The sequence below is a fragment of the Janibacter hoylei PVAS-1 genome, assembly GCF_000297495.1.
GTDB classification, from domain to species: domain Bacteria; phylum Actinomycetota; class Actinomycetes; order Actinomycetales; family Dermatophilaceae; genus Janibacter; species Janibacter hoylei.
This window is the reverse complement of sequence record NZ_ALWX01000036.1, coordinates 1-40,533: the sequence shown is the minus strand read 5'-3', so window position 1 is coordinate 40,533 and position 40,533 is coordinate 1. Positions and strand designations below refer to the sequence as shown.

Genomic DNA, 40,533 nt, shown 5'->3' with positions numbered 1-40,533 from the left:
GGAGGCGGGGGGCGGTGGCTGCGGCGGCGGGTCCGGCCGCGGCGGTCGTCGTCGGAGCGCAGGTCGTCAAGGGCGCGGCCGAATCCGGCCCGAAGGCAGGCAAGGCAGTCGCCGGACAGGCCGAGACCGCCGCCAGCGGCGCCGAAGGCCAAGCCGGTAGCGGCCAGACCGCGCCGTCCAAGACACCGCCCCCGCCGTCCGCACCCCAGCCGCGCACCCCGGCACCGTCCCAGCCAGCGCCGCCGCAAACCGGAAAGGAGTGACCGGCCATGCCCGCCACGACAGATCAGAAAGCGCCGGGCAGTGAGCTGACGCCGGTGAAGTTCTCCCGCCTCACGCGCCGGGGTGTGCTGCTGGGGCTCTCGATCTCACAGCTCATCACCCTCGGCATCGGCGGCCTGAGCGTGCTGGCGGCGTTCTACGGCGGGGCCGGGATGCTGCTGGCCTACACCGCCCCGATCTGGGTGCTCGCCGCGGTGCTGACCTGGGTGCCCGTCGCCGGGCGGCCGATGGTCGAATGGCTCCCCGTCGCCTGCTGGTGGCTGTGGCGCTCCACCGGCGGGCAACTGCTGTACCGGCGGCGGATCGTCACCCCGCGCCCGGCCGGGAACCTCGCCCTGCCCGGCGACATGGCCCGGCTGCGCGAGCATCTGGACCCCGAGACCGGGGCCTGCATGATCCACGACCCCCGCCAGTCCACCCTCACCGTGGTCTGCGAAGTCACCCATCCCGCGTTCGTGCTGCTCGACCCCGGCGAGCAGGAACGCCGGGTCACCTCCTGGGGACGGGTGCTCGCCACGATCTGCCGGTCCGGGCGGATCGCGACCCTGCAGGTCCTGGAGCGGACGCTGCCGGACTCCGGGACCGGACTGGCCGAATGGTGGGCCGAGCACGGCACCGCCGACGACTCCTGGGCCGCGACCACCTACGCCGAGCTGATCGAACGGGCCGGTCCCGCCGGGGAACGGCACGCCACCACGATCAGCCTCTCCCTGGACATGAAGACCGCGGCCCGGCAGATCAGGACCGCCGGCGGCGGCATCCGGGGCGCCGCCGCGGTCCTGCGCCAAGAGATGGCGACCCTAACCGCCGCGCTGCGGTCGGCGGACCTGACCCCGGTCGGGTGGCTCGGCCCCGGCCAGGTCGCGGTGATCCTGCGCTCGGCCTACGACCCGGCCGTCGCCGCCGCACTGGAACGGCACGGGAAGCTCGGGCAAGACCTCGCCACCGCCGGCCCGGTCGCGGTCACCGAGACCTGGGGCAGCCTGCGCACCGACTCGGCCTGGCACACCGTCCTCTGGGTCGCCGAATGGCCCCGGAGCATGGTCTACCCGGGCTTCCTCGCCCCTGTGCTGCTGTCCACCGGCATCCAACGCTCGGTCTCGCTGCTCTACACGCCGATGCGTTCGGATCAGGCCGCCCGCGACATCCGCAAGAAGAAGGTCGAACACCTCTCCGATGCGGCCCAGCGGGCACGGATGGGACAGATCGAGGACGCCGCCCAGACCGCCGAGTACCACGACGTGCTCCAACAGGAAGCCGACCTCACCGCCGGACACGGCGTGCTCCGCGTCTCCGGCCTCATCAGCATCACGGCACCCACCCTCGACGACCTGGAAGCCGCGATCGCCGCGATCGAGCAGTCCGCGATCCAAGCCTCCTGCGAGACCCGCCGGCTCGTCGGCCAGCAAGCCGCAGCCTTCACCGCGGCGGCGCTCCCGCTGTGCCGGATCGTGTGACCGCTGGCCTACCTGGCAGGCGTCGAGACCCTGCACAGATGGAGGCCAGTGATGCCCACGTTCGCCGATCCCGGCCGCGACGCCGCCGAGGCGTCCGAAGCGTTGCGCGGGCTCGCGCACGCCACCCGCAGCTTCGCCGACCCGGCCGACATGTACGCGGTGATCGGTGACCTGCTGGGCGGGGTGCGCTCGCTCCGGCAAGTCCTGGACCAGCTCGCCACCGCCCACCTGAACCAGCAGCATCAGCTGGCCGACGAAGCACGCGACCCGGCCGGCGGTGCGGTCGAGGCGGTGTCGGCGGCCGACGAGCTGCACCGGGCCGGCACGCTCATCGACCGGGCCCACGACCGGCTCAACGCCGCGATGAGTCATTCCGGCCGGATCGTCTGGAACCCACCGACGCAACTCGTTGAACAGTGGGTGGGGGTCGTGTTCCTGCAAGGCGAGGACGCCGACCGGGTTCTCGACCTCATCGACCGTGACGGCGTCGAGGCGGGGATCGAGCATCTGTCCGGCTGGGACTACGGCGACGAGACCACCGACGCCGCCTTGGAGAACGGCGATGTTCACGACCACGGCCCTGTCTGTGCCGGGGATCGGCCGGCCGAGACTGGCGACTATGCGATGACCTACAACCCGCAGGCCGGGCACGTTGCCCTCTACCGGCGGCACCTGATCCCCGCCGACCACGCGACAGACCCGCCCGACGACACCCCCGTCCCACCCTCGGACCGCGAGACCGGGCGCGATACGGCGAGACGGCGCAGCGGAGTCCGGGACGGAAGCTGGTTCGAGCATCCCGGCGTCGCCGCCGTCAAGCAGGCCCGGGGGCTCTCGTGGTGAGCCGGGACGAGAAGCTGCACACCGCCGTCCTCGTCGCACCGGCCTCCGAACGACGGCGGCTGCGAAAGCAGCGGCGACAAGCAGCCGCCCGGCTCGTCGACGAGCAGCGGCAGGCGGAGAAGGCCACGGCCCGCGCGAAGCTGGAGGCTGAGCGTGCCGAACGGCGAGCCACGGTCTACCTGTCCTCGGCCGGCGAGCCAGGGCCAGCCGCGCTCCGTACTCCGGGGAGGTTCCGGCTGCCTCGGCATCAGGACACCAGCGCCGTCTTCGCCGGCCACTACCCGTTCTTGGCCGAAGCTGGTCTCGGGCCGCAGGGGATGTTCATCGGGCAGGATCTCTACTCCGGGTCGTCGTTCGTCTACGACCCGTGGGTGCTGTACCGGCGGGGCATTATCACCGCCCCGAACCTGATCCTGGCCGGGATCGTCGGCTCCGGGAAGTCCTCGCTCGCCAAGAGCCTCTACACGCGCAGCCTGCCGTTCGGCTACCGCGTCTACGTTCCCGGCGACCCCAAAGGCGAGCACACCGGTGTCGCCGAAGCGGTCGGAGGGAAGGCGATCATCCTCGGGCACGGGATGGGCAACAGGCTCAACCCGCTCGATGAGGGCTACCGTCCCGGTGGCCTCTCGGACCGGGAGTGGGCGACCACGCTGGCTGCGCGGCGCCGGGACCTACTGGGCGCGCTCACCGAGACCGTCCTTGCTCGACCGCTCGCGCCGTTGGAACACACCGCGATCGATACCGCCCTGGCCGGCGCGGTGCGCGACACCGAGGTGCCGATTCTGCCGATGGTGGTCGACCGGCTGCTGCGCCCAGACCCGGCCGACGATCCAGACGGCCGACTTGCTGAGGATGGCCGTCAAGTCGGGCACGCGCTGCGGCGGCTCGTCGCTGGTGACCTGGCCGGGCTGTTCGACGGCCCGTCGACGGTGAGGTTCGACCCGACGCTGCCGATGGTCAGCCTGGACCTGTCCCGCGTCACCGAGAACTCCACCTTGATCTCGGTGCTGATGACGTGCTCGTCGGCGTGGATGGAAGCCGCCCTCCTCGATCCGAACGGCGGCCGACGCTGGGTCATCTACGACGAGGCGTGGCGGCTGATGTCGCATCCGGCGCTGCTGCGCCGGATGGACGCGCACTGGCGGCTCGCCCGCCACTACGGCCTGGCGAACCTGCTCGTGTTCCACAAGCTCACCGACCTGGAGAACGTCGGTGACCTCGGCTCAGCGAACCGTGCTCTGGCGAACTCGCTGCTGGCGAACGCGGAGACCCGGATCGTCTACCGGCAAGAGACCGACCAGCTCGGCCCCACCGCCACCGCGCTCGGGCTCACCGGCACCGAGCAACGTCTCCTGCCGGGACTGGGCACCGGGCAAGGGCTCTGGCGCATCAAGGACCGCAGCTTCGTCGTCCAGCACCAACTCCACCCCGCCGAACTGGCCGCGTTCGATACCACTGCCCGCATGAATGGCGATCCATCGCATGCTCTTGAGCCGTGAACGGGACGCCAGGCCTTGGCGGATCGAAGCTGTTCCGGGCATCACCGTCGCTCAGGTGCGAGTCTGGTCGTATGGAACCCTCCATCCGCCTGCACCAGCTCCTTCCCCTGGTCGAGCGGCAGCACGCCGTCATCGAGCAACTACGCGCACGGCATCCGAAGCTCACCACTGCGAACCAGCTCGCCGACCTGGTTGGGATCAGCGCGCGGACCATCGAGCGAGATATCGCCAGGCTCCGACAAGCCGGCATTCCGGTTGAAGTCGTCAGGGGTTCACGAGGCGGTTACCGAGTCGCCGCTCGGGAACAAGCGTGCCAGGTCTCCCTCACGCCCGGCGAGGTGTCCGCCCTGCTGGCGGCACTGGTCGCCATCGGCCCCTACAGTTCCTCAAGCGCACGAAGCGTTTTCGAGAAGCTCACCACCGCACTCTCGCCTGAGACGGTGGCGTAAAACCGTCACAGCCTTGTCGGCATTAGCTCGTATCGTCGAAGTATGAGCATCAGCCACGAACAGATCGACGACTACCTCACCCGCTACGCCGCCACCATGACCGACCTCGACGCCGAGTCCGCGGCCGACCTCTGGACGACGCCAGGCCTGATCGCAGACGACCGGTTCTCCGGGGTCCTCGAATCGCGAGAGGCGATGGTGCAGGGCTTGAAGCAGTCCTACCCGCTCTACCAGAAGCTCGGCCTCCACTCCGTGGGATACGAACTCTTGGATCAGAACCACCTCACCGGCCTACTCGTGCTGATACGAGTGCGGTGGGAGTTCTTCGACGCCGCCGGTGAGTTGCTCACAGACAGCACCGCCTACTACCTGCTTCGCAGCGAGGAAGCAGGCCTCCGCGCGACCGTCTGTGTGCAGACTGACGATGCCGAGAAACTCCAAGCTCTCGCTACATCACGCGGCATCGAGCTGACGCCGCCCAGCGAGTAAGCCGCGCGCGGGCCGAAACGTCAGCATCTCGCGGCTGCCGGTCTGGGCGGGACGAAGGTATCGCTGGTTCACCTCGCCGCTATGAGGAGAGTCGAGCCCGAACCGGTCCCGGTGTCTATTCCGTTCGTCGTGCTCGACGTGCGCGAGGACGGCACCGTGGCCGTCACCGTCGACGGGATACGGCTGGACCCCGAGCCGTTCGCGCCGCCGTGGCGGCGTTCCTCATTCGGGCAGATCATCGACCGTGCCACGGATGACCGGACGACACCGGCGCGGGTCGAGGTCCGCGAGGCAGACGGGACGACCTTCACCGACATCATCGCGGCTCAACGTCGCCGAGCACCCGACCCGACGCCTGACCCCGAGAAGCCAGCCTCGCGGCCGGTATTCCAAACCGTTGAAGGCGACGGGTTCGTTCCCGGCGAGGACATCGCGGTCGCCGTCGTCACCGGGCACACCGACGCGTCCGGTACCGGTACGGCCCGTGCCTGATCGACCCCGGCCGGCTCGGGTCGGATGCTGCGGGCGGGGTTGTGGAGGTGGTGCTGGTCGGCCGTATCTCCGGCGCCACGATCGTCCGGCGGCTGCCATGAACAGTCAGGGTCGGCAGACCGGCTCGTTCGGTGATGAGCTGACCAACGCGGCCATGATCGGACTGGTCGGCCTGTTCGGCATCGCCTTGGTGCTCCGCGGCGCCGGGTCCGTCGCGGCATTCGTCACCGGCACGAGCCAGCCCGCCGGTGGTCCTGCGTCCGGGATCGGTGTGCTGTTCGATCCGGGCGATCCCGCTGGCGCCCTGGACGCGCCCGGCATGAGCCCGGTCGTCTACTGGCTCGTCACGAGCCTCCTGCTCGCCGTGCTCATCACCGGCGGCGTGTGGGTCTGGTCGCGGCTGCGCCGTCACACGCACCGAGTCGAGCAAGACCCGCGCCGGATGGCGGGCATTGCCACGAGGCATGAGGTCGCTGCCGCCGCGTCCGAGAAGGCGCTGCTGCGTCGCGCCGGGAACCTCCGCCCCGGGCTGGATAATCCACGCCCGCAAGATGTCGGCTACCGGCTCGGCGCCTCTAAGGGCACCGGGGTGTGGGCGTCGGTGGAGGACTCGATCATGGTCATCGGCCCGCCCCGCTCCGGGAAGGGCCTGCACCTGGTGATCCCCGCGATCCTCGACGCCCCCGGTGCCGTCGTGGTGACCTCGACCCGGCCGGACAACCTGACCGCGACCCTGCGCGCCCGCAGCCGGGTCGGGCCGGTCGCGATCTTCGACCCGCAACACCTCGCCGAAGGCTTGCCCGCGGGGATGCGGTGGTCACCGATCCGGGGCTGTGAGTCCCCGCAGACCGCGATGATCCGCGCCACCGGGCTCGCCGCCGCCGGAACCGGCCTCTCATCCGGCGGCGTCGACGGCGGCGGGTTCTGGGAGGGCAAGACCCGCGCCGCACTGCAAGCGCTCCTGCACGCCGCCGCGATCGACCACCGCCCACCGGCCGAGCTGTTCCGCTGGACCCTCGACCCGACCGCAGCCGCCGACGCGGTGGCGATCCTGACCGGCTCGACCCGCGCGGCGACCGGATGGGCCGAGTCGCTGGAAGCGATGATCGACTCCGACCCCCGCACCCGCGACTCCATCTGGCAAGGCGTGTCCCTCGCCCTCGGATCGCTCGCCGACCCCCGAGTGCTCGACGCCGTCTCACCCGGCCCCGGTGAAGGATTCGACCCCGAGCACTTCATCCAGAACCGCGGCACCCTGTTTCTCCTGGCCACCGGGTCCGGTGCGGGAGCCAGCGCCGCACTGGTCGCGGCGCTGGTGGAAGACCTCATCGAGACTGCCCGCCGTCTCGCCGCGCGCTCACCCGGTGCGCGGCTCGATCCGCCGATGCTGCTGGCGCTGGATGAGATCGCCAACCTCTCGCCCCTGCCGTCGCTGCCGACGCTGATGGCCGAAGGCGGCGGGTCGGGCATCACGACGATGCCGGTGCTCCAGTCCCTCGCGCAGGCGCGGGACAAGTGGAACGAGCACCAGGCCGGCGCGATCTGGGACGCGTCGATCGTCAAGGTCATCCTCGGCGGCGCTTCCAACAGTCGCGATCTGCAAGACCTCAGCGCCCTGGTCGGGGAACGCGACGAGTACACCGACTCCGTGACGCTGGGTGACCACGGCACCCGCTCCAACCAGCGCTCCGTCCGGCGGGTGCCGATCTTCCCGCCCGACCGCATCCGCCGGCTACCGTTCGGCACCGGGATCGTGCTGCTGCGCTCCGCGCCCCCGATCGTCACCGACCTGCACCCGTGGCCAAAGCGCCCCGACACCACCCAGCTCACCGCCGATCGTGCGCAGATAGAGGCCCTGCTGCGCCGCTCTGACACCTGAGCACACGCCAGTCGCCTCCGCGCCCACCTGCCTGCCATAGAAAGCCCCGGCATGACCGGGGACCGCGAGAGCAGACAGGAGCACACCATGTCCGACGATCCCCGCGACGATGACGCCACCACGGGCGACCTGCCCGGCCCGGAGCTGGACGGCGACGAGGGCTTCGAGGACCCGCTGATCGCGGAGCCGCCGCACCCGATCAACTGGAACCTGCTGAACGCCGACGATGCCGAGGTCGAGTGGCTGGAGCTGAACCGGTGGGTGGACTGGCTGCGGCACACCTACGGTCTGCCCGCCGCGGTGATCCCGCCCGCCTGGTACGCCCACTCTGAGCTGCTGTGGGAGCTGTCCGCGCTGCACCTGCACTGGCTGTGCGCCTACGACCCCGAGCAGAACGGCTCCGCGCCACTGGGCTGGCACCGCGACTTCGCCGACGCCCGCCAGCGGCTGCGCGAATGGGTCGCTGCGTCCGGCACGAAGCTCGACCACGACCGGCCCACCAGGCAGACCGTCTGGCCCGGTGAGGAACCCGCCGACCCGATCCAGGACCTGCCGATCATCGACCGCGACGCCGAGTTCGTGGAGTTCGTCATGGCCGACGTCCAGGCTCGCCGCGACGCCGAGGAAGCGTTCTACCGCACCCTCGACCCCGACACCGGAGAACTGTCATGAGCGACGAAGGGACGCTCGTGGTGTCGCCGCTCATGCACAGCCGCGAGGTCGCGGCGTACTTGAAGGTCTCGGAGTCCACCCTGTCGCGGTGGCGGTCGGCGGGCACGGGGCCGCCGTTCCTGCGCCTGGGCGGGATCGCCCGGTATCGGCTCGACGCCGTGGATCGCTGGCTGGCGGAGCTGGAACACGACCATGCCCCGGAGAGCTGAGCCGCAGCCGACCGCTGAGCCCAAGCCGGTCCCGCCGATTGGTGTGAAGGTCTCCACGGACATGGAGCGCCGCTCCTACGGCATCCGCGCCCGCGCCCGGTGGACGGACCCGACCACCAAGCGCCGGGTGATCCGCTCGGAGATCGTGCGGGACGAAGCGGCCGCGCACGCGTTCTTCGACCAGCTCCGCAACTCCTCGACCAAGGGCATGGACGTGTCCATGACGCTGCTGGAGTTCGTCACCTCCATCGGCGACCGGTGGGCGCGGGGCCTGGACCCGACCTCCACCGGCGAGACCTACGGGTACGGGCTGAAGCTGCGGGTGCTGCCCGCGCTCGGGCATCTGCCGGTCACCCAAATCACCGCGGGGATCATCGACCGCACCATTGATGAGTGGGAACAGCGTCACGGCGCCTCAACTATCAAGAACACTATCGCCCCGCTCGTGCGGGTGCTCGATGAAGCCGTGCGGGACGGGCTGATCCAGATCAACCCCGCGAAGAACCGTGCCAAGCGGAGCCTGAATCGCAACGCCTTCCGCGGCCAGTCCGCCGAACACGCCTCCCCGCGGGCGCACGCGATCCCGGACATGAAGACCCTCAACCGCCTCGCGCGCGCATGCGGGAAGGTGCATCAGTCCTACAGCGACTTCGTGATGCTCGCCGCGCTGCTCGCGGCCCGGTCCTCGGAGGTGTCTGGGTTGCAGGTCGGGGATGTCGACTTCGACAAGAACCTCGTGGTGATCCGCCGGCAGGTGTTCCCCGGCAAGGGTGGCCTGGTCACGAAGCCGACCAAGAGCCGCAAAGAGCGACGCGTGCCGATCCTCGAACCGCTCCGGCCCGTGCTCGAACGCCTCACCGACGGCAAGGAGCCCGCGGACTCGTTGCTGGTCGGTCCGAAGGGCGGCTACCTCACCACTGCGACCGTCCGCGACGCCACGAACTGGGACGGCGTCGTGGCGAAGCTCGGGCTGCCTGACCTCACCCGGCACGGCCTGCGCCACACCGGGGCGACCTGGATGGCCGACGCCGGCATCCCTCTGCACGTCCTCCAAGACATCCTCGGGCACGCCTCGCTGGAGACCACCCGCGGCTACCTGCACCCCGACGACCGCCACCTCGCCTCCGCCGCTGAGCAGGCCAACGCCTTCCTCTCTGCCGCGGGGCAGCGTCGCCATGCGCGCCAGAGTCAGCCGCCCAAGCGCGGCATCTAGCTCCGCGATCGGGCTGGACTCGGGGCAAACCGATGCAGGCGGCAATGCTGGACGTGAACGACGGTGGCCTGTGTTATGCCGGGCTTGTGAGCTGGATGAGGTTTCCGCAGGTGTCGTCCAATACGGCGGTGACGACAGGCCCCATCGGTGTCGGTTCTTGCGTGAATCGGACGCCGCCAGCAACAAGCTGCGCATAGGTCGCGGCCACATCGTCAACGGCGAAGGAGGCTGCCGGGATGCCGTCGGCGACGAGTGCGGCTGTATAGGCGTTGGCCGCAGGGTGCTGATTGGGCTCCAGCAGCAGCTCGGGGCCGTCGGGTGCGTCAGGTCCGACCACGGTCAGCCAGCGGAACTCGCCCAGTGGCACGTCGTTCTTGGGGACGAAGCCGAGCTTGTCGGTGTAGAAGGCGAGTGCCTTGGCCTGGTCGTCAACGAAGACGCTCGTGACGTTGATTCGGATGCTCATGAGTCATTCCTTCGGTTCGGTGAGCCAGCGTTCGGTGATCTCCCGCAGCGGCTCGGTGTGCAGGGAGAGGAGTTTCGTCCGCCCAGAACGTTGCGAGCTGACAAGTCCCGCTTCTTCCAAGACGGTCAGATGCTGGGAGATCGCCTGCCTGGACGACGCAATGCCATGCCGCATCGCCAGCCGGCCGCACAACTCGAACAAGCTCTGCCCATCGCGCTCGGAGAGCTCATCGAGGATGAGGCGCCTGGTCGGATCGGCGAGTGCTTGGTAGATGTCTCCCACGCCTCCACAGTAGGCAAGTGGCTACTTGCATATCAAGCCTCGGTTCACGCGAGCCGCTCTCGCCCGCGTCCGAGAGAAGCGGGGACTACCGAGTCCTCACGTCCATCCGATAACAGCCGGGCAGGGGGGCGAATGAGGCCGGGAATCGTTCTGGTCCCCTTTTGGTCCCCTTATCCACAGGGAAGGGGTCTCGGAGGGCCCATCTATCCACAGGCAGCCCGAGCGTGCGCGGGTCCAGGGGGACCAGAGGGGGACCAACAAAAACCCTCCCAAGACATGACGAAGCCCCGGCGAGAAACATGCTCTCACCAGGGCTTTTACGTCGGGATGACAGTGTGCTGGCTCAGGACATCGGAATTGGGTGTCTCAGGACATTGGAATGAGGGGTGTCTCAGGACATTGGAATAGGGGTGTCTCACGACATTGGGATGGATGTGGTCCTGATGCTGGGGCATGTCGAAACGTCGTCTTGTGATCACCGCGGTCCTGGCCGGTCAGTCGCAGTCCGAGGTCGCCCGCACTTATGGCGTCTCTCAGGGCTGGATCAGCAAGTTGATGGCCCGCTACCGCGCCGTGGGCGAGCAGGCCTTCGAGCCGCGTTCCCGTCGACCCAACACCTTCACCACCGCCACCCCGCAGGCCACGGTCGACCTCGTGCTGCAGCTACGTGACCAGCTGAGCACGCGAGGCCTGGACGCCGGCGCCGAGACCATCGGCTGGCACCTGCGTCACCACCACGACGTCACGACCTCCCGGGCCACGATCAACCGCATCCTCACTCGAGCAGGACGCGTGGTGCCCGAGCCGAAGAAGCGCCCGAAATCCTCCTACATCCGCTTCGAGGCCGAGCAACCCAACGAGACCTGGCAGTCCGACTTCACGCACTACCGTCTGACCACCGGCCGCGACGTGGAGATCCTCACCTGGCTCGACGACCACTCCCGCTACGCGCTGCACATCAGCGCCCACACCCGGGTCACCGGCCCGATCGTGCTGGCCGCATTCCAAGCCACGACCGACGAGCACGGTTGCCCCGCAAGCACGCTGACCGACAACGGGATGGTCTTCACCACCCGACTGGCCGGCGGCCGCGGCGGCAAGAACGCCCTCGAGACCCACCTGGCCGCCCTGGGCGTGACCCAGAAGAACTCCCGACCCGCGCACCCCACGACGTGCGGCAAGGTCGAGCGCTTCCAGCAGACGATGAAGAAGTGGCTGCGTGCCCAACCCGAACAACCCGCCACGGTCCAGGCCCTGCACACCCTGATCGACGACTTCCGCGACGAGTACAACAACCGGCGACCCCACCGATCCCTGCCGCACCGCGCCACCCCCGCCACCGCGTACACCGCCCGCCCCAAAGCCGCCCCCCGGCGCCCCGACCGGTACCCACGAGCGCGTCCGGACCGACAAGATCGACAAATCTGGCGTCGTCACCCTGCGAAACCACGGGCGACTGCACCACATCGGAGTCGGCCGACCCTACGCCGGAACCTACGTCCTGCTCCTGGTCCAAGACCTCGAGATCCGCATCATCAACGCCGCCACCGGCGAACTCCTGCGCGAGCTGACCCTCGACCCCACCCGCGACTACCAACCCACCGGCCGAAAACCCGGCCCACAAAAGCAATAGCCGGACCTACAAAATCGTAGGTCCGGCTATGCCGATGTCCTGAGACATCACATACGTCGGGATGACAGGATTTGAACCTGCGACCCCCTGACCCCCAGTCAGGTGCGCTACCAAGCTGCGCCACATCCCGTTATTCAATTTTTGAGCCAACCAGGAGGGGTAAACCCCTTGACCCCCAGTCAAGTGCGCTACCAAACTGCGCCACAGCCCGTGGCCGCTCCCGCAGGAGCGAACGTCACTTTAACCCACTCCCACGGCCGTGGCCGAATCGGGTCCACCGGCGGGTCGCTCCCTTCGCTCCGGCCCACCACACCACGTCAACTGGCAGGATCAGGAGGCATGGACCCGAGCCTCCCGACGTCGTGGACGCCGTCCATGACGCACGACCTGTGGGTCGGTATCGGAGTCCTGACCGCCGGCGGAGTCCTCGCCCTGGAGAAATGGCGCCGGGGGGTGTCCGACGAGCGGATCTGGGCGCTCGTCGCCCTCGCGGTCGGCTTCGGCGCCGTCGGCGCCCGCCTCGGCACGTGGCTCCAGCACCTCCAGCCCAGCGCCAACGACCCGCTCGCGGTGCACTGGCTCTACGGCAACCGGAGCATCCTCGGCGGGCTCGCCTTCGCGTACGTCGCGGTGCTCGTCGGCAAGCGGCTGCTGCGGATGCAGTGGCGCACGGGCGCCCTCTTCGCGCCCGCCGTGGCTGCGGGCATGGCCGTGGGTCGCGTGGGGTGCCTGCTCACCGAGCCACCCGGGACCGCCACGGACGTGCCGTGGGCGGTCACGGTCACCTCCACCGCCGACGCCGCAGCCTGGGGTGTCCCTCTCGGCACCCGGCTCCACCCGTCCTTCGCCTACGAGATCGCCTTCCACCTGCTGGCTCTGCTCGCCATCTGGATCTGCCGGGACAGGCTCGCCGACGCGGCCGATCTCTTCACCCTCTACATCACGGGGTACGCACTCTTCCGCTTCGGTGTCGAGGCCGTCCGTGGCAACGAGGTGGCGTGGCTGGGCCTGACCCGGCCCCAGCTCTTCCTCGCGGCCACCCTCCCCCCTCCTCATCTGGCGCAGCGCCGTCGCGGTGCGCCGTCAACCCCAAGGAGTCGAGCATGGTCCAGCCCCCGCCATCGGGTAGCCCCTACCCCGCTCCCCCACGCACCGGGCTCGGCATGGGCGCGGGCGCCGGCATCGGCGCGCTCGTCGGCCTCCTCGGACCCGTCGTCATCGCGCTGCTCACCTGGGGTGTCAGCAGCGTCGTGCCCGGGCCCGCCGGGGACGGAGCCTGGCTGGTGGTCCTCGGTGTCATCGCCACCCCGGTGATCCTGCTCCTGGCTGGCTGCGTGCTGATGATCCCGGACCGCCTGCGCGGCTGGGGCGTGGCCTGCCTGGTGGCCGGCGGCCTGTGGCTCATCTCGAGCGCCGGCGTCTGCACCGCCCTGGTCTTCGGCTTCGCCCAGATGTACCAGAACGACTCGAGCGGGGTCCTGCTGTGACGCCTCGCCCCGCCGCGCAGCCCGATGCCGGACCGGGTCGTCCTCTGCGCGGCGACCGGATCCATCGCTACGTCAACGCCTTCTGCCCCACCTGCCACGAGGAGTCGCTCGACGCCGACCTGACCGAGGTACGCCGGCTCAGCGGTTGGCTCGCCGAGCGCGACGGGCGCATCTGGCTCGAGCGGGGCTGCCCCGACCACGGGCTCGTGCGCACCCTCTACGACGAGGACCCGCAGATCCTGTCCTACCTCGAGGAGTGGACCGCCCCCACCAAGTCGCACGTCCCCGACCTCTCCGGCAACTTCGACCCGGTACCGGCGGCCTACCTCGACGGCCTGCCCGAGATGCAGACCCAGCACACGTGCATCCTCCTCGAGGACGTCACCGAGCACTGCAACCTGCGTTGCCCGACGTGCTTCGCCGACTCCGCTCCTGCGCTCACCGGCGTCGCGAGCGTCGAGGAGGTGCTGGCCAATGTCGACGCCCGCCTCGCCCGGGAGGACGGCCGGCTCGACGTGCTCATGCTCTCCGGTGGTGAGCCCACGCTCTACCCCGACCTCGAGCGGCTCCTCGACGAGCTCGTCGCGCGGCCCGTGGTGCGGATCCTCATCAACACCAACGGTCTGACCGTCGCCCGCGACGACGCCCTCGTCGCGCTGCTGCGCCGGCACCGGCAGCGCGTCGAGATCTACCTCCAGTACGACGGATCGAGCGCCGAGGCCTCGCTGCACCACCGTGGCGGCGATCTGCGGGCCCACAAGGACCGTGCGATCTCCCGCCTGAGCGAGGCCGGGGTCTTCACCACCCTGACGATGACCGCCGAGCTCGGGGTCAACGACGACGAGATCGGGCACGTCATCACCCGCTCGCTGGAGACCCCCTTCGTCTGCGGGGTCTCGATCCAGCCGATCTTCGGCTCCGGCCGATCCGGTGCGATCGACGCCACCGACCGGCTGACGCACACCGGTGTCCTGGCCCGGATGGGGCCCCAGACGGAGGGACTCGTGACGTGGCGCGACCTCACGGCACTGCCGTGCAGTCACCCGCACTGCGCGTCGGTCGGCTATCTGCTGCGGGACGACTCCGACACCTGGCGATCGCTCACCGCCATCGTCGGGCACGACCAGCTCAAGCAGTGGCTCGACCTCGCGCCGGAGAGCTTCGCCAACCGGATCACCGACCAGGCCATCCCCGAGCAGATGCGCGCGGTCGTCAAGGACGCCGTGCTCGGCCTGCTGAGCGAGCAGACCTCTCTCTCCCACCCGCAGGTCGGCGACCTGTGGAAGGCCGTCTGCCAGACCTGCGACCTCGGCCTGTCGACCCTGACGACGCTCGTCACGTCACGACTGCCGGGTCAGCACGAGCGACTGCGTCGCCTCATGGGCGAGCGGGTCAAGCGGATCAGCGTCAAGCCCTTCATGGACATCAACACGATGATCGAGGAGCGGCTGACGCAGTGCTGTGTCCACGTCGGCACCCGGGGGACGAAGGGAGAGCAGTGCGCACCCTTCTGCGCCGTCCAGGCGTGGGCGCCGCTGGCCCGGCAGAAGGTCGGCGCGGGCGCCCGCCGTCAGCTGCCGGTCAGTGCGGTCTGACGACTCCGCCGAGGCGGCGTCGCGACCACCTCAGCGGCGCCGGCCGCGTCGCTCGCGCACCCGCACGCTGATCTCGATGGGCGTGCCCTCGAAGCCGAACTCCTCACGCAGCCGCCGCTCGAGGAAGCGCCGGTAGCCAGCCTCGATGAAGCCCGAAGCGAAGATGACGAAGCGCGGCGGACGGGTGGACGCCTGGGTGGCGAAGAGGATGCGGGGCTGCTTGCCGCCGCGCACCGGGTGCGGGTGCGACGAGGCGATCTCGCCGAGCACCGCGTTGAGCCGCGACGTGGGCACGCGGCGGTCCCACGACTCCAGCGCCGTGTCGAGCGCGGGGGTCAGCCGGTCGACGTGGCGGCCGGTCTGGGCCGAGAGGTTCACGCGCGGGGCCCACGTGACCTGCACGAGATCGCGCTCGATCTCGCGCTCGAGGTAGAAGCGTCGCTCCTCGTCGAGCAGGTCCCACTTGTTGTACCCGATGACGAGCGCCCGACCGGCCTCGACGACCTGGCTGATGATGCGCAGGTCCTGCTCCGTGATCGGCTCGTGCGTGTCGATGAGCACGACGGCGACCTCGGCCTTCTCGAGCGCGGCCTGCGTGCGGAGCGAGGCGTAGAAGTCGGCGCCTCGGGTCTGGTGGACCCGCCGACGGATACCGGCGGTGTCGACGAAGCGCCACTGCCGACCACCGACCTCGACGAGCTCGTCGACCGGGTCGCGGGTCGTCCCGGCGACGTTGTCCACCACGACCCGCTCCTCGCCCGCGAGCTTGTTGAGCAGGCTGGACTTGCCGACATTGGGGCGGCCGATGAGCGCGACCCGGCGGGGACCCCCTTCGGGCACCGCGCCACCACGAGCGGAGACCTCGGGCAGCACGTCGAGGACGGCGTCGAGCGCGTCCCCGCTCCCCCGGCCGTGCAGCGCGGAGACCGGATGGGGCTCGCCGAGCCCGAGGTTCCACAGCGCGGCCGCGTCCGGCTCGAAGCGCTGGTCGTCCACCTTGTTGGCGACGAGCACGACCGGCTTGCCGGACGCGCGCAGCAGCTTGACGACGGCCTCGTCGTCGTCCGTGGCACCGACGACCGCGTCGACGACGAAGACGACGACGTCGGCCATGTCGATGGCGACCTCGGCCTGCTCGGCGACACGCAGGTGGATGCCCTGGGCGCCGATCTCCCAGCCACCGGTGTCGAGCAGGGTGAATCGGCGGCCCGACCACTCCGCGTCGTAGGCGACCCGGTCGCGGGTCACGCCGGGCGTGTCCTCGACGACGGCCTCACGACGGCGCAGCACACGGTTGACGAAGGTCGACTTGCCGACATTGGGCCGTCCGACGATGGCGACGACCGGCAGCGGTCCGGCCGCGACCTCGTCGGCCTCCGGCTGGAAGCCGTCGATGATCGCCCGGTCCTCGGCCGTCAGCTCGAAGTCCTCGAGCCCGGCACGCAGCACCCGCTCGACGCCCTCGGCGTGCGCCGCGTCATCCGTCCCGGTGGGGTCGGTGGGTTCAGGGGTGGTGTTCAACGGTGCTCCTGGAGAGTTGGTGGTGTCGCCCATTGTCGCAGCCACCGGCCGGTGGCGGCTGGTGGTCGGGGCGGGTCAGCGACCGCGCGCGGCATCGACGAGCGACATCACCGCGTCGATCGATCCTGCGAAGTCGAGGTCCGAGGTGTCGACGACGGTCACGCCGTCGGCCGCCTCGGTGAACTGCGAGACGGTCGAGTCGTCACGGTCGCGACGGACGACCTGGTCGCGGGTCGCCGCGATGGAGGCCTCGTCGGTGGCGCCGTGAACCTCGAGCGAGCGACGGCGCAGGCGCGCCTCCTCACTGGCGGTGAGCAGGATCCGCACGGCGGCGTCCGGGGCGATGACCGTCGTGACGTCCCGCCCTTCGGCGACGCAGGCCCCGTGCCGGGCGGCGATGTCGTCGATGAGCGCACGCTGCCGACGCTGCATCTCCACGCGCACGTCCGGGACCGTGGCGACGGTCGAGACCAGCGAGGAGATCTCGCTCGTGCGGATGTCCGCTGCGACGTCCGTGCCGTCGACGGTGACGCTGGGTGCCTGCGGGTCGTCACCGATGTCGAGCGGCAGAGCGACGGCGGCTGCGGTGATGGCCGCGGCGTCACCGAGGTCGACCTCGGTGTGCCGGCACCACCACGTGAGGGCCCGGTACATGGCGCCCGTGTCGAGGTAGCCGGCACCGAGCCGCGTCGCGACCGCACGGGAGACGCTGGACTTGCCGGAGCCCGAGGGGCCGTCGATGGCGATGACGAAGGGGGCGGGCTGGCTGGTCACGAGGGCCCAGCCTAGTCGCCCGTCAGGAGTGCAGCTGCCACCCTCGCGTCGTGAGGGCCTCGGTGAGCGGACCGGCTGCGGCCGGGAGCACGGAGACCTCCGCCAGACCGAAGGGCAGGCCCAGCCCGTGGTCGAGGCGCAGGTCCTCCATGTTGACCCCCGCGTCACCGATGTCGGTGAGGAGTCGGGCGACCTCGCCGGGGCGGTCGTCGACGACCACGCTGACGACGGCGTAGGTGGCGGGCGGCGCACCGTGCTTGCCGGGGATGCGGGCGTGACCGGCATTGCCGTCGGCGATGGCGCGGGCCAGCACGGCCCGCGCCCCCGGGGCATCGGCCACGTCGTCCTCGTCGGCGCCGAGGGCCTCGAGCGCGGCGACGAGCTCACCGAGGTCGTCCCGCACGGAGCGCAGGACGTCGGCGACCGCGAGTGCATTGCCGGAGAGGATCTGGGTCCACAGCCCGGGGTCGCTGGCCGCGATGCGCGTGACGTCACGCACGCCCTGACCGGCGAGGCCGACGGCTTCGTCACTCAGGTGCTCGAGGCGGGCGGCGACGAGAGACGCCGCCACCTGGGGCACGTGGGAGACCGCGGCCACGGCAGCGTCGTGCTCGGCCGGGCTGAGCGTCGTGACCGCGGCACCCGTCGCGCGGGCCACCGCAGCGACGAGCTCGGTCGCGGCGGGGTCGCTGCCCGGGTGCGGGCAGAGCACCCAGGCGCGCCCGGTGAAGAGGTCACCGCGGGCGCTGATGGCCCCCGAGCGCTCGCGGCCGGCCATGGGGTGGCTGCCGACGTAGCGGTCGATGGGCACGCCGGCACGGGAGACGTCGGCGAGGACCACCTGCTTGACCGAGGCGACGTCGGTGACCACGGCGTCGGGCCAGCGCTCGAGGGCACGGAGCACCAGCCGCGGGGAGACGTCGGGTGGCGCGGCGACGACCACGACCCCCGGGGCCACCTCCCCGCTGATCCGGCCGGCGCCGAGGTCGCGGGCCAGGGCGGCCGAGGTCTCCGACTGGTCCTCGAGGCTGACGTCGACCCCGACCGCGGTCAGGGCGAGCCCGATGCTCGTCCCGATGAGCCCGGTGCCGATGACGTGCACCGGAGGGAGTGCTGTGGCTGCCCCCTTCGCCTCGTCGGCCGTGGTCACAGCCCGGCAGCCTTGTACAGGTCGCTGATCTCCTGCCGGCTGAGGTTGCGCCACCGGCCCGACTTCGTCGTGCCGAGCGTGATCGGGCCGACCTGGGTCCGCACGAGCGAGAGGACCGGGTGGCCCACGTGGTCGAGCATGCGGCGGACGATGTGCTTGCGCCCCTCGTGGAGGATGACCTCGACGATCGCCTTGCCCGGCCGGGAGTCGACGACCTTGAAGGAGTCGACCCGCACCGGACCGTCCTCGAGCTCGACCCCGTCGCGCAGCCGCTTGCCGAGGTCCTTGGGCACGGGGCCGGGGATCTCCGCGATGTAGGTCTTGAGCACGCCGTGGGCGGGGTGCTGGAGGCGGTGCGCGAGGTCGCCGTCGTTGGTGAGGATGAGCAGGCCCTCGGTGTCGGCGTCCAGCCGCCCGACGTGGAAGAGCCGCTCGGGTCGCCCGGCGACGTAGTCGCCGATGCTCACCCGGCCCAGCTCGTCGGACATCGTCGTGACCACACCGGTGGGCTTGTTGAAGGCGAGGTAGACGCGCGACTCGTCGAGGTGCACCCGCTCGCCGTCGACGTGGACGGTCTGCCGCAGCGGGTCGACGCGCACGCCGAGCTCACGCACGACCTGTCCGTCGACCTCGACGCGCCCCTCGCTGATGAGCAGCTCGCAGGCGCGGCGGGAGCCGATGCCCGCCGCGGCGAGCACCTTCTGCAGGCGGGTGCCCTGGGGGTCGTGGACGTCGATCGTGGGTGCCTGCGGGGGCTCGGGGGCCAGCTGCGGCTGTCCCTGCCGGCTGCGGCCGCTCGTGCCGCGGTCGGGCTGCGGGCGCCGGCCGGGTCGGGGCGGCTTCTTGGGTCCCTTGCCGCGGGGTGCACCCTGCGGTCCTCCGGGGCGACGGTTCTGGGGCGGGGTCATGGGCGGGCCTCATTCACGAGTTCGTCGAGCACTGCGGCATCGGGCAGGTAGGGGGCGATCGGCGGGAGGTCGTCGAGCGTGTTCAGACCCATCCGCTCGAGGAAGTACGGGGTCGTCCCGTAGAGCGTCGCATTGGACTCCTCGTCCTTGGTGACCTCGACGATGAGGCCGCGGGTGAGGAGGGTGCGCACGACACCGTCGACGTTGACCCCGCGGATCGCGCCGATGCGCGCCCGCGAGATCGGCTGCCGGTAGGCGATGACGGCGAGGGTCTCGAGGGAGGCGGTCGTCAGGCGGGACTGCTGACCGTCCAGGACGAAGCGCTCGACGACCGGGGCGTAGGCGTGGTGGCTGTAGAAGCGCCATCCTCCCCCCACGTTGCGCACGGTGAAGCCGTGCCGGCCGTCGGCGTAGGCCTCCTCGAGGGCGCCGAGGTGCTCTCGGATCTCCTCGACGGGCAGCTCGAGAGCCGACGACAGCGCGTGGTCGGTGACGGGCTCCTCGACGATCATCAGCACGGCCTCGATGGCGCCGCGGGCGCCGCCGGGCAGGTCTCCGACGTCGAAGGCGACCTGCACGTCGTCCCCCTCCGGCACGCCCGCCGGTGGGGCGGTCGCGGCGGAGGGTGAGGGTGTCGGCTCACTCATCGGGCATCTCCTCCTCGGACGAAGGGGGCGGTGCCTCCCCTTCGTCGAACTCGGCACCGACGTCCACGGTGCCCTCCTGGCTACCGGTCCAGCTGACCTCGAGGTCGCCGAGGGCCTCGGGCTGGTCGAGCGCGACCTGCTTGTCGCGGAAGAGCTCGAGCAGCGCGAGGAAGCGGGCCACGACGACGAGCGTCGAGTCCGCGTCCTGCACGAGCGTGCGGAAGGAGAGCGTGCCCTCCGACCGCAGCCGGTCGACGACGAGGGCCGCCTGCTCGCGGACGCTGACGGCGGGTGCGTGCAGGTGGGTCAGGCCGACGGTCTCGGGCTCCTTGGGGGTGAGCGCCCGGGCGGCGACCATGGCCAGCTGCTCGGGCGTCACGCTGATGACCAGCTCCGGGAGGAGCGAGGCGAGGTGGGGCTCGAGACCGGCTTGGCGTGGCGTCATCCGGCCGGTCGTCGCGAGCGTCTCGCCGAAGCGCGCGGCCACGTCCTTGAAGGCGCGGTACTGCAGCAGGCGGGCGAAGAGCAGGTCACGGGCCTCGATGAGCTCGAGGTCCTCCTCGTCACCATCACCCGTGTTGGGCAGCAGGCGCGATGCCTTGATGTCGAGCAGCGTGGCCGCGACGAGGAGGAACTCGCTCGTCTGACCCAGGTCCCATGACGGCTCGCTAGCCTGAAGCGCGCGCAGGTGCACCATGAACTCGTCGGTGACCTTGGCCAACGCGATCTCGGTGATGTCCAGCTGGTGCTTGCTGATCAGCCCCAGGAGCAGGTCGAAGGGCCCCTCGAAGTTGTCGAGATGGACGGTGAAGGCCTGCTCCGCACCCCGCTTGGTGATGACACCGCCGGGGACGGCGACGTCGGGGTCCGGCGCGTGGGACTCGGTGGCCTCGGGGGCCGTAGTGGCCGGTGGGGCCTCCACGGGTATCAGGGAGCGCCGCCGCGCGAGATCAGCTCGCGGGCCAGCTGCCGGTAGGCGTTGGCCCCCGAGTGACCGGTGGCGTAGGTGGTGATCGGCTCGGCCGCGAGCGTGGCGTCGGGGAACTTCACCGTGCGGGAGATGACGGTGTGGAAGACCTTGTCCCCGAAGTGGTCGACGACCGACCCGACGACCTCGCGGCTGTGCAGGGTACGGCCGTCGTACATCGTCGCGAGGATGCCGTCGACGGTCAGGCCGGGGTTGAGCCGATCGGTGATCTTGTCGATGGTCTCGACGAGCAGCGCGACACCTCGCATGGCGAAGTACTCGGTCTCGAGCGGGATGATCACGCCGTGGGCGGCCGTGAGGGCGTTGACGGTCAGCAGGCCGAGAGAGGGCTGGCAGTCGATGAGGACGACGTCGTAGTCGTCGAGGACGGGCCGGAGCACGCGGGCGAGGATCTGCTCTCGGGCGACCTCGCCGACGAGCTGGACCTCGGCCGCGGACAGGTCGATGTTGGCCGGGGCGACGTCGAGCCCCGGCACGGAGGTGTGCTGGATGATCTCGGTGATCTCGTGGCCGCGGGAGACGAGCAGGTCGTAGATCGTCGTGTCGAGGGTGTGCGTCGGCACGCCCCAGCCCCACGGAGAGGGCGCCCTGCGGGTCGAAGTCGACGAGCAGGACCCGTCGACCGGCCTCCGCGAGAGCGGCGCCGAGGTTGATGGTGGTCGTCGTCTTGCCGACGCCGCCCTTCTGGTTGCACATCGCGATGATGCGGGCGGGGCCGTGCGATGCCAGGGGCTCGGGCTCCGGGAAGGAGGGCATGGGTCGGCCGGTCGGACCGTACTGGGTCAGGTCGTGCTCGAGGTCGAGCGGCGGCGTCACCTCTGATGCCACAGTCGGATCACTCCATCGTCGTGGGTCGGTCAGCCTCTCGCTGATCAGCGATGACCCTATCAGCGGGCTCGGGGGTGGGCCTGCGCGTAGACCTCGCGCAGCTGCTGCACGGTGACCATCGTGTAGATCTGCGTCGTCGTCACCGAGGCGTGCCCGAGCAGCTCCTGCACGACGCGCACGTCGGCGCCGCCCTCCAGCAGGTGGGTGGCGAAGGAGTGCCTCAGGGTGTGTGGCGAGACGTGCCCGGAGAGCCCGGCCCGATCTGCCGCCGTCGTGATGACGGCCCACGCGCTCTGCCGGGACAGCCGGGCGCCCCGGCGGTTGAGGAAGACGGCGGGGCCGGCGCGGCCGGCGCTCGCCAGCTCGGGGCGGCCGCGCACCAGCCAGGCCTGGACGGCCTCGACGGCGTAGCTGCCGATGGGGACGATGCGCTCCTTGCCCCCCTTGCCGAGCAGGCGCGCAGCGCCCACCTCGAGGTCGAGGTCGTCGATGTCCAGGCCCACGACCTCGGAGATGCGAGCTCCGGTGCCGTAGAGCAGCTCGAGGAGCGCCCGGTCGCGCAGGGGCACCGGGCCGTCCCCGACTCCGGCCGCGTCGATGAGCCGGGTCACCTCGTCGAGTCGGATCGCCTTGGGCAGACGCGAAGGGGGTGACGGCGGCGCCACGTCCTCGGCCGGGTTGTGGTCGGTGAGGCCCTCGAGCGCGAGGAACTTGTGCAGGCCGCGGACGGCGACGAGGGTGCGGGCCGCGGAACTGGCCGCGAGCGGCGGGTGGTCGGCGTCGCCGGTGCGCAGTGCGGCGAGGAAGGCGGAGACGTGCTGCTCGGTCACCTCACCCGGGTCGGTGACACCAGCCGCTGCAAGGTGGTCGAGATAGCGACCGGCGTCTCGCGCGTAGGCGCTCAGCGTGTGGGCGGAGACCCCGCGCTCGACGTCGAGCTGGGTGAGCCAGGTGCGCACGGCCCGCTGGAGGGGGGTCGGGCGGCTCACCGTCGGTGTCGGCCTCTCTCGGGTCGGGGTCGTGCCGTGGGCACCCCATTGTGCCCACGGGTGGTCGCGACCACGGCGAGGAGTCTAATGGGGTCATGAAGCTGTATGCGGATCTCCCGGCCCGACGTCTTGGTCAGGTCGTCGCCGACCTCCTCATGATCGCCTGGGTCTTCCTCTGGGCACGCGTGGGCCGGGCGGTGCACAACTCGACCCTGGAGCTCGCCGAGCCGGGCCACCGACTCGAGTCCGCCGGGTCCGGGTTTCGGGACAAGCTGACGACGGCGGGCAACACCGTCGACGACCTGCCGGTGCTCGACGACAAGGTGGCCACCCCCTTCCGCGATGCCGCCGGGGCCGGGACGACGATCGAGGAGGCTGGCCGAGACCTCGTGAGCGCGGTGGAGAGCCTCGCCACGACCCTCGGCTGGGTGACGGCGCTGACGCCGATCCTCATCGTCGGCGCCTTCTGGCTCGCGGCGCGGTGGCGCTTCGTCCGCCGGGCGACGGCGGCGCAGTCCCTCGTCGACAGCGTCGACGACCTCGACCTCTTCGCCCTGCGGGCAATGTCCAACCAGCCGCTGCAACGACTCTCCCGGATCAGCCCCGACCCAGCCGGGGGCGTGGCGGCGTGGCGACCGGGAGGTGATCCGCGACCTCGCCCTCCTCGAGCTCTCGGACTGCGGCCTCCGGCCCCCCCAGAGGACGGGCGGCGCCCCCCTCGGCCACTGCACCCTGAGGTCAGCTCGACGGGGTCGACGTGGGGCTCTGTCCACACCCGGGATCACCACGGAGGCGCCCTCCTCAGGCCTCACGTCCGTCTGGTGCTGCCCTGACTCCCCCGCCAGCATCGACGCATGGACCAGTCACCGATCGCCTGCCCCATGTCGTGCCCGGTCGGCACCGCACCCGACGACTACGAGCCCTGCACCGCCTGCCCCTCGTGGCCGTGCGCGGAGCGCAGGTGGGTGGCCGCCGGACGCAGGGTCGGCCTGCTGTCACGCCGGTTTCGCCGACTCCATCGGCTGACCCAGCGGCAGCTGGCCACCCGCCTCGGGTGGAGCCCAGCCACGGTGGGCCGGATGGAGGTCGACGCCGCGTCGCTCCCCTTCGGCGCGGTCGTGAGCCTGCTGGCGGAGGTGGGCTACAGGGTGGCCTTCGTCGACGCGAGCGACGACGACCCCCTCCCCTCGGGGGCCGTCACGGGGCCCGCCGCACGCAACCGCCGCCAGGACCCGGTGCTCCCCGGGCCGGAGGGGATCTGGCGTCGTGCAGCGAGCTAGCTCACTCCCCCAGGGCGACCACTCGTGGCTGCAGGTCCTCGACGGGGCAGGTCCACGACTCGGCCGCGGCATCCACCTGCTCGCCGGAGCGGATGTCCTTGACCTGGTCGCCACCGGAGTCTCTCGCACCCGGGAACCACACATGCGGGATCCCGCGACGCTCGGCGAAGCGGATCTGCTTGCCGAACTTCGCCGCCGCCGGGGCGACCTCGCACGGGATGCCGCGCGCCCGCAGCGCCGTCGCGACGGCCACGGAGCGGGGGCGGCTCCCTTCGTCCGTGACGGCCACGAGGACCGCCGAGGGCGACTTCCGGGTGGCCCCGACCAGCCCCTTGCCGAGGAGGAGACCCAGCAGGCGCGACAAGCCGATCGAGATGCCCACCCCCGGATAGGTCGTCTTGCCGTCGGTGGCCAGCTCGTCGTACCGACCACCGGAGCAGAAGGACCCCCACGACTCGTAGCCCACGAGCTGCGTCTCGTAGACGGTGCCGGTGTAGTAGTCCAGGCCGCGGGCGATCCGCAGGTCGGCGACCATCGCACCGGGCGCCGCCGCGGCCCCGGTCTCGATGACCGCGGCCAGTGCGGCCAGACCCTCGTCGAGCACGGGGTTCTCCACACCCAGGGCACGCACCCGGTCGACGAAGGTGGTGTCTTCGGTCCGGATGGCCGCGAGGTCGAGGCAGGCCTGCGCCTGCTCCGTGGTGCGACCCGCCTCGACGAGCAGGGCGGCCACCTTGTCCGGCCCGATCTTGTCGAGCTTGTCGACGATGCGCAGCGTGCCCGCCACGTCGTCGATGCCCAGACCCCGGTAGAAGCCCTCGGGGATCTTGCGGTTGTTGACCTGGATGATCATCTGCGGGATGGGCAGCTTGGCGAAGATCTCCGCCATGACCAGCGGCATCTCGGCCTCGAAGTGCGGCGCCAGCTCACCCGCGTCGACGACGTCGATGTCGCACTGGGTGAACTCGCGGTAGCGCCCCTCCTGCGGCCGCTCACCGCGCCAGACCTTCTGGATCTGGTGACGGCGGAAGGGGAAGTTGAGCCGACCCGCGTTTTCCACGACGTACCGGGCGAAGGGGACGGTGAGGTCGAAGTGCAGTCCGAGCTGGCCTTCGCGACCGCCGGCGGCACCCCCTTCGTCATCGGCCAGGCGGTGGATCCCGTAGATCTCCTTGTCCGCGTCGCCGCCCTTGCCGAGAAGCCGCTCGACCGGCTCGACCGCGCGGGTCTCGATCGACGGGAAACCGTGCAGCTCGAAGGTCGAGCGGATGACGTCGATGAAGTGCTGCTCGACGATGCGCTGCTCGGGCAGGTACTCGGGAAAGCCGGAGAGCGGGGTGACCTTCGTGGGGCGGGCGGCGGGGTGGGTCATCACAGTCCTTGCAGGTACGGGTTGGTCGCCTTCTCACGGCCCAGCGTCGTCGCGGGTCCGTGGCCGGGCAGGACGAGGCTGGAGTCGGGGCGGGGATGGACCACCCGACGGAGGGAGTCCTGCATCGCCTCGTGCGACCCGCCCGGCAGGTCGGTCCGCCCGATCGACCCGGCGAAGAGCACGTCGCCCGTGATCAGCGTGCGGTCGACCTCCGCGTCGGCGGGCACGCCGTCCGGCACGCGCGGCATCGCAAACATCACCGAGCCCTCGGTGTGCCCGGGTGCGTGCAGCACCTCGAGGTCGATGCCTGCGACGCTCACCGTCTCGCTGTCGGTCACCTCGACGACTCGCTCGGGCTCGCGCCAGGTGGCCTTCTTGCCGAACTGCTGCTCGAGCATGCCGCTGAGCGCCGGCCCGAGGGAGGAGGAGCCGAGGGGGGTCGACGAGGCGGTAGCGGTCATCGGTGTGGATGTAGGCGGCGAGCTCGCCACCGCAGACGGGTGTCACGGAGAAGACGTGGTCGACGTGGCCGTGGGTGAGCAGGACCGCCGCCGGCTTGAGCCGGTGCGTCGTGAGGACCTCGCGCAAGGTCTCCTCGATGCCGATGCCCGGGTCGACGATGATGCACTCCTCGCCCGGGCCGTCGGCGATGACGTAGCAGTTGGTCCCGAAGGCCTGCGCCGGGAAGGGGATGGTCAGCACGGTCCAACCCTACGTGCGCGCCCCGCCCGGTCACGTGAATGGGTAACCTCGGGCCTGTGAGTGACGACACCAACGCCCCGCGCCCTTCGGCGCCCTCGCCTGCGGCACTGGCCCGCATGGCCCCCCGCCCGACCCCGACCCCCGCCGCCGAGGCCCCCGCGATGACGACGGACCACTCGGCCTCCGCTGACTTCGGCCGGGTCGACGAGGAGGGCAAGGTCTTCGTCAAGGACGGAGAGGGCGAACGCGAGGTCGGCTCCTACCCCGGCGCCACCCCCGAGGAGGCCCTGCAGTACTTCGCCCGCAAGTACGACGAGCTCTTCGCCTCCGCCACCCTGCTGCGCCAGCGTCTCGACGTCCCCGACGTCTCCGCCAAGGAGATCGGTGACGGCCTGAAGACCCTGCGGGAGCACGCGGAGCAGCCCAACGTGGTCGGCGACCTGCCGGCTCTGAGTGCGCTCGTCGCCGAGCTCGAAGAAGGCCTGACCGCCAAGCGTCAGACCGAGTCCGCTGTCCGCGCCGAGGCCAAGAAGGTCGCTGCGGCCGAGCGCGAGGCGATCGTCGCCGAGGCCGAGCAGATCGCCGCCCAGCCCGTCGACAACGTGCACTGGAAGCAGTCGACGACCCGGATGCGGGCCCTCCTCGACGAGTGGAAGGCGCACCAGCGGGGCAAGGCGCGCCTCGACAAGGACGTGGAGAGCGCACTGTGGCAGCGCTTCTCGAAGGCTCGCAACGGCTTCGACAAGACCCGGCGCGCCCACTTCGCCCACCTCGAGCAGAGTCGTGGGGAGGCCAAGTCGGTCAAGGAGGACCTCGTCGTCCAGGCCGAGCGGCTGTCCACCTCGACCGACTGGAACGCCACGGCCGGTGCCTTCAAGCGGCTGATGGACGAGTGGCGCCGGGCGGGTCGTGCGGGGCGCCAGGACGACGACAAGCTGTGGGAGCGCTTCCGCACCGCGCAGGACGCCTTCTTCAACGCCAAGGACGCCGAGGCGGCCAAGGAGGACGAGGCCCACCAGGGCAACCTCGCGGTCAAGGAGGGCCTGCTCGCCGAGGCCCAGGCGCTGTTGCCGGTCAAGGACCTCGACAAGACGAAGGCCGCTCTCCGCTCCATCCAGGACCGCTGGGAGGCCGCGGGCAAGGTGCCGCGCGCTGACGTCTCCCGGATGGAAAAGGGGATGCAGCGGGTCGAGCAGGCGGTGCGCGATGTCGAGGACAAGAAGTGGTCCTCGTCCAACCCCGAGCTGTCCGCCCGAGCCAGCTCCTTGGCCTCCCAGCTCGAGGCGAAGGTCGCCGAGCTGCAGGCCGATGCGGACGCTGCAGAGGCCAAGGGTGATGCCGCGAAGGCGACGAAGCTGCGTGAGCAACTGGCCGCCCAGCAGGCGTGGCTCGACCAGGCCCGCAAGGGCCTCGACGAGTTCGGCGGCTGACCCCCCACGGTCCCTGCCCTTCGAGACGCCGCTGGCACGCCTCCTCAGGAACCGGAGCAAGGCCGCCTGCGGCCGCAGCGTCTCGAAGGGTCCGTCACCCCTGCAGAGCGGACCGCAGCACAGCGGACGTGGAGGCGCGGTGGCGCAGCGTCAAGCCGAAGTCGAGGACGACGACGTGACCACACGACGACGAAGGACTTCGGCAGCTCGCCGCCGCACCTCCACGGGAGCGGGCATGGTCCCCGGCCCTTCGAGATGGTCGCTGCGCGACCTCCTCAGGGACCGGTCGGGGGTCGGGCCCCCTTATCCTCAGGGACCGGTCGGGGGTCGGGCCCCCTTCTCCTCAGGGACCGGTCTGGGGTCGGGCTCTCTTCTCCTCAGGAACCGGCGTCAGCCCTACTTGCTCGACCCGCCGGAGATGCGGAAGCAGTCGAAGACGGACTCGATGCGCTTGACCTGCTGCATGACGTGGCTGAGGTGCGCGACCTCCCCCATCTCGAAGGTGAACCGCAGGATCGCCACGCGGTCACGTGACGTCTGCACGGCTGCCGACAGGATGTTGACTCCGGACTCCGAGAGCACCCGGGTGACGTCGGAGAGCAGACCGGCCCGGTCGAGAGCCTCGACCTGGACCTGGACGAGGAAGACGCTCGAGCTGCTGGGCGCCCACTCGACCTCGATGAGCCGCTCGGACTCCTTCTTCAGCGAGGTCGCGTTGGGGCAGTTGACCCGGTGCACGGAGACGCCGTTGCCGCGCGTGATGAAGCCCATGATCTCGTCCCCGGGGACGGGCGTGCAGCACTTGGCGAGCTTGACCCAGAGGTCTTCCATGCCCTTGACGACGACACCCGGGTCGTTGTTCGAGTTCCGGCTGCGGCCGACGGGGCCCGGCAGCGTCGCCTCGGCGAGGTCCTCGGTCGCACCGTCCTCACCCCCGGCGGCGGCGATGAGGCGTGAGACGACGTGCTGGGCGGAGACGTGCCCCTCCCCGACCGCGGCGTAGAGCCCGTCGACGTCCTGCCGCCGAAGCTCGCTCGCGACGGCCGTGAGGCTCTCGACGGTGACGATGCGGTGGAGCGGCAGGTTTTGCTTGCGCACGACCTTGGCGATGGCCTCCTTGCCGGAGTCGACCATCTCCTCACGGCGCTCCTTGGTGAACCACTGCTTGATCTTGTTGCGCGCACGGGCGGAGCGGACGAAGTTCAACCAGTCACGCGACGGCCCCGCTCCTTCGGCCTTCGAGGTGAGGACCTCCACGGCGTCGCCGTTCTCCAGCGGAGAGTCGAGGGGCACGAGGCGACCGTTGACGCGGGCGCCGATGCAGCGGTGCCCGACCTCGGTGTGCACGGCGTAGGCGAAGTCGACCGCGGTCGACCCGGCCGGCAGCGCGATGACCTGTCCCTTCGGCGTGAAGGCGTAGACCTCGCGCGTGTTGATCTCGTAGCGCAGGGAGTCGAGGAACTCACTGGGGTCGGCCGTCTCGCGCTGCCAGTCGAGGAGCTGACGCAGCCAGGCCATCTCCCCCATCTGCCCGTCGTCGACCTTGCCGCCGTCCGGGTTGCCACGGTCCTTGTACTTCCAGTGGGCGGCGACGCCGTACTCGGCGCGTCGGTGCATCTGGTGGGTGCGGATCTGGATCTCGACCGGCTTGCCCTGAGGTCCGATGACCGTCGTGTGCAGCGACTGGTACATGTTGAACTTCGGCAAGGAGATGTAGTCCTTGAAGCGCCCAGGCAGCGGGTTCCAGCGGGCGTGGAGTGCACCGAGCGCCGCGTAGCAGTCACGGACGGTGTCGACCAGGACGCGCACGGCGACGAGGTCGTAGATCTCGCCGAACTCGCGGCCGCCGACGATCATCTTCTGGTACACGGAGTAGTAGTGCTTGGGCCGCCCGGTGACCGTGGCCTTGATCCGGGCCTCGCGCAGGTCGGTGACCACCTGGGCCTTGACGGTCGTCAGGTACTCCTCGCGGGCAGGTGCTCGCTCCGCGACGAGCCGGACGATCTCCTCGTACACCTTCGGGTACAAGGTGGCGAAGGCGAGGTCCTCCAGCTCCCACTTGATGGTGTTCATCCCGAGGCGATGGGCCAGCGGCGCATAGATCTCGAGGGTCTCCTGCGCCTTGCGCTGGGCCGACCCGGCGGACACGTACCGCCACGTGCGCGCATTGTGCAGCCGGTCGGCGAGCTTGATGACGAGGACCCGGATGTCGCGCGCCATGGCGACGATCATCTTGCGCACGGTCTCTGCCTGCGCGTTGTCGCCGTAGGTCACCTTGTCGAGCTTGGTGACGCCGTCGACGAGCTTGGCCACCTCCGAGCCGAACTCCTCCTCGAGGTCATCGAGCGAGTAGTCGGTGTCCTCGACCGTGTCGTGGAGCAGTGCTGCGGCCAGGGTCACGGGGGTCATGCCCAGCTCGGCCAGGATCGTGGCCACCGCCAGCGGGTGGGTGATGTAGGGGTCGCCGCTCTTGCGGACCTGATCACGGTGAGCGCGCTCAGCGACGTCGTAGGCGCGCTCGATGACTGACAGGTCGGCTTTGGGGTGGCTCTGGCGCACGATCTGCAGCAGCGGGTCCAGGACCCCCGGAGTGGCCGCGCGCCCGCTGCCGATGCGGGCCAGCGAGGCGCGCGCCAAGGACCGTGGGGAGAACCCGCCGCCGGTGTTGCGCTCGCTCATGGAGTGAGCCTAGACCGTGAGCAGGCTCCGCACGGCACGGCCTGCCAGTGCGCGACGTCCGTCGAGGGCCTCCAGCTCGACGAGGACCTCCACCCCCGGCACCTGTGCGCCGCAGGTCTCGAGGAGCGTGCACGCCGCGGCGGCCGTGCCACCCGTGGCGAGCACGTCGTCCACGACGAGCACGCTGGCACCCGGCGTGAGCGCGTCGGCGTGCACCTCGATGCGCGCCGTGCCGTACTCGAGCGCGTAGTCGAGCCCGACCGTCTCCCCCGGCAGCTTGCCGGCCTTGCGCACGGGCACGAAGCCGACCCCCAGGTGCAGCGCGATGGCCGCGCCGAAGATGAAGCCGCGGGCCTCGAGCCCCGCGACTCGGTCGACCTTCCCCCGCCACGGCTCGGCGTGGGCCTCCACGACCGCCGCGAAGAGCTCGGCGTCGGCCAGGAGCGGTGTGATGTCCTTGAAGGTCACGCCCGGCTCGGGGAAGTCCGGGACGTCCCGCAGACCCGCACGGATGCGGTCCTGCAGGGCGGCGTCCGTCACGACGTGCCCCGACGGTTGCGCGGGGTCTTCTTCGGCTGGTTGCGTGGCCCGCCCGACTGGGCGTACTTGTGCACCTTGCGCCCGGTCACCGTCTGCGGCCCGTCGGTGTCGACGGGCTCGGCGTCCTGTCTGTCGCCCGACGCAGGCGTCGTCGCCGACGTGCCGGAGGGCGACGAGGCCGACTCCGAGCTGTCCGCGGGCACCGACGTCGCCAGGACGGGCGAGCGCCGCTGCTCACGGGCCTGGTGCTTGTCGGCGTCCGCGGCCAGCTTGACGACCTCCGGGTCCTTGCGGCGCAGGTCCACGAGGAGCGGGGTCGCGATGAAGACCGAGGAGAAGGCGCCGACCGTGGTGCCGATGAAGAGCGCCAGCGACAGGTCGAGCAGCGTGCCGGGGCCGAGCACCGCGAAGCCGATGATGATGACCGCAAGCACCGGCAGGTTGGCGATGACCGTCGTGTTGATCGACCGGACGAGGGTCTGGTTGACCGCGAGGTTGGCCGCGTCGGCGAAGCTCATCCGTCGGTTGGCAAAGGCCGCACGGGTGTTTTCCTTGACGTGGTCGAAGACGACGACCGTGTCGTACAGGGAGTAGCCGAGGACCGTGAGGAAGCCGATCATCGTCGCCGGGGAGACCTCGAAGCCGGTCCACGTGTAGATGCCGACGGTGATGAGCATGTCGTGGGCGAGGGCGATCATCGACGCCACGGCCATCTTGAGGTTGCGGTAGTACAGCGCCATCATCGCGGTCGTCAGCACGAGGAAGACGACGAGGGCGCGCAGTGCCTGCTGGCTCACCGACTTGCCCCACGACGGACCGATGAAGTTGGAGCTGACCTTGTTGGTCTCGACGTCGAAGGCCGTGGCCAGGGCACGCGAGACCTGACGGGCCTCGTCGTTGCTCAGCTCCTCGGTCTGCACCCGCACGGTGCTGCCACCGAGTGTCGAGACATTGGCCGACGAGTCGCCACCGGCCACCTCGCGGACGGCGTCGGTCGCCCGCTGCTCGTAGTCACTGGGCGCCGACTGGGTCGCGACCCGGAACTCGGAGCCGCCGGTGAACTCGAGGCTGAGGTTGAGGCCTTGGACGACGAAGCCCAGGGCTGCGACGACCATGATCAGGGCCGACCACAGGTACCAGGTGCGCGAGCGACCGACGAAGTCGATCGAGCGCTTGCCCGTGTAGAGGTCATTGCCCCAGTCCGCCATGCGGCTCATCGCGCGCCTCCCTCGGCCGGCACGGTCGCCGGGTTGTCACGGTCGGTCCCCTCGATGTCGAAGTTGCCACGGCCCTTGTACCGGACCTTGGCCTCCCGCAGCGTGTTGACGTCGAAGCCGGACCACCGGTGCCCCGACGAGAAGAACTTGCCGCGCGCGAGGATGGTGAGCATCGGGTGCGTGAAGAGCCAGAAGATGGCGAGGTCGATGATCGTCGTCAGGCCGAGCGTGAAGGCGAAGCCCCGCACACCCGAGCTCGCGAGGACGTAGAGGATGACGGCGGCGAGGAAGTTGACGCCGTCGGCCACGAGGATGGTGCCCTTGGCACGCGCCCAGCCGGCCTCGACGGCGGCACGCAGGTTTCTCCCTTCGCGCAGCTCGTCCCTCACTCTCTCGAAGTAGACGATGAAGCTGTCCGCGGTGACGCCGATGGCGATGATCAGACCGGTCACGCCCGCCATGTCGAGGCGATAGTTGTAGCCCCATGACAGGAGGGCTATGGCCAGGTAGGTGATGCCGAAGGCGATGACCATCGAGCCCACGACCACGACCGAGAGCGCACGGTACTGGACCAGGGCGTAGCCGAAGACGATGAGCAGGCCGATGATGCCGGCGATGATCCCGTAGCGCAGCTGCTCCGAGCCGAGCGTCGGGCTGATCTCCTGACGGGTCTGCACGTCGAAGGAGAGCGGGAGGGCTCCGAACTTCAGCGACTTCGCCAGGCTCCTGGCCTCCTCGATGGTGAAGCCGGAGATGCTCGCCTGACCGTTGGGGATGGCCTCGTTGAAGCCGGGGTCGATGAGCACCTGCGAGTCGAGGACGGCTGCCAGTGCGTTGTACTTGCCGGGCGGGTTGGTCGGGTTGGCGGGCGACAGCCCGGGCAGCTGGACCATGTCCTTGGAGACGTCGCCGTACTCACCGCGACCCTTGCTCGTCAGGGTCAGGGAGATCTCGGGCTCGTTGGTCTGCTGGCCCTGCGGGCCGACGCGGTAGCCCGCCTCGGCATTGGCGATCTCCGTACCGGCGACGACGACCGGACCGAGCACGTACTTGAGCGAGCCGTCCTGCTTGCAGGCGACGATGGCCTCGTCGGTCTTCGTCGAGGGAGTCTCCTCCGGAGGCTTCGAGCAGTCGAGGTCCTGGAAGTCCTTCCACAGGTCGCTGCTGATGTTGTTGGGGTCGATCGGGCCGGTCGGCTCGGCCGTCGGCTTCCAGTCCTGGGCGGGAGCGGTCGACGACCCGGTGGCCGACGAGCTCTTCGACGAGGTCGCCGAGCCCGAGCTCTTGCCCGAGGTGGAGGAGCTCGGCTCCGGCTCGGCCGTGCGCTGCCGGTCACGGGAGGCGGAGGTCGAGCTGCTGCGGCTGGCGCTCGGCTGCGAGGTCTGCGACGAGCTCTTCGACGAGCCGGAGGTCGGGCTCGACGAGCCCGAGGTGGCGCTGCCGCTCGGGGTCGGCTCGAGCATCTCCTCGCTGCCGATGTCGGTCGCGAGCACGGGGCGGAACTGCATCTGCGAGGACGCCGCGATGGCGTCCTCCTGCTCCTTGGTCGGGGTCCCCGGCATGGCGACGACGATGTTGGAGTCGCCCTGCGTGGTCACCTCAGCACCGGTGGTGCCCTGGGAGTCGATGCGCTGGACGATGATATCGCGGGCCTCGGCGAGCTGCTGCTGCGAGACGGTGCCACCGCCCTCGACGCGCGGCTCGAGGACGATCTGGGTGCCACCGGCGAGGTCGAGCCCCAGCCGCGGCGCCCAGGACGCGTCCTTCTGCCAGACGCCGTACCCGAGGGCTCCGGTGAGGACGATGATCCCAGCGAAGAGCCAGACGAGGGTGCGCTTGGCGTGGTCCTTGCGGGCCACGTCCTTGGTGCGTCGGCGCTCCGCCATGTCAGTCCTGCCCGCCCTGCTCGGTGGTGTCGGTGGGTTCGACCTTCATGCCGATCGCTCGTCGGTCCAGGGTGAGGACGGTGCCGGGGGCGACCTCGAGGCGCACCCGCTCGTCGTCCAGCTCGGTGATGCGCCCCAAGATGCCCGAGGTCGTGAAGACCTCTTCCCCCACCTGGAGGGAGGCCGTGAACTCCGCCATGGTCTTGTGCCGACGTCGCGTGGTCCAGAGCATGAATCCGATGAGGATCAGCGGGAGGATCAGCAGGATCAGGCTGGCGCTCTGCGAGCCTTGGTTCATGGGTGCGGACTTCCTGGGTCGGGGCTGCGAGGTCGACGCCGACGTCACAGCGGCTCGGGGGGACCCGAGCCAGTGGTCGAGTCTAGGTCAGCGGTCGTGACGTCTCCAACGGACACGACGGTGGCGGGGTGCCCGATCAGCCGAGCCGGCCGCTGTCGGAGCGATGCGGGATGGGAAGGGGGATCTGCTCACCGTCGGGCGGGGCGAGCCCGAGGTGCTGCCAGGCCGCGGCCGTGGCCAGCCGACCGCGCGGACTGCGGACGATGAAGCCCTCCCGCACGAGATAGGGCTCGGCGACCGTCTCGACGGTGTCGGTCTCCTCCCCCACGGCGACGGCGAGCGTCGACAGTCCGACGGGTCCGCCTCCGAAGCGTCGGCACATCGCGTCGAGCACCGCGCGGTCGAGCCGGTCGAGGCCGGCCTCGTCGACGTCGAAGAGGGTGAGGGCTGCCCGGGCCGCCGTGAGGTCGACCTGGCCCGTGCCGTGGACCTGGGCCCAGTCCCGCACGCGGCGCAGCAGGCGGTTGGCGATGCGTGGCGTGCCCCGGGAGCGCAGGGCGATCTCGGCGAGAGCGTCCTCGTCCGCGGCGACCCCGAGGAGCCGGGCGCTGCGCGCGAGGATCTGCTCGAGGTCGCGCACGTCGTAGAAGTCCAGGTGACCCGTGAAGCCAAAGCGGTCGCGCAGCGGCGCCGGCAGCAGGCCCGCGCGGGTGGTCGCCCCCACGACGGTGAAGGGGGGGCAGCTCCAGCGGGATGGCCGTGGCCCCCGGCCCCTTGCCGACGACGACGTCGACCCGGAAGTCCTCCATGGCGAGGTAGAGCATCTCCTCGGCGGGTCGGGACATCCGGTGGATCTCGTCGAGGAAGAGCACCTCCCCCTCGACGAGGGAGGACAGCACCGACGCGAGGTCTCCTGCGTGCTGGATCGCCGGCCCCGACGTGACGCGGATGGGCTGCTCCAGCTCGGCGGCGACGATCATCGCCAGGGTCGTCTTGCCCAGGCCTGGAGGTCCGGAGAGCAGCACGTGGTCCGGGGGGTGCGCCACGTCGGCGGGCCGCCTCGAGGACGAGGCCGAGCTGGTCGCGGACCTTGGGCTGACCGGGGAACTCCGCGAGGCGGCGGGGCCGCAGCGCGGCCTCCACGGTCGAGTCGTCGTCGGTGCCGCCGGCGTCGACGATGCGGGCGGTGGCGTCGAAGGAGCCGTCGCCCTCGCGGGGGTCCTCGTCGGCCACCCGCATCTCGGAGCTGAAGCCGCTCATCGGGCGAGCACCTGCAGGGCTGCGCGCAGTGCGCGGGAGACGTCGCCGCCCTCGTGCTCGTCGGCCACGGCGGCGACCGCGTCTGCGGACTGCTTGGCCGAGTAGCCCAGACCCACGAGTGCCTCCGTGACCTGGTCCTGCCAGCCGGTGGTGGGGGCCGACACCCCGCTGGGCGCTCCCTCGCCCCCGGGCACGTGGGGCAGCTTGTCGCGCAGCTCGAGGGCGATGCGTTCGGCCCCCTTCTTGCCGATGCCGGGCACCTTGGTGAGGGTCGCGATGTCGTCGCCCGCCACCGCCGCCGCGAGCTGCTCCGGGCTGAGGACGGACAGGATGGCCATGGCGACCCGTGGCCCGACCCCGGTCACGGTCTGGGCCAGCTCGAAGGTGTCGCGCTCCCCCGGCGTCGCGAAGCCGTAGAGGGTCATCGAGTCCTCGCGGACCACCATGCTCGTCGCCAGCTCGACCGCGGCACCGGTGCGGCACCCGGCCGCCACGGCCGGCGGGGTGTGGACGAGCAGACCGACGCCGTGGACGTCGACGACGACCCGGTCGAGCCCGACGTGCTGGGCGGTGCCGGTGACGGAGGCGATCACGAGCCGGCCACCGCTCGCAGTCGGGCCCGTTCGCTGGCTGCCGCCAGCTCGCGTCGGGCGGTGCCCGCACCCCGCCACTGGTGGCAGATGGCGAGGGCGAGGGCATCGGCCGCGTCGGCCGGCTTCGGCGGCTCGGAGAGGGAGAGGATGCGGGTGACCATCGTCGTGATCTGCGCCTTGTCTGCCCGGCCGGAGCCGGAGACGGCTGCCTTGACCTCGGTGGGCGTGTGGAGGGTGACGGGGAGCCCGCGCCTGGCCCCGGCGAGCAGCACCAGACCACTGACCTGGGCGGTCGTCATGACCGTCGGGACGTGGTCGGCCGCGTAGACCCGCTCGAGGGCGATGGCATCGGGCTCGAAACGGTCGAGCCAGGCGTCGAGCTGGTCCTGCACGTAGACGAGCCGCTCGCCGGTGTCGCGCTCGCTGGAGGTGCGCACGACGCCGACGGCCACCATGCGCAGGGCGCGGGACTGCCCTTCGACGACGCCGAGGCCGCACCGGGTCAGGCCGGGGTCCACGCCGAGCACGCGCACGGGGACCTCCTCCGACCTCGACTAGAACACCTGTTCTACGAGGCTACGTGTCGGCGACGACGGGTGCGCCGCCGACACGCCGGATCACTCCTCGTCGGCCTCGAGCTGGGCGAGGACCTCGTCGGAGATGTCGCCGTTGGTGTAGACGTCCTGGACGTCGTCGCTGTCCTCGAGGGCCTCGACGACGCGGATCATCTTCTTGGCGCCCTCGGCGTCGAGCGGCACCTGCATGCTCGGCAGGAAGGAGGCCTCGGCGGAGTCGTAGTCGACGCCCGCCTCCTGCAGCGCGGTGCGGACGGCGACGAAGTCGGTCGCCTCGGAGACGATCTGCCAGGTCTCGCCGAAGTCGTTGATCTCCTCCGCCCCCCGCCTCGAGGACGATCTCGAGGAGCTCGTCCTCCCCCTTCTCCGCCTTGGGCACCATGACGACGCCCTTGCGGTTGAAGAGGTAGGCCACCGAGTTGGGGTCGGCGAGGCTGCCGCCGTTGCGGGACAGGGCGGTGCGGACCTCGGTCGCCGCGCGGTTCTTGTTGTCCGTGAGGCACTCGATGAGGATCGCGACGCCGCCGGGGGCGTAGCCCTCGTAGGTGATGTTTTCCCAGTCGGCGCCACCGGCCTCGGCGCCGGAGCCGCGCTTGACGGCGCGATCGATGTTGTCGTTGGGGACCGAGCTCTTCTTGGCCTTCTGGACCGCGTCGTAGAGCGTGGGGTTGCCGGCCAGGTCGCCGCCGCCGGTCCGCGCCGCCACCTCGATGTTCTTGATGAGCTTGGCGAAGAGCTTGCCGCGCTTGGCGTCGATCGCCGCCTTCTTGTGCTTCGTGGTTGCCCACTTGGAGTGGCCGGACACGTTGGTCTCCTCGATGTTGCTGGCAGGTGGTCCGAGGGTCGATCCTACGCGGCCGCGCGCACCATCTCGACGAAGAGACGGTGTACCCGGGCGTCACCGGTCACCTCGGGGTGGAAGCTCGTGGCGAGGAGTCGCCCTTGCCGCACGACGACGGGACGGTCCGCCCCCTTCGCCCCGACGGTCGCGAGCACCTCGACCTGCGGACCGGCCTGCTCGACCCACGGCGCTCGGATGAAGACCGCGCGGACCGGCCCTCCGTCGACACCCGTCACCTCGAGGTCGGTCTCGTACGAGTCGACCTGTCGTCCGAAGGCATTGCGCCGCACCGTGAGGTCAAGACCCCCGAGGGTCTGCTGGTCGGGGTGCCCGTCGACGATCCGGTCCGCAAGGAGGATCATCCCGGCGCAGCTGCCGTAAACGGGCAGCCCGTCGGCGATCCGAGCGCGAAGGGGGTCCCGCAGCCCGAAGGTGCGGGTGAGCTTGTCGATGGTCGTCGACTCACCACCCGGCAGGACGAGGCCGTCGAGCGTCGCGAGCTCGTCGGGCCGGCGCACGGCGACCGTGCGCGCCCCCGCCGCCTCGAGCGCGGCCCGGTGCTCCCGGACGTCGCCCTGGACGGCGAGGACGCCGATGGAGGGCGTCGTCACCAGCCGCGCTCGGCGAACTGGATGGAGCGGGCCGGCTCGTCGACGTTGATGCCGACCATGGCCTCGCCCAGCCCGCGGGAGACCTTGGCCAGGGTGTCGGGGTCGTCGTGGAAGGTCGTCGCCTTGACGATCGCTTCGGCCCGCTGTGCCGGGTTGCCCGACTTGAAGATGCCGGAGCCGACGAAGACGCCTTCGGCACCCAGCTGCATCATCATCGCGGCGTCGGCCGGCGTGGCGATGCCACCGGCGGTGAAGAGGACGACGGGCAGCTTGCCGGACTCCGCCACCTCCTTGACGAGCTCGAAGGGGGCCTGCAACTCCTTCGCCGCCACGTACAGCTCGTCCTCGGCCAGCCCCTGCAGCCGGCGGATCTCCTGCCGGATCTGCCGCATGTGGGTCGTCGCGTTGGACACGTCACCGGTGCCGGCCTCGCCCTTCGAACGGATCATCGCGGCGCCCTCGGTGATGCGGCGCAGCGCCTCGCCCAGGTTGGTCGCACCGCAGACGAAGGGGACGGTGAAGCCCCACTTGTCGATGTGGTTGGCGTAGTCGGCCGGGGTGAGCACCTCGGACTCGTCGATGTAGTCGACACCGAGCGACTGGAGGACCTGCGCCTCGACGAAGTGGCCGATGCGCGCCTTGGCCATGACCGGGATCGAGACGGCCTCGATGATCCCGTCGATCATGTCGGGGTCGCTCATGCGGGAGACGCCACCCTGGGCGCGGATGTCCGCAGGGACGCGCTCGAGGGCCATGACGGCGACAGCGCCGGCGTCCTCGGCGATCTTCGCCTGCTCCGGCGTGACGACGTCCATGATGACGCCACCCTTGAGCATCTCGGCCATGCCGCGCTTGACGCGTGCGGTCCCGGTCGTCGTCTGCGTGCTCATGCTGTGCTCCCTCGTCGTGACCACGGGTGTGGCGCTTTTGATCTAGGCCAGAACCTAGCACGGCACAGGACAATGATCGGGCGACCGTCCGGAGGGTGGTCCCTGCACCTAGACTCACGCTCGTGGGTACCGACGCAGCGCAGATCACCGGAGGCACCGCGGCGGAGATCGCCGAGAGCATCCGCGGCCTCGTCGAGCGGGGGCGGCTTGCTCCCGGAGCGGCCCTCCCCCCGGTGCGCGCGCTCGCCGAGCAGCTCGGGATCAACCGCAACACGGCCGTGGCGGCCTACCGTGACCTGGCCCGGTCCGGCGTCGTCGTCTCCCAGGGCCGTGCCGGCACCCGGGTCGCCCGTCGCACCCGGGTGCCGCAGGAGGGCTACGCCCCGTCAGGCGCGCTGCGCGACGTCGGCAACGGCAACCCCGACCCGCGCCTCATCCCCGACCTCGCACCGGCGCTCGCCACGGCGGCCGGTCGCCGGCCCGTCCTCTACGGAGAGCCGACGATCGACCGTGACCTGCGGGCGTGGGCCGAAGGGTGGATGGCACCTGATCTGCCGACCGGTCCGTCGGACCTCCACCTGACGCTCACCAGCGGTGCCGTGGACGCGGTCGAGCGACTCCTCGCCCAGGCCCTGCTGCGCGACGACGTCGTGGCCCTCGAGGACCCCTGCTTCCTCGCGAGCATCCACCTCGCCCAGCTCGGTGGGTACCGCGCCGTGCCGGTGCCCGTCGACGCCGAGGGCATGACGGTCGACGGTCTGCGCCGGGCCCTGGCCCAGGGGGCGCGGGCCGTCGTCAGCACCCCGCGGGCCCAGAACCCGACAGGGGCCTCGCTCACCGCAGGTCGGGCGGAGCAGCTGCGCGCGGTGCTCGCTGACCACCCCTACGTCCTGGTCATCCAGGACGACTACTACTCGTACCTCTCCCAGCAGCCCTTCCACTCGATCATCGGCCCGGACCACCAGCGGTGGGCCCTCGTGCGGTCGGTCTCGAAGTTCGCCGGACCCGACATGTGCCTCGCGGTGACGGCCTGCGACGAGCACACCGCCTCACGCCTCGAGATGCGCCTGAGTCCGGGCACGACGTGGGTGAGCCACCTGCTGCAGCGCATCACCCACGCGGTGATGACCGACGGCGACTCGCTCGAGCTCATCGAGCACGCCGGTCGCTACTACGCGCGGCGCAACACCGACTTCGCCGCCGTGCTCACCGAGCGGGGCCTGCCCACGGTAGCCGGCGACGGGATGAGCCTGTGGGTCGAGCTCCCCGTGCCGGCCGCACCGGTCGCCGAGCGGTTGACCCGGCGCGGCTGGCTCGTGCGCACGGGCGGCGAGTTCAGCCTCGAGGACGACGCCGCGCCTTCACGGCACCTGCGACTCACGGTCCACGACCTCGACGAGGAGGAGACTGACCGACTGGCGACAGACATCGTCGAGGCAGCGAGCGCCTCGGCCTGAGTCTGGTCGCGGTCCTTGAGGAGTCGGGACTTTTCCATGAGTCGGGCCGACCCCCAGCCTGCGACCGCTGATCCAGCACGGTCGGTGCAGCTAGGGCTGGGTGGGGCCCTCCGGGGTCGAGGTCCCGCTCGGGGGCGGGGTGCGGGGTAG

At 70.6% G+C, this 40,533-nt stretch carries 36 protein-coding genes, 2 tRNA genes and 6 pseudogenes; 19 read left to right on the top strand and 25 right to left on the bottom strand.

Annotation, left to right across the window (positions count from 1 at the left end; all coding sequences use genetic code 11):
- The 11 genes and pseudogenes from B277_RS19030 to B277_RS08035 form a co-directional block, all read left to right on the top strand.
- Positions 1-263: pseudogene (locus B277_RS19030) on the top strand (conjugal transfer protein TrbL); the annotation flags it as partial.
- Between the two features lie 6 nt (positions 264-269).
- A complete protein-coding gene (locus B277_RS08080; protein WP_040881164.1) occupies positions 270-1,739 on the top strand; it encodes an SCO6880 family protein in 1,470 nt (489 codons plus the stop codon).
- Positions 1,740-1,790: 51 nt separating this feature from the next.
- Entirely contained in the window at positions 1,791-2,582 is a 792-nt protein-coding gene (locus B277_RS08075; protein ID WP_007927131.1) for a hypothetical protein, read from the top strand.
- Entirely contained in the window at positions 2,576-4,081 is a 1,506-nt protein-coding gene (locus B277_RS08070) for a hypothetical protein (RefSeq protein ID WP_007927129.1), read from the top strand. The genes B277_RS08075 and B277_RS08070 overlap by 7 nt, the downstream gene beginning before the upstream one ends.
- A gap of 71 nt (positions 4,082-4,152) precedes the next feature.
- Complete coding sequence (locus B277_RS08065) at positions 4,153-4,530, top strand: helix-turn-helix transcriptional regulator (protein WP_007927127.1); 378 nt, start codon at positions 4,153-4,155, stop codon at positions 4,528-4,530.
- 42 nt (positions 4,531-4,572) lie between these two features.
- A complete protein-coding gene (locus tag B277_RS08060; protein WP_007927125.1) occupies positions 4,573-5,019 on the top strand; it encodes a hypothetical protein in 447 nt (148 codons plus the stop codon).
- 129 nt (positions 5,020-5,148) lie between these two features.
- A complete protein-coding gene (locus B277_RS08055; protein ID WP_338009748.1) occupies positions 5,149-5,511 on the top strand; it encodes a hypothetical protein in 363 nt (120 codons plus the stop codon).
- A 97-nt stretch (positions 5,512-5,608) separates the two neighbouring features.
- Entirely contained in the window at positions 5,609-7,390 is a 1,782-nt protein-coding gene (locus B277_RS08050; protein ID WP_007927120.1) for a TraM recognition domain-containing protein, read from the top strand.
- 87 nt (positions 7,391-7,477) lie between these two features.
- On the top strand, positions 7,478-8,062 hold the full coding sequence (locus tag B277_RS08045) for a hypothetical protein (protein ID WP_007927118.1): 585 nt from the start codon (positions 7,478-7,480) through the stop codon (positions 8,060-8,062).
- Positions 8,059-8,271, top strand: coding sequence for a helix-turn-helix transcriptional regulator (locus B277_RS08040; RefSeq protein ID WP_007927110.1), 213 nt, complete (start codon positions 8,059-8,061; stop codon positions 8,269-8,271). The genes B277_RS08045 and B277_RS08040 overlap by 4 nt, the downstream gene beginning before the upstream one ends.
- A gap of 61 nt (positions 8,272-8,332) precedes the next feature.
- On the top strand, positions 8,333-9,484 hold the full coding sequence (locus tag B277_RS08035; protein WP_007927108.1) for a tyrosine-type recombinase/integrase: 1,152 nt from the start codon (positions 8,333-8,335) through the stop codon (positions 9,482-9,484).
- 73 nt (positions 9,485-9,557) lie between these two features.
- Here B277_RS08035 and B277_RS08030 read toward each other — a convergent pair whose 3' ends face one another.
- Complete coding sequence (locus tag B277_RS08030; RefSeq protein ID WP_007927100.1) at positions 9,558-9,950, bottom strand: VOC family protein; 393 nt, start codon at positions 9,948-9,950, stop codon at positions 9,558-9,560.
- A 3-nt stretch (positions 9,951-9,953) separates the two neighbouring features.
- On the bottom strand, positions 9,954-10,232 hold the full coding sequence (locus B277_RS08025) for an ArsR/SmtB family transcription factor (protein WP_007927099.1): 279 nt from the start codon (positions 10,230-10,232) through the stop codon (positions 9,954-9,956).
- Positions 10,233-10,685: 453 nt separating this feature from the next.
- Here B277_RS08025 and B277_RS16800 point away from each other — a divergent pair.
- A pseudogene (locus B277_RS16800) lies at positions 10,686-11,865 on the top strand (DDE-type integrase/transposase/recombinase).
- Positions 11,866-11,921: 56 nt separating this feature from the next.
- Here the strand turns inward: B277_RS16800 and B277_RS08015 are convergent.
- A tRNA-Pro gene (locus B277_RS08015) sits at positions 11,922-11,995 on the bottom strand.
- Positions 11,996-12,006: 11 nt separating this feature from the next.
- Positions 12,007-12,076 (bottom strand) — tRNA-Pro (locus B277_RS17460).
- Positions 12,077-12,204: 128 nt separating this feature from the next.
- On the opposite strand from B277_RS17460, the gene B277_RS08010 reads away from it, so the two are divergent.
- From B277_RS08010 to B277_RS08000, 3 genes are read left to right on the top strand one after another with little or no spacing between them, the layout of a single operon-like run.
- On the top strand, positions 12,205-13,179 hold the full coding sequence (locus tag B277_RS08010) for a prolipoprotein diacylglyceryl transferase (RefSeq protein WP_007927097.1): 975 nt from the start codon (positions 12,205-12,207) through the stop codon (positions 13,177-13,179).
- The gene (locus tag B277_RS08005) at positions 13,149-13,352 is read left to right on the top strand and encodes a hypothetical protein (RefSeq protein ID WP_007927096.1); all 204 of its coding nucleotides are present in this window, start codon (positions 13,149-13,151) and stop codon (positions 13,350-13,352) included. Before B277_RS08010 ends, B277_RS08005 begins: the two co-directional genes overlap by 31 nt.
- Positions 13,349-14,947 (top strand): radical SAM protein, encoded by a 1,599-nt coding sequence (locus B277_RS08000; protein WP_007927085.1) that lies wholly within the window; start codon positions 13,349-13,351, stop codon positions 14,945-14,947. Before B277_RS08005 ends, B277_RS08000 begins: the two co-directional genes overlap by 4 nt.
- A 30-nt stretch (positions 14,948-14,977) precedes the next feature.
- Here B277_RS08000 and der read toward each other — a convergent pair whose 3' ends face one another.
- The 8 genes and pseudogenes from der to B277_RS07960 all read right to left on the bottom strand — a co-directional run bounded on the left by der (position 14,978) and on the right by B277_RS07960 (position 22,752).
- Complete coding sequence (der, locus tag B277_RS07995) at positions 14,978-16,501, bottom strand: ribosome biogenesis GTPase Der (protein WP_040881157.1); 1,524 nt, start codon at positions 16,499-16,501, stop codon at positions 14,978-14,980.
- Between the two features lie 42 nt (positions 16,502-16,543).
- Entirely contained in the window at positions 16,544-17,242 is a 699-nt protein-coding gene (gene cmk / locus B277_RS07990; RefSeq protein WP_007927081.1) for a (d)CMP kinase, read from the bottom strand.
- A gap of 22 nt (positions 17,243-17,264) precedes the next feature.
- Complete coding sequence (locus tag B277_RS07985; RefSeq protein WP_083853695.1) at positions 17,265-18,392, bottom strand: prephenate dehydrogenase; 1,128 nt, start codon at positions 18,390-18,392, stop codon at positions 17,265-17,267.
- Positions 18,389-19,300 carry a pseudouridine synthase gene (locus B277_RS07980; protein ID WP_007927076.1) on the bottom strand — a complete coding sequence of 304 codons (912 nt, stop codon included), beginning with the start codon at positions 19,298-19,300 and terminating at the stop codon, positions 18,389-18,391. Before B277_RS07980 ends, B277_RS07985 begins: the two co-directional genes overlap by 4 nt.
- Positions 19,297-19,947 carry an SMC-Scp complex subunit ScpB gene (scpB, locus tag B277_RS07975; RefSeq protein WP_007927074.1) on the bottom strand — a complete coding sequence of 217 codons (651 nt, stop codon included), beginning with the start codon at positions 19,945-19,947 and terminating at the stop codon, positions 19,297-19,299. Before scpB ends, B277_RS07980 begins: the two co-directional genes overlap by 4 nt.
- Positions 19,940-20,869 carry a segregation and condensation protein A gene (locus B277_RS07970; RefSeq protein WP_007927073.1) on the bottom strand — a complete coding sequence of 310 codons (930 nt, stop codon included), beginning with the start codon at positions 20,867-20,869 and terminating at the stop codon, positions 19,940-19,942. The genes scpB and B277_RS07970 overlap by 8 nt, the downstream gene beginning before the upstream one ends.
- A 5-nt stretch (positions 20,870-20,874) precedes the next feature.
- Positions 20,875-21,763 (bottom strand): annotated as a pseudogene (locus tag B277_RS07965) (ParA family protein).
- Between the two features lie 59 nt (positions 21,764-21,822).
- Complete coding sequence (locus tag B277_RS07960) at positions 21,823-22,752, bottom strand: site-specific tyrosine recombinase XerD (protein ID WP_007927069.1); 930 nt, start codon at positions 22,750-22,752, stop codon at positions 21,823-21,825.
- 95 nt (positions 22,753-22,847) lie between these two features.
- Here B277_RS07960 and B277_RS07955 point away from each other — a divergent pair, with 95 nt between their 5' ends.
- Together B277_RS07955 and B277_RS16795 are read left to right on the top strand one after the other, a co-directional pair.
- Positions 22,848-23,585 carry a hypothetical protein gene (locus B277_RS07955; protein WP_007927067.1) on the top strand — a complete coding sequence of 246 codons (738 nt, stop codon included), beginning with the start codon at positions 22,848-22,850 and terminating at the stop codon, positions 23,583-23,585.
- A 21-nt stretch (positions 23,586-23,606) separates the two neighbouring features.
- On the top strand, positions 23,607-24,032 hold the full coding sequence (locus tag B277_RS16795; RefSeq protein ID WP_083853694.1) for a helix-turn-helix domain-containing protein: 426 nt from the start codon (positions 23,607-23,609) through the stop codon (positions 24,030-24,032).
- A gap of 1 nt (position 24,033) precedes the next feature.
- On the opposite strand, the gene hisS is transcribed toward B277_RS16795, so the two are convergent.
- Both hisS and B277_RS07940 read right to left on the bottom strand, forming a co-directional pair.
- The gene (gene hisS / locus B277_RS07945) at positions 24,034-25,404 is read right to left on the bottom strand and encodes a histidine--tRNA ligase (RefSeq protein WP_007927063.1); all 1,371 of its coding nucleotides are present in this window, start codon (positions 25,402-25,404) and stop codon (positions 24,034-24,036) included.
- Positions 25,404-26,106: pseudogene (locus tag B277_RS07940) on the bottom strand (MBL fold metallo-hydrolase). Before B277_RS07940 ends, hisS begins: the two are co-directional and overlap by 1 nt.
- A 56-nt stretch (positions 26,107-26,162) precedes the next feature.
- Between B277_RS07940 and B277_RS07935 the strand changes: the two are divergent.
- Complete coding sequence (locus B277_RS07935) at positions 26,163-27,536, top strand: DUF349 domain-containing protein (RefSeq protein ID WP_238148109.1); 1,374 nt, start codon at positions 26,163-26,165, stop codon at positions 27,534-27,536.
- Between the two features lie 396 nt (positions 27,537-27,932).
- On the opposite strand, the gene B277_RS07930 is transcribed toward B277_RS07935, so the two are convergent.
- From B277_RS07930 to pdxS, 11 genes and pseudogenes are all read right to left on the bottom strand, one after another.
- Positions 27,933-30,215, bottom strand: a complete 2,283-nt coding sequence (locus tag B277_RS07930) for a RelA/SpoT family protein (RefSeq protein WP_007927058.1) — start codon at positions 30,213-30,215, stop codon at positions 27,933-27,935.
- 9 nt (positions 30,216-30,224) lie between these two features.
- Positions 30,225-30,755 carry an adenine phosphoribosyltransferase gene (locus tag B277_RS07925; RefSeq protein ID WP_007927056.1) on the bottom strand — a complete coding sequence of 177 codons (531 nt, stop codon included), beginning with the start codon at positions 30,753-30,755 and terminating at the stop codon, positions 30,225-30,227.
- Complete coding sequence (gene secF / locus B277_RS07920) at positions 30,752-31,972, bottom strand: protein translocase subunit SecF (protein ID WP_040881156.1); 1,221 nt, start codon at positions 31,970-31,972, stop codon at positions 30,752-30,754. The genes B277_RS07925 and secF overlap by 4 nt, the downstream gene beginning before the upstream one ends.
- Entirely contained in the window at positions 31,969-33,858 is a 1,890-nt protein-coding gene (gene secD, locus B277_RS07915; protein ID WP_007927051.1) for a protein translocase subunit SecD, read from the bottom strand. The genes secF and secD overlap by 4 nt, the downstream gene beginning before the upstream one ends.
- 1 nt (position 33,859) lies before the next feature.
- Complete coding sequence (gene yajC / locus B277_RS07910; protein WP_007927050.1) at positions 33,860-34,156, bottom strand: preprotein translocase subunit YajC; 297 nt, start codon at positions 34,154-34,156, stop codon at positions 33,860-33,862.
- 136 nt (positions 34,157-34,292) lie between these two features.
- A pseudogene (ruvB, locus tag B277_RS19540) lies at positions 34,293-35,395 on the bottom strand (Holliday junction branch migration DNA helicase RuvB).
- A 17-nt stretch (positions 35,396-35,412) separates the two neighbouring features.
- Positions 35,413-36,009 (bottom strand): Holliday junction branch migration protein RuvA, encoded by a 597-nt coding sequence (ruvA, locus tag B277_RS07900; protein ID WP_007927046.1) that lies wholly within the window; start codon positions 36,007-36,009, stop codon positions 35,413-35,415.
- On the bottom strand, positions 36,006-36,542 hold the full coding sequence (gene ruvC, locus B277_RS07895) for a crossover junction endodeoxyribonuclease RuvC (protein WP_007927045.1): 537 nt from the start codon (positions 36,540-36,542) through the stop codon (positions 36,006-36,008). Before ruvC ends, ruvA begins: the two co-directional genes overlap by 4 nt.
- Positions 36,543-36,626: 84 nt before the next feature.
- Positions 36,627-37,389: pseudogene (locus B277_RS07890) on the bottom strand (YebC/PmpR family DNA-binding transcriptional regulator).
- Positions 37,390-37,433: 44 nt separating this feature from the next.
- Entirely contained in the window at positions 37,434-38,036 is a 603-nt protein-coding gene (gene pdxT / locus B277_RS07885; protein ID WP_007927034.1) for a pyridoxal 5'-phosphate synthase glutaminase subunit PdxT, read from the bottom strand.
- Entirely contained in the window at positions 38,033-38,926 is an 894-nt protein-coding gene (gene pdxS / locus B277_RS07880; protein ID WP_007927032.1) for a pyridoxal 5'-phosphate synthase lyase subunit PdxS, read from the bottom strand. Before pdxS ends, pdxT begins: the two co-directional genes overlap by 4 nt.
- Positions 38,927-39,048: 122 nt before the next feature.
- On the opposite strand from pdxS, the gene B277_RS07875 reads away from it, so the two are divergent.
- Positions 39,049-40,383 carry an aminotransferase class I/II-fold pyridoxal phosphate-dependent enzyme gene (locus B277_RS07875; protein ID WP_007927030.1) on the top strand — a complete coding sequence of 445 codons (1,335 nt, stop codon included), beginning with the start codon at positions 39,049-39,051 and terminating at the stop codon, positions 40,381-40,383.
- Positions 40,384-40,533 lie beyond the last annotated feature (150 nt).

Bases quoted from the DNA above. Each gene is read 5' to 3' on its own strand.
- B277_RS08080 (WP_040881164.1), top strand. From the start codon at position 270: ATGCCCGCCACGACAGATCAGAAAGCGCCGGGCAGTGAGCTGACGCCG.
- B277_RS08075 (WP_007927131.1), top strand. From the start codon at position 1,791: ATGCCCACGTTCGCCGATCCCGGCCGCGACGCCGCCGAGGCGTCCGAA.
- B277_RS08065 (WP_007927127.1), top strand. From the start codon at position 4,153: ATGGAACCCTCCATCCGCCTGCACCAGCTCCTTCCCCTGGTCGAGCGG.
- B277_RS08060 (WP_007927125.1), top strand. From the start codon at position 4,573: ATGAGCATCAGCCACGAACAGATCGACGACTACCTCACCCGCTACGCC.
- B277_RS08050 (WP_007927120.1), top strand. From the start codon at position 5,609: ATGAACAGTCAGGGTCGGCAGACCGGCTCGTTCGGTGATGAGCTGACC.
- B277_RS08045 (WP_007927118.1), top strand. From the start codon at position 7,478: ATGTCCGACGATCCCCGCGACGATGACGCCACCACGGGCGACCTGCCC.
- B277_RS08040 (WP_007927110.1), top strand. From the start codon at position 8,059: ATGAGCGACGAAGGGACGCTCGTGGTGTCGCCGCTCATGCACAGCCGC.
- B277_RS08035 (WP_007927108.1), top strand. From the start codon at position 8,333: ATGGAGCGCCGCTCCTACGGCATCCGCGCCCGCGCCCGGTGGACGGAC.
- B277_RS08030 (WP_007927100.1), bottom strand. From the start codon at position 9,950: ATGAGCATCCGAATCAACGTCACGAGCGTCTTCGTTGACGACCAGGCC.
- B277_RS08010 (WP_007927097.1), top strand. From the start codon at position 12,205: ATGGACCCGAGCCTCCCGACGTCGTGGACGCCGTCCATGACGCACGAC.
- der (WP_040881157.1), bottom strand. From the start codon at position 16,501: ATGGGCGACACCACCAACTCTCCAGGAGCACCGTTGAACACCACCCCT.
- B277_RS07980 (WP_007927076.1), bottom strand. From the start codon at position 19,300: ATGACCCCGCCCCAGAACCGTCGCCCCGGAGGACCGCAGGGTGCACCC.
- scpB (WP_007927074.1), bottom strand. From the start codon at position 19,947: ATGAGTGAGCCGACACCCTCACCCTCCGCCGCGACCGCCCCACCGGCG.
- B277_RS07955 (WP_007927067.1), top strand. From the start codon at position 22,848: ATGAAGCTGTATGCGGATCTCCCGGCCCGACGTCTTGGTCAGGTCGTC.
- B277_RS16795 (WP_083853694.1), top strand. From the start codon at position 23,607: ATGGACCAGTCACCGATCGCCTGCCCCATGTCGTGCCCGGTCGGCACC.
- hisS (WP_007927063.1), bottom strand. From the start codon at position 25,404: ATGACCCACCCCGCCGCCCGCCCCACGAAGGTCACCCCGCTCTCCGGC.
- B277_RS07930 (WP_007927058.1), bottom strand. From the start codon at position 30,215: ATGAGCGAGCGCAACACCGGCGGCGGGTTCTCCCCACGGTCCTTGGCG.
- secF (WP_040881156.1), bottom strand. From the start codon at position 31,972: ATGAGCCGCATGGCGGACTGGGGCAATGACCTCTACACGGGCAAGCGC.
- secD (WP_007927051.1), bottom strand. From the start codon at position 33,858: ATGGCGGAGCGCCGACGCACCAAGGACGTGGCCCGCAAGGACCACGCC.
- yajC (WP_007927050.1), bottom strand. From the start codon at position 34,156: ATGAACCAAGGCTCGCAGAGCGCCAGCCTGATCCTGCTGATCCTCCCG.
- pdxS (WP_007927032.1), bottom strand. From the start codon at position 38,926: ATGAGCACGCAGACGACGACCGGGACCGCACGCGTCAAGCGCGGCATG.